Origin of the sequence: Bacillus sp. MZGC1 (genome assembly GCF_002998605.1) — a bacterium.
Lineage (GTDB): Bacteria > Bacillota > Bacilli > Bacillales > Bacillaceae > Bacillus.
This window is the reverse complement of sequence record NZ_PVRE01000001.1, coordinates 519,043-576,713: the sequence shown is the minus strand read 5'-3', so window position 1 is coordinate 576,713 and position 57,671 is coordinate 519,043. Positions and strand designations below refer to the sequence as shown.

Here is a 57,671-nt window from a genome sequence, read left to right as displayed (position 1 = left end):
ATTCTCGTAAATGGAGACAGCCACTTAGACAGCGTATGGAGCCATCCTAAATCTCTCATGAATTGAATGATGATCATGAGAGGGATGACGATACAGGCGAGCTGGACCACACCGAGTACGGCTTTTTGTAAAGCGAGAAGGACAATCATGTACCAGCTGGAAGGCACATCAGCCGGCTGAGCTGCCGTCAGCAGTCCATATTGTGCCGGCTCCTGGCCTCCCTGCCAAACGAGATGAATGACAATAGCCGAAATAACAGCAAGGCTGATTCTGACCAGCAAAATGATAGACACTCTGAGTCCAACCTTTGCTGCCACTGTCGATTCGATGATCAGGTTATGGCAAAAGGACAGCATCACGGCCAAAATGAACACTTCCTTCACAGGAAGATCTAGTGTCAGAATGGCGGCTATGCCCGCATACAAGTTCAGCACATTTCCTAATACAAGCGGAATGGCCGCTTCTCCTGAAAGACCAAACAACCCCATAAATGGCCGTATGAATTGTATGATCCAATTCATAACAGGCGTATGCTGCAAGATACTGACGAGAATGGTAACCGGAAAGATGACTTTTCCAAGTGTCCAAGTTGTCGATAGCCCTGCTTTTAAGCCGCTTTTCCATGTCTCTCCCATCTCTTCTGATCCCCCCCTGCTTAATTCGATGAGTTGTTCTCTTTATAAGGAATCGATGCGTATCCTTTCATTCTTCTAAAGATCATCAGCAGAACAGCCACTGCAAAAATGGCAATCGAAATCATTTGAGCGATTCGTAGATGTTCTGTCAGCATCAAGCTGTCCGTTCTCATCCCTTCAATGAAGAAACGACCGATTGAATACCAGATTAAATAAGACAAGAAGATTTCGCCTCTGCGCAGCGATGTTCTGCGTAATAAAATCAAGATCACAACACCGGCAAGATTCCATAATGATTCGTATAAGAACGTTGGGTGATAATAGGTCCCATCAATATACATTTGATTAATGATAAACTCTGGCAGATGCAAATTCTCTAAAAAGGCTCTTGAAACAGCCTCACCATGCGCTTCCTGGTTAATAAAGTTCCCCCAGCGACCAATTGCCTGCGCTAGTAAAATACTAGGTGCTGCTACATCGGCTATTTTCCAGAAGGACACCTTTTTCACTTTTGTAAAGACGATCGCTGTCAGCACAGCACCTATCAGCCCGCCATGAATAGCAATTCCGCCATTCCAAATCTTAATGATTTCATTTGGATGCTGCTGATAGTAATCCCATTCGAAGGATACATAATAAATTCGTGCACAAATAATGGCTATTGGAATCGCAAATAAGATTAAGTCAATAAACGTATCTTTATTGATTCCTCTCTTCTCACATTCTCTCAGTGCGAGCCAGAGTCCCAGCAAGGCTCCGACCCCAATGATCACACCATACCAATGAACCGAAATAGGTCCGAGCTGAAAAGCAATCGGATCAATTGGCTGAATCGCTTCGTTCATATAGACAACTCCTATTCATCCTGGCCATTGTCTTCAATGACATCGGCAAGTTTACTTGTAAATTGTTCCGCCGCATTATGTCCCATGCGTTTTAACCTGAAGTTCATCGCAGCCACCTCAATGATGACCGCTAAGTTTCGTCCTGGCCGGACAGGGATGGTCAGCTTCGGTACATCTGTATCGATGATTCGCATCTTCTCTTCTTCAAGTCCTAAACGATCGTACTGTTTGCCTTGTTCCCAAAGCTCAAGGTTCATCACAATCGTAATTCTCTTATAGCTTCTGACAGCACCGGCTCCAAATAAGGTCATCACATTAATGATGCCTAGTCCACGGATTTCTAAAAGATGTTCAATCAGCTCTGGTGCGCTTCCAACTAACGTATCCTGATCCTCTTGACGGATTTCCACGCAATCATCTGCGACCAGCCTGTGTCCTCTCTTCACTAATTCTAAGGCTGTTTCACTTTTTCCTACTCCGCTTTTTCCAATTAACAATACACCTACACCATATACATCTACGAGCACGCCATGAATGGCGGTCGTTGGTGCAAGCTTACTTTCTAAAAAGTTGGTCAACCGACTCGAAAGTCTTGTCGTTTTTAGGCTTGATCGTAACACAGGGACGCCATTTTCATTTGAAGCTTCAATTAATTCCTTCGGCACTTCACGATCTCGTGACAAAATAATTGCAGGGGTAATATCTGTACAAAGAGACATCATTCTCTGCTTTCGTTCGCGTTCTGGGAGTTGTTCAAAAAAAGAAAGCTCTGTTTTCCCTAAAAGTTGAACTCTTTCTTTTGGGTAATATGTAAAATAACCAGCCATTTCAATACCTGGTCTGGAAAGATCACTGATTGTAATGGGACGATTAATCCCTTCTTCCCCACTTACCAGTTCAAGATGAAATTGTTCCATTATGTCCTTCGTACGAACTTTCGGCACGCTTCTTCCTCCTTTTATCACAGGCGATTCAGAAATACAGCTCTATTTTATCACTTTCAATGATGATCCCAAAACAGTATTTTATCCTGATCCTGTTTCATCTGTTTCACTGGTATAGACAACTATACTTAAAAAGGGTAAACTAAGTCAAAGACAATGACTAAAGGGGGCACAATCATGAGCAGCTCTTTATTGCTCTCCAATATTCATATTGTGACAAAGACTGAAATGATTGCAAACGGTTTTGTCGGTTTACGCGACGGCAAGATTGACTATATTTCAACATCACCACCGACAGGAAATTATGAAAAAGTATATATTTCCCGGGAAAACTTTTATTTACTTCCCGGAATGATTGATATTCACATCCATGGCGGATATGGAGCAGACATGATGGATGCGACATCAGAAGCCATGAATACACTCGCTGACTACTTACCGTCAGAAGGAACGACAAGTTTTTTAGCAACAACCATCACTCAAAACCATCATGAGATTGAGCAAGCACTTAAAAATGTCGCTCAGTGGAAACATTATAATGAAGAACAAGCAGGAGTTCAGGCACAATGTTTAGGTATCCATCTTGAAGGTCCTTTTATTTCTAAAGATAAAGCAGGGGCACAGCCTGTTCAATGGATAAAGCAACCCGATCTCCCTCTTTTTGAAAAATGGCTGGATGCTTCTCAACAGCTTATTCGAATTGTCACGTTTGCACCTGAGGAAGACCCTGACTTTGCTTTTCTTTCTCTGTTGCAAGAAAAAAACATCATTCCTTCTATTGGACATACGAATGCCCATCATGACATGATTGAATTAGCAGCTAATCATGGTGCACGCCATGTCACGCATCTTTATAATGCACTGAGTTCATTTCAGCATCGTGAACCAAACGCTGTTGGGGCTGCTCTTACGAACGAGAATCTTCATACTGAGCTGATTACAGATGGGATTCACTCCCATCCACTTTCCATCAAGCTTGCATATTTGGCAAAAGGAAGTGATCGTTTGATCATGATTACAGATTCGATGCGCGCAAAAGGACTCGGGAATGGGACGTACGAATTTGGCGGTCAAACAGTCACAGTCAGCGGCGAAAAAGCATTACTCTCAGATGGTACACTTGCAGGATCGATCCTGAGAATGAAAGATGGCGTCAAACGGATGAAACAGATTACACATTGTGAATGGACAGAGATAGCGAAGATGACCTCAACCAATGCAGCCATTCAGCTAGGACTTGACCAGCAGCTCGGTTCTATCGAAGTTGGAAAACAAGCAGACCTTGTGATTTGGGATCAATCTGGCGAACTAATGATGACGATCTGCCGTGGACAAATCGTCTTTGAGAAAAAGGAGGCCAACCACTAATGAAGATCATCGAATTTGAAGATAAAGAACAATTAGGAAAAGAAGCAGCAGCCCTTATCGCACGCACAATCGCTTCTAAACCAGATGCAGTACTTGGCCTAGCAACGGGCGGTACACCTCTTGATACATATCAAGAGTTAATTCACCTTCATCAAGCACACCAATTGTCTTTCAAACAAACAAAAACAGTCAACTTAGATGAATATGCAGGACTTGATCCAGATCATGAAAATAGTTATATGACCTACATGAAACGTCATTTATTTGATCATATTGATCTCCCTCAGGATCAGTATTTCCTTCCAAATGGCGCTGCACCTGATTTAGAAAAAGAATGCTTAAGATATGATCAGCTCATTCAAGATATAGGCGGCATCGACCTTCAGCTTCTTGGAATCGGTCAAAATGGACATATCGGTTTTAACGAGCCCGGTACCCCATTTAACTCAAAGACTCATGTCGTGCAACTAGATGAAAACACCCGGGAGGCCAATGCAAGATACTTTTCTTCTATTGATAAGGTGCCTACACATGCCATTACCATGGGCATTGCAAGCATTCTTTCAAGTAAAAAGATTCTCCTTCTTGCATCAGGAAAATCAAAAGCGAAAGTGATACAATATTTAGAACAGACTGAGATACATCCAGACTTCCCAGCATCTGCTCTGAAACTTCATGAAGATGTGACAATTTTGATTGATCGAGAAGCTGGTTCACTACGCTAAAGCTAAACACGAGAGGATTTTCACATGTTTATTGATAAGCAGTCACCTATTCCGATGTACCATCAGATTATGGAGAACTTGAAAAAACAGATTGAGGATGGAACATTAGCACCTGATACACTCATTCCTTCTGAAAGAGAATATGCCGAACGCTTTGATATAAGTCGAATGACTGTCAGACAAGCCTTATCGAACCTTGTGAACGAAGGATATTTGTATCGACAAAAAGGAAAAGGCACCTTTGTTAGCCGAAAAAAGTTTGAACAGCCGCTTCAAGGCTTAACAAGCTTTACAGAGGATATGCGCCAGCGTGGGCTTAAAGCTTCAAGCCAGCTGATTGACTTCAAAAAAACCGTATGTCCAGAGCACTTACTGCCTGTCTTACAACTGTCAAATAGCGATGCTATCTTTGAACTCAAACGGATACGCCTTGCAAATGATGAACCGATGGCGATTGAAACGAGCTATATCCCTGAAGCATTTGCAGGAGATTTAACAAAGGAACATTTAACTGGCTCTATATATGAATATATAGAGACTCAAACAGGCCTTGCAATTGCTCATGCAAAACAAGAGCTTGAAGCGAATGTAGCTTCAAAGGAAGAAGCACACGTGCTGTCTATTTCAACAGGCGATCCCGTGCTCTCAATCGCAAGAACGACTTATTTTCAGAATGACATTCCGTTTGAGTATGTTCTCTCCGTGTATAGAGGGGATCGTTACAAGCTCATTCATACAATGGAAAGATAAACAGTGCCCTCATAAAAGGAGGAGCACTGTTTTTTATTTCCTAAGAAATGTTGCTTCACGATCATCTTTTGTATGAATTTTCCATATAGGCGAAATTGCTTTTCCTTGAAAACGATCTTTTGCTACAGTGTACCAATAATAGTCTTCATTTGGCCTTAAGCCTTTCCACTCAAAGCTTGCTTTTTTGCCGCTTTTTACACCGCGTGCCTCTCCTATCAGGACATTTGTGTAGACATTAAGTTCAAAATAATTGGTTTTAACAGATTTCATTTTCGGCGTCAAATCCACATCAATTGAAAATTCATCCTGATCTCCATACGTTTTAGGATCATAGAAATGCTCTTGATTCATATAAGGTGAGTACGTCGTAAAATGAAGCTGGTTTTTTTCTTGATCGGCTGTTATCAGCCTCATAAACCCTTGTCCACCTTCAGGTCCTGACTGATAATCAGCGAGTATTTGATATACTTTCCGGTCTACTTTGCCATCCTGGTCATCGTCAAGCTCATCTACTTTCCTGCTTGCTCCGTGATAATGGCCGCTAAATACTGCCACAATATTGGGATGGCGTTTCACCACCTGATGGAAGATGAGGTCGCCAATCGGGCTGCGGTTGCCACTCACCAACAAATACTCATGGAAATTTAAAATGACGATGCGATCTGGATGCTCAGAAATCACAAGGTTTAACCAATCAATTTCATCTTGCTTAATCCCCCAGCCCATGTATACCATCATATAATCATTGCCACCGGCAGAGATGAGATCATAATGACCTCGATTGTTTTGATAGGATTCACCATAGTAAGGTTTATTTGCAAAGCGTTTCTCCCCGAAATATTTCCCATATTCCGCATATAAGCCGTCCTTATGTCGAACATCATGATTTCCTGCTAAAACACCGTAAGGAATCTGATGCTCATCTAACACACGCATAAACGTATCGGCACGATGCCATTGTTTATCCTTTGAATCATCCACAATGTCACCTGTATGGAACACATATTGAATGTTTAACTTCTCCCTCTGGTCTCGGATCCACTCGACCATTTGTTTAAAGATATGAGGATAGCTCTTTGCATAATATTGTGTGTCAGACATCCAAACCATCTTATATGGCTTTTGCGCTTTGCTGATTTCATCCTGTACAAGCAAATCAAACGTATGATTCTTCATGTACTGTCTTACTGACAGCAGTCCTTTCAGGTAAAATTCTTTTTGATCTTTAGCAAAATGATGAGTGATTTTATCCCACTTTTCTTGCTGATGATTCCATGCATACATGGTCACCTTTCTCCCTGACAATGAACTCCCTTTCCACATCGCTTCGACGACATCCTTTTCACGTACATCTTGATGAACCTTGATTTGAAAACGATGATAGGGAAAACGATGTAAATCCTTCGTTTCAACTGACTTACCATCAGCAAATGCAATGCGATTCCTTTCTTGATTAGAAAAGATCATTTCTCCTTTTTCGTTAAAGCTTTTTGGCGGTTCTGTCTCCGCTGCATATTTCAAAATCTTCATTGATGGATGCAGCGATGTATATTGGTAGGCACGGTAAAAGGAGTAATCCAGCTTATCATTCGTTGGATCCTTGGTGAGCACAGTTTGCTTAGACGATTTCATTTTCGTCTTATCTGCTACTCGTTCTGGTGTCTCAGGGTGTTCATGTACCGTTTTGAATTCTTTTTTCAACGTCGACATGTTCCCTGCGGCATCTTTTGCTTTAATTGTCAATGTGTGCTCACCCGGGTTTAATTCGCTAGAGGACGTCTGATATGGCAAGGAAATTGGCTTGCCATTTACATATGCCTTCATCTCCTCTATGTCACTCCAACGATCCGTAACCTTTGCTTTTAACGTAAAGGCACCTTTATATGGATCCTTTGTTTGAACGTTGGTCTTGATTTTCGGACCTGTGTTATCGACATTCACATGTACAGATGCATGCTCGTCTGAGGTTTTGGCCTCAATCAAATGTGGCCCCTCTTTCAGCCTTCTTGTGTCCCACTTCATATAGGTTGAAACATAAGCTTCTTTTGGAATTTCAAATTGAAATATTCTTACCTTTTTGGCGTTACCGCTGTCTCCCATTTTCCATTCTTTTTGCGGCTTTGCATTGATTGGAGGAATTTGTGTTCCATTCGACAGGATCATCCGGACGTTTTTTAATTCAAAATCATCGTGATTCTCTCCAGGCAGCCGATCTACTGGAGAAGACTTCGTTCCAGCATGGAAGGAGATCGTTTGGGGACCTGCTTTTTTCATCTCTGCTTCTGGTATTGGCATTGTATAGGTACGATACACTTTTGTCGAATCATCAAAAATAGAAAGTAAGTGCTTACCTATGGACACACCATTTTTAAAATATAAATTTGTCCCTTTGACATCAAATGCGATATATGGATCTGCTTCAAGGACAGAAAATACTTGCTGATTCCGCTTTCCATCTATCAATAATTCAATGCTTTTTTTCCGATCAGACGTTGCCTTTAATGGAAATAATCCTGAAACCGTATCTCCTTCTTCTACATTGAATCGAAGGCCGTGGGCTTTGCTAACCTGCTCCACATCAATCATTTTTTTCATCGTCATTGCTGTATTTTCGCCGTCTGACGCTTCAAGCTGATATTCCAATTGTTCTTTACCAATCAACTCGGGTGAGTAAATAATATGATGAAATAACCGGTCGTTATGATCTTTTTGAAGCAGTATTTCCTTGAAATCATCTTTCCGATTTGTTCGATAGCGAAGCTTGACGGTTTTGACGGCCTGATCATCCTGTACATCCGCTTTAATCTCTATGCTTTCAGTTGGTTTCACTGGTTTCCTCACTGTCATATCTTCAATCACAGGTTTATGGATATCTTGAGAAATTTCTTTTTTCTCAGATGGAATTTGTGCTTTTAGCACTTTTCCAGGCGTAGGCTCTTCTTCAATTTTCGAGATCAGCTTCATTTGCGAAGTACCGTCCATTGGATATTTAAACAGCAAAGATTTATGCTCACTAAACCATGATGGCTTCAAACGAAATGCTGCTGAAGAAATCTCCTCCCCTATATTTGTTGTGATTGAAACAAGACGAGATTTAGAGTTGGACAGCCCTTTGCTCTCGATGACAGATACATGCTCTCTCTCTTTTAATTGACTTTTGTACATGGCATTGAAGTCCGCTACAGTTAAATGCTCCTGCCCTTTTTTCCTCAGCCAGAAAACATAAGGTTTTCCAGGTGAAATGGTGACTGGATTTGCGTGAAAGGAATACACATCATCCATTTCAGTTCCTTGTGCAGGATTGCGGTAGCGAAGTTGATAATGTTTAAGAGAGATTGGCTCATGTGTCGTGTTATACACCTCGATAAATTCAAAGGCATCTTTGCCTTTGCGATTCTTTGAATTGACAACAATTTCCGAGATGACTAAGTCCGGAATGCGAGAAAGATCCTCTTCAAATCCATTTAAGTGGACAGAATGTTCTGCCGTTTTGATCACGGACTTTTGCGTAAGAAACTCTGTATAGTAACGAACGGTTGAATTCCATAATTGATCTGGCGGAATTTTCGCTGTAAATTCTGGCTTCATACCTGGTAACCGTTCCATTGGGATCAAACGGTACCCTAGTTCATCACTTTGTTTATAGTACAAGTTCGCAGACAAAATTTGTTCCGGATCCGTAATAGACGCACGAAACTGGAGATCACGGCTTTTTTCCCCTAGAACTGGACGGACATCCACATGAAATCGATCAAAGATAAAAGGAGAAAAAGGCTTGTCCGGTATATTGACTTGTGTTTGAATAAAAGGCCCTGCTGAAGCAGGCTGATTGAAACAAAAAAGAATGATAAAAAAACATAAAAGCATGATTTGTCTGCTCACGTTCACCATCGTGCACCGCCTCCTTCGGATATTGTGTCTCCTGAAGGAAGTTTTTATGACAGATGAAACGGAGAAACGATACAAAATGGTACAAAAAAACCGTTAGCTTTTTTTCGCTAACGGCTCCACAATTCCTTTTTGTATCAACAGATGGAAAATGGATAAAATGACAGCCATCCAAATGGCCGTTCCAAACCCATCAATGTTAAAACTATCACCCATAAAGCTCGATGTCATCATCAATGTGATGGCATTAATCACAAACAAGAACAATCCTAGTGAAAGGACGGTTACTGGAAGCGTTAAAATGATCAAAAACGGCTTCACTAAAATATTGAGCAAGGATAAAATGATACTTGCGACAATGGCTGCCCCAAACCCTTCAATATATACGCTTCCGAGCCCTGGCAGAATGCCTGAATCAAAATATCCAGCAATGACGATTAAAAGTAATGCATTTACTAAAATACTGACGATCCATCTAAGCATTTAGTTAGTGCCTTCTTCCGGAACAACAAAATACCAGATGAAGTAGACCAGGAAGATAGGCATAAATGCTGTCAAAAATCCGATGATGACCGTTAAAATGCGAAGCAGGGATGCATCGACACTTAAGTATTCGGCAAGTCCACCAACAACACCCGCTATTTTTTTATCTGTTGCTGAACGATAAAGCTTCTTCATGTAGAATCACTCCTTGTCTGATTGGTGCTTTACTTGAATTGAACCTGTTTTTGTTTCTGCAAAAATGGATATACTGTTCACTGCCTGTTGATTGGCTTTGATCATTTTCTCTTTTTGTAATGTTTCATTTTTCTCTTTAATCATCTCTGCATCAAGCAAATCATGAGAAATAGACCCAAGATTGCTTTTCAGTTCAGCGGTCACTGCACACGTACGCGGGATCTGGACGTCCACACTGCCTGTTGTCGTTTTCGCATAAATGGAACGGCACTTTTCATCCGACAGCTGAACAGCAATGTTTCCGTTAAAGCTTTGGGCATCAATTGATTCACTTTTCCCGCGCAGGTCAATGAGCCCATTGATGGTTTCTACTTCAATCATACCACACTCGTGATCCGCCAGTTTAATTTGTCCGTTTGCTGTTTCAATTCCGACCTTTTCTGCCTGTAACGAGGCAAAAGAGACAACACCATTGGTGGTTTTCGCAGCAAGTTCTTTTGTCTTTAGCTTTTCCCCGCGAATCGGACCATTAAACAGTTTAACCTTGATTTTATCGTATTGGATACGAGGTACATATAAAGTGACATTGACTTTCATCGTCTTCTTTTCGGTCCGTATAAAAAATTTATCCCCTTCCAGGCCGCAGTCCAATTGATTGAGAAATTGCTGTCTTGCCTGCTCTCCGTCCTCTGCACGGTAGATTTTCGCATGGCACTCTGCACGAATATCCCCATCGTCCCAAGGCATCACATTGAGACTGCCGTTCGCCAATTGAATATCTAAATGAGAGAGCGTGGCGTCTTTAAACTGAAAAATGTGCTCAACGTCGACCGACTGTCCAAAGTTTAAATCAAGATCTACGTCTTTCACCTTTTTCACCGCAGAATCTAACCAGCCAAACAGCTTTGCACCAAGATTTTCAGTACCAGTTCCTTTGCTCTCTGTGCCAGCTTTTTCTTCATGAAAGGTGTGATCAGCTATAGACTTTTCTAATGAAACAGACTGACTTTCTTCTAGTTTTTCAAGCAGCGTAATCGCTTCTTTTGCCGATAATGTCCCGTCTTCTACTAATTTTAAAATGCGTTCTTTTTCATTCATACAAAGCCCTCCTACGATTTGATGGATTGAAGTACTTTAATACCTTGAATGATATTCCAAATGACAGAGATCAAAAAGCCAATGGCGACTAAAAAAGACAAGATGAGCATCGTGATCACTGGAATAAGTGAGTCACTTGCCTGTGTCGCCAATAAAAATGGGATAGATCCAAAAACCAGTATCACGCACGCTGCGACTGGCAAAAGGTGTGACCACAATGCCCGCATCGCGTGCCGTTTCGTTTCCTTTTGATCAACTACAAAATATGCCACGATCGGTACAATAAACGGCATAAAAAATACACTAAAATAACAAATAGATGCAATGATCGACTGATCTCTATTCATATATTCGCTCCTTCATGATGAAAATTCCTTTTTAACTCATACGTTTATTGCGTATCAAAAGTTTCAAAATCATTCGAATTACATATGACCTTAGACACAAATTATATCTTTTTGCACCTAAGTATAGATTCTTCACGGATTACCCTTTAAAATATGTTGAAAAGATGGTGATTATCATTATAGGGGGTAATTATTTTGACAGATCATCATAATACTAACCACACGGCTCAAACGCTTTTAGACCTTATACAGAAACAGAAAAGCATGAACAGCGATATGATCAGGGAGCTTGAGACCATTCATCCGTCTCATCCAAAGTATGGTGATATCCGTTATTTAAAAGTACTGCTCGACAGCAGCAGCACCCATATTTTAAAGGATTTAACGCAACTCAGTCATTTAATGCCGAAGGAAGATGCGCAATAAAAGAAAAACCCCTCTTAACGAGGGTTTTTTTATGATGACGTTACACTTTCTGTTTCTTTGACCAACTGTTTCATTCGTTCACGGTCTCGTTCTAAAATAGGCTTCAAGTATTGACCAGTGTAAGAAGCTTCTTCTTTTGCAATCTGCTCAGGAGTCCCAGAGGCAATGATCGTTCCACCGCCTGCACCGCCCTCTGGTCCGAGATCAACGAGGTAATCAGCAGCCTTGATAATATCAAGGTTATGCTCAATCACTAGCACCGTATCTCCGTTTTCGACCAAACGCTGAAGCACTTTTAATAAACGGGCAATATCATCCACATGCAGACCTGTTGTCGGCTCGTCTAAAATATAAAGAGACCTTCCGTTTGAACGGCGGTGAAGCTCAGATGCTAATTTCACACGCTGCGCCTCTCCCCCGGACAATGTCGTCGCAGGCTGTCCAAGTGTAATGTATCCTAGCCCAACATCAAAAATCGTTTGAAGTTTCCGCTTAATTTTCGGGATATTCTCGAAAAATTGGAGTGCGTCCTCCACAGTCATTTCAAGGACATCGGCAATGTTTTTCCCTTTATATGTGACCTCAAGTGTCTCGCGGTTATAACGTTTCCCGTGGCACACCTCACAAGGCACATACACATCAGGTAAAAAGTGCATTTCGATTTTAATAATGCCATCTCCACGACACGCCTCACAGCGTCCGCCTTTGACGTTAAAGCTGAATCTGCCTTTTTTATAGCCTCGTACCTTTGCTTCATTGGTTTGTGCAAACACATCCCGCACATCATCAAATACGCCTGTATACGTAGCTGGATTGGATCTCGGCGTACGGCCGATTGGAGATTGATCAATATCAATCACCTTATCTAAGTGATCCATTCCTTTGATCTCTTTGTGCTGTCCTGGCTTCGCCTTCGCTCTGTGCAGTTTTTGCGCAAGTGATTTTAATAGAATTTCATTCACAAGCGTACTTTTCCCTGAGCCGGACACACCGGTCACAGCTGTAAAGACGCCTAGAGGAAACTTCGCATTGACGTTTTTCAGGTTGTTTTCTTTTGCACCTTTGATCTCAATGTAGCGGCCGTCAGGCTTTCTTCTTTCGATCGGCAGCGGAATAAATTTCTCACCCGATAAATATTGTCCTGTTAAAGATTTCTTGTCCTTCATGACTTCTTCCGGCGTCCCAGCTGAAATCACTTCTCCTCCATGAACTCCTGCTCCAGGTCCAATATCAATCAAATAATCAGCGGCCAGCATCGTATCCTCATCATGCTCTACGACAATGAGGGTGTTCCCGATGTCACGCATGTTTTTCAATGTCCCGATCAACCGGTCATTGTCACGCTGATGCAGACCAATGGATGGTTCATCTAATATATAAAGAACACCTGTCAGCCTTGACCCGATTTGAGTCGCCAGACGAATCCGCTGCGCCTCTCCGCCGGATAGTGTGCCCGCTGACCGGCTCAATGTGAGGTAATCTAATCCCACATTATTTAAGAAAGACAATCGTTCTTTGATTTCACGTAAAATGAGCTGGGCAATCTGCAAATCTTTCTCAGACAACTCGATTTCACCATATAAATCAAGGGCATCAGAGACAGACAAATCAGTGATTTCTCCGATATGTTTGCCATTGATCAGAACCGCAAGCGTTTCTTTTTTCAGACGATATCCTTTACATGTCGGACATGGCTGATTGGCCATATATTTTTCCATTTGCTCACGAATATAATCAGAGCTGGTTTCCTTATAGCGTCTCTCAATGTTACGAAGAACGCCTTCAAATTCAATTTCATTTTCACGTACCTGACCAAAATCATTTTCATATTTAAAATAAATCCGTTCAGAGCCGCTGCCATATAAAATTTTATCGAATAAATGCGACGGTATATCCTCCACTGGAATGTCCATGTCGATGCCGTAATGTGTACATACTGCCTCAAGAAGCTGAGGATAGTATTGTGAGCTTTGCGGCTCCCATGGGGCAATAGCATGCTGTCGTAACGTCAAATCCTTATTAGGAATGACGAGCTCAGGGTCAACTTCTAGTTTAGAGCCAAGCCCATCACAGCTCGGGCAGGCACCGAAAGGACTATTAAATGAAAACATTCTCGGCTCAAGCTCACCAATAGAGAATCCGCAGTGCGGACAAGCATGATGTTCACTGAATAACAGCTCTTCTTGTCCAATCACGTCAATCATCACACGGCCTTCACCTAGTCGCAGCGCCGTTTCAAGGGAGTCAGACAGCCGAGCCGCAACGCCTTCCTTCACCACGATTCGGTCAATCACGACTTCAATGGAATGCTTCTTGTTCTTTTCAAGCTCGATCTCTTCTGACAGATCTTCCATCTCTCCGTCGACTCTTACTCGAACATAGCCCTGCTTTCGAATTTGATCAAGTACTTTGACATGTGTTCCTTTGCGGCCAGATACAACCGGAGCAAGCACTTGCAATTTCGTTCTTTCTGGATATTCTAAAATACGATCTGTCATCTGCTCAATCGTTTGGGACGTAATTTCAATTCCATGTATCGGACAAATAGGTTTCCCGACTCGAGCATACAAGAGACGTAAATAATCATAGATTTCAGTAACGGTTCCAACCGTTGATCTAGGGTTCCGGCTCGTCGTCTTCTGGTCAATACTAATCGCCGGGGAAAGACCTTCAATGGCATCTACATCCGGTTTATCCATTTGACCGAGAAATTGGCGCGCATACGCTGAAAGAGATTCAACGTACCTGCGCTGACCCTCTGCATAAATGGTATCAAAGGCAAGAGACGATTTTCCTGAACCAGATAAACCCGTGATGACCACTAGCTGGTCACGCGGGATATTCACATCAATATTTTTAAGGTTGTGGGCTCTAGCACCTTTCACCTCTATTCGTTCCATAGCCATCAGGCAATCATCCTTCCGCTTTTAGCTCTAGCAATAGATCTCTTAATTCTGCTGCTTTTTCAAAATCAAGCGCTTTTGCTGCATCTTTCATTTCCATCTCGACCTTTTCGATCACTTTTTCTCGTTCTTTTTTGCTCATTTTTGACAGCTTTGGTGCTGCATTTGTTTCATATTCTTCCGATTCCTCATGTATCTTTGTTGCCTTAATGGCATCTCTGATTTTCTTATGGATGGTTTGCGGAGTAATCCCAAATTTCTCATTATACGCCTCTTGCTGCTCTCGTCTGCGCTTCGTTTCTTGAATCGCAATATCCATTGATTTGGTCATTTTATCTGCATACATAATGACCCGGCCTTCTGAATTTCTCGCTGCACGGCCAATCGTCTGGATGAGGGATCTTTCAGAGCGTAAAAAGCCTTCTTTATCCGCATCTAAAATCGTCACGAGCGACACCTCTGGAATATCCAGTCCTTCACGAAGAAGGTTGATTCCCACAAGCACATCATATTTTCCGAGACGTAAATCTCGAATAATCTCAATCCGCTCAAGGGTTTTAATTTCTGAATGCAGATAATTGACCTTGATTCCGATCTCTTTTAAGTAATCTGTGAGATCCTCAGACATTTTCTTCGTCAGCGTAGTCACGAGCACACGCTCATTTTTCTCAATCCGAGCATGAATTTCTCCAATTAAGTCATCAATTTGACCTTCAATCGGACGCACTTCAATGATTGGATCAAGTAAACCTGTTGGACGAATAATTTGTTCCACAACCTCTGGAGTTTTCTCAAGCTCATAAGGACCAGGAGTGGCAGATACATGCACAATATGGTTGATATGCTTTTCAAACTCATCAAAGGTGAGCGGTCTGTTATCAAGTGCTGAAGGCAGACGGAATCCGTGATCAACCAACACTTGCTTTCTTGCTTGGTCCCCGTTGTACATCGCGCGGATTTGCGGGATCGTCACGTGTGACTCATCGACAACAATCATAAAATCATCTGGGAAATAATCAAGCAATGTGTAAGGTGTTGAACCAGGAGGGCGCAAGGTCAGATGCCTTGAGTAGTTCTCGATTCCTGAACAAAAGCCCATTTCTCTCATCATCTCAAGGTCATATCTTGTCCGCTGCTCAAGGCGCTGCGCTTCTAGCAATTTTCCATTATCTCGAAGCTTTTCGAGCTGCTCCTCAAGCTCTTGTTCAATATTAATAATTGCTTTTTCCATTTTTTCTTCTCTTGTGACGAAGTGAGATGCTGGGAAAATAGCCACATGTTCACGATCACCGAGTATTTCTCCAGTCAGTGCATCCACTTCACGAATACGTTCAATTTCATCACCGAAAAACTCCACTCTGATACAATGCTCATCACGTGAAGCAGGAAAAATTTCAACGACGTCTCCTCGTACTCTGAAGGTTCCGCGCTGAAAATCTATATCATTACGAGAATACTGAATGTCCACCAGCTTACGAAGAAGCTGATTGCGTTCAATCTCCATTTCAGTACGTAAAGACAGCACAAGCTCTCGGTATTCCTCTGGCGAACCTAAGCCATAAATACAGGACACACTGGCAATGATGATGACATCTCTCCGCTCAAATAACGAGGAAGTAGCGGAGTGTCTCAGCTTATCAATCTCATCATTGATGCTGGCATCCTTTTCAATAAATGTATCAGTCTGAGGCACATACGCCTCTGGCTGGTAATAATCATAGTAACTCACAAAATATTCGACAGCATTATTCGGAAAGAATTCCTTGAACTCGCTGTATAGCTGACCGGCAAGTGTCTTGTTATGCGCAATGACAAGTGTCGGTTTGTTCACTTCTTTGATCAGGTTGGATACAGTAAAGGTCTTTCCCGTACCTGTAGCACCTAACAGCGTTTGATGCTGTTTCCCCTGATGGATCCCCTCAACAAGCTTTTCAATCGCCTTCGGCTGATCTCCTTGGGGCTGATAGTTAGAAACTAATTCAAAGCGGTCACTCACATCAAAGCCTCCGTTTCGTTACGAAATCTATCTAATGAATATATTATCATAAAAGAACACAAAAATACGAACTAAAGTTCGGCTCTTGCTTGATTTTTATTTCCAATACAGTCATACCCTCTCTTCCATGGCAAATAACCCTCTTACGAAAACCTTCCTTTCAGTATGGAACATTTTGGTGAGAGATATTCGATGAGCAGAAAAAGATCACAAAAAGAAAGCTGCACTCACTAGAATTCGTAAGCACAGCTTAAAAAACGTCACCTTTCGGCCTAGCACGCTCTTGATGATGACATCAATGATGTTTTTCAGCCTTTTCTCTTTTTTCAATTTCTTTTTTAGCCATATATAATGCCCCAGCTACTAAAGAAATTATATCTAATCCCACAATAAAGTAGGTTTCTGTATAGCCCTTCATGTACGAGGCAAATAAAAGCGCTGCTGTTAATGCAATGCCCACATAATGATTATAAGTAACCTTTGAAAATAAAATAACGAGCAGGAAAGGAAAAACAAGTGCAAATATGGCTTTTGTAATCACAAAAACCCTCCCTCTTCTTGGTCTACTTCCTTGATTATAGTAAAGATTGGCATATTGAACAATTCACAGTTTTCAATTTCACCTATTTTTCTTTCTGTTCGGAGACTTTTGTTATAGATATAGAAGGAAATTAGTGAGAATGTCCCCTTTGTAAAGATAGGTCTTTCCGTCTTTGACAGTAACATCCAATACATCCTATGATTAAAATGATAGTGCGCACTATCATTTTAAAAACTATAGAGAGACATACAAATCATTGGCTATTTGGATAAGGGGGCATTCCCATGTATTCAGTTTTATTTCATGCGGCTGAAGAATCCGCAGCACTCGCAGGGGCAAAAGGCCTGAATTTAATTAAATTAAACAATCACGGACTGCCAGTCCCAGATGGATTTATTATCAAAACCAACAGCTTTTCAAGCTTTCTTTCATATCACAACCTGCATCCAACTGAACAAAACCTTGCTAACAAAATCAAAGAAGCATCGTTTCCTTCTCAAATGGAAGCAGAACTCCTTTCGTCCTTTCAATCATTGCGGAAGACTTATCCCTCAGTTGCAGTTCGATCCTCTTCTGTTGCTGAAGATCTCGAAGGCGCCTCATTTGCAGGACAGTACGAGACCTATTTAAATATCAAAACAAATGAAGAATTCTTACAGGCTGTCAAAGAATGCTGGTCTTCTTATTTTGCAGCGAGAGTGACAGAATATAAGGAAGAGATGGATGAAAACGAGGAAGAGATGCCGCTCATGGCTGTTGTCGTTCAAGGATTGATCCATTCTGACGTCTCCGGAGTCATCTTTAGTGAGAATCCCGTATCGGGAAAAACAAATGAAATGATGCTGACAGCAAGCTACGGATTAGGAGAAGCAATCGTCTCCGGGCTTGTGACACCAGACACATTTATTGTAGACAAAGAGACACTTTCTATTGAAAAATCACTTGGAACGAAAGAGCTGCAAATTATTCCTTATCAAGAAGGTGTCATTGAACAGTCAGTAACGGAGGAAATGGCTGGGCAATATTGCCTGAATGATGACGAATTAGTAGAAATCACGCAAATCACCAAACAAGTAGAAGCACTTTATGGACATAGCGTCGATATCGAATTTGGAATAGCAAATGGCACATTTTATTTACTTCAAGCCAGGCCGATTACCGTAGCCCTCTCAAAAGCAGCAGATGAAACAGCGGGTACTTCTTTTCAAATGCAGCCAGATGAGCTGCAGGATTTCTGGATCTCAATGGACGATCATATGCCTGGGCCAACGAGTCCTCTCTTTTCAAGTCTGATCATCCCAGCATTAAAAAGCGGAATGAAGAAAAATGGTGAAAAATATCAAGTACCTGATCTGAATATTAAAAATATCAAGCTTTATAGAGGCCACCTGTACTCAGCACCGTCACTGCCTGAAGCGAGTGCAGAAGCTGCTCCAGTTTTTGATGAGCGCATATTTGAGTTATTTCCGCATTTAAGTGAACGTATGTATGAGATTTTAGAGAAAAATTTCTTTCCCTTTTACGAAAAACTCGATCACCAAATGAAGGAACCTATGACCATTGAAGAAGCCATCATCGGCTTCGAAGAATTAAAGGCTTTTTATATACAAGCCTACGATGATCATTTTGATATTGTCATACCACAAGTTATTCTATCGGCTATGATCGAAGACATGCTTGTGACATATACTGGTGATCAAACACAAGTGGTCCTGCTGCATGAGATGTTGATAGGCGTGATGAACAAATCTCTTGAAACAGACAAGAAGCTTTCTGATTTTGCAAAGAGTGTCCTTCAAGATCCTGAACTTCATCAAGCATTTATGAAGCATGAAAAGAACCCAGAGCTGCTTGATGCACTCAATCACTCGGAAAAAGGCAGACACTTCATTTCGGCATTAGAGGAGTTTCTTCAAGTCTATGGCTGGCGATCTGTTAAAAGTCATGACCTTACGGAAGAAACATGGGTGGAAAACCCTGAGTTTATACTAGATATCATCAGAAACAACATTCAGTCCCAATGTGATTTTGATGAAGAATTTGCACAAGCCGTCATCAAAAGACAAGAGACATATGAACATTTTATGAGCCAAGTGAAGGATGAAGCGTTTAAAACAAAATTTGAGACACTTTATCAATTTGCCCTACAGGCCGCTAATATCCGTGATGATCATCACTTCTACATTGATGCCATGTTAGATGCTAAAGCCAGAGTATATCTATTAAAAATTGGCGAACTTCTTGTACAAAAAGGAGCGATTCCTCATCAAGAAGATCTATGGTATCTCTACGATGAGGAGGTACACACAGCGCTCACAACGTCTACAACATTCGATACGGTCATTGCACAAAGAAAAATCGAAATGAAAGAAAATGAAGACATTCAACCACCAGCTTATATGGGCACCCCAACTGAAGCTGAATTGCAGCAAGTGGAAAAAATGCTCGGTTCATTAAGAGAAAATGAAAATAACACAAACGATATGATCTATGGAATTGGCGCATCTAGCGGTATTGTTTCTGGAAGAGTAAAAGTCATTACATGTGCTGAGGAATTCTCACAATTTCAAAAGGATGATATTTTAGTTTGCAAAACAACCACACCTTTATGGACGAGCTTATTTAGAGATGCAAAAGCAGTCATAACCGATGCTGGAGGCATTTTGTCTCATTCAGCTATTATCGCTAGAGAGTATATGATGCCAGCTGTCCTAGGTACCCGAATAGCGACTGAAACACTTCAATCCGGTGACCTTGTGACAGTAGATGGTAGCAATGGACGCATTCAGATATTAAAACAGCATGCACGTGTCTAACTTTATCGTTTTGGGTCATATTGGCGGTCATAGGTTTTATCGGTATACTTACTTTGTTGCAAACACATTCATAACCTGAGGTGAGTATGCTTGTTAAAATCTACAAATCAACGAATCATTCGCGCAACAATGGATTTATTAACTGAAAAGGGCTATCAAAAAACCACAACCAAAGAAATAGCCACAAAAGCGAATGTCAGTGAAGCGACTATTTTTCGCAACTTTAAAAACAAACGCGGCGTCATTGCTGCCATTATGAAAATGAAATCAACACCGACGAAAACCTTAGAAGCAGAATTTAAAGGCGATTTATACACCGATTTAAAGTTTCTCGGTTCCTATTTCCTTGAAGATTTAACTTCAAAAAAAGAATTTATTTATATCAGCATGCGAGAACCGGCTATGTTTAAAGATTTGACCAGTCATGAAAAAATTTATCCTCAAGAACTAAGGGAAATGCTGATACAATATTTCAAAAAGATGAGTGCTCAGCATCATGTCTTAAAAGGAAAAGAAGACATTTATGCAGACATTTTCATTAGTACGTATTTCGGTTTTTTTATTCAGCAGCTAGAGCAAGACTTTCAACTCGTTTTAACACAAAAAGATGATTTTATTGAGACATACACACACATTTTCATGAGAGGAATTTCTCCCGCTTAAAGGGTGGAATTCTTCTTTTTTACAAAAGGTGGTATACACATTGAGGTTACAAAAAGAGAGCTTGATCATCTATTCTTTGTTACTTGGAGCTATACTAGTTCCAGTCAACTCAACGATGATCGCAGTCGCTCTATCATCCATATCAACTTATTATGATCAATCCATTTCAAACATTACTTGGGTTGTCACAATTTATCTTATTGTCATGGCGGTCACTCAGCCTATCGCTGGTAAGTTAGGAGATATATACGGACACCGCCGCATGTATTTAACCGGAGTAACACTCTTTTTAATCGGCTCGATTGGCTGTGCTTTAGCACCTAATCTAGCATTTCTCATCATCTTTCGATCCATTCAAGCAGCTGGCGGGGCTATTTTAACACCGAATAGCATTGCATTGATTCGTGCAACAGTATCACCCGAAAAACTGTCTAAAACAATGGGTTACTTTGGATTTGGTGCTGGTATTGGTGCCGCACTTGGACCTTTTATTGGATCGATTCTCATTCAGAGTTTTGACTGGCATTCCATATTCTTAGTGAATATCCCATTTCTGTTTCTTACACTTGTCACCGGTATTTTACTCATTCCAAACATAAAGCATACACGCTTACAAGCAAGGGTAGATATCATCGGTTCATTGTATTTAACCATCGGAATTGCCACAATCATTCTATGCACAAAAAGCCAGTTACTAAATGAATATTTAATTTATGGCATTTTAGCATTGATTGTGATTCCTTTATTCTTTAAACATGTACGGAAAGTAAAGAATCCGATCATCGATTTGTCCCTATTTAAAAACAGTTCATTTACAAATGCGAATCTGTCGATCATGCTAAGTAATTTTGTCATGTACGCCATCCTTCTTATTATGCCGCTGTTTATGGAACAACAACTTGCCCTTTCTCATACACAAGGCGGTATGATTTTATCGGTATTTTCGCTTTGTATGTCTCTTAGCGGTTTGCTAGGGGCTAGACTTCATCCGAAAAAAGGCGCGAAAAAAATGATTCGCTTTTCATTTCTCTGCCTCACTTTATCAGGCATCATGTTAATTACACTGAGTCAGTACCCCTCCTTACCACTGCTAATCGTAACACTAATCGCAGGTGGAATTTCATCAGGGATTGGTATGACCAGTATGCAGATGGCTTCTTTAACTGCTGTTGATCAAAGCTTATCTGGTTCGGCATCTGGTATTTTCTCTACCTTTCGATATTTTGGCAGTATCATTTCATCGACATTGATTGGTATCATGAGTGGTTTCCAATCTTTATTTATTGTATTAATGGGCGCAGGAATCCTTGGTTTCCTTTTATCTCAACGCGTCAAAACAAGTTCCACCTCTCCATCATCGGGGCATTCCGCCTAATGACTCCCTGCGCTCTATGTTGATTTAGAGCGGGGGAGTTTTCATCATTTGTATCACTGTAAGCTAGAGCGGGTACAGTAATCAAATATTGAAAATCCTTTTTTAAAGATGAAAAAAAGCCATATGACTAGACAAAAAAGGAACTTTCGATCGAAATTGTCCCCGTTCACCCACCTAAAAGCTGTTTTTCATCTCTTCCAGTACTGATAACTTCGATTTTTTTTCACAATTTTTGTGGTATGCTTTTTGAAAATATAGGACGCAAAGGAGCGGAAGAATGGAACGTGCAAAATATGTTTTGATCTGTTTATCAGCTCTAATATTATTCCTGTCAGGCTGTGGCAAAGACCAGCAATTTAATCCACCTGGCAGCTCTCAATCGATCGCGGTCATCTCTCAATTAAAAAAAGCTTCCTTTTCAATAGTTGATTTACAAAAGAATAAAATGATCTCTTCCGTTGATTTAAAACATCCGCTCACTGACCTTATCCAAATCAACAAAGACGTCATCATTGCAACAAGTAAAGAAGGAGAATCGCTTATCGAAATTAATTTAAAAAAAGGTACAGCAACAGATTATATGGATGTGAATAAAGGGCTGACTTCTCTTACATATGATGCAGCTTCTCACACCTTAATTGCAGCGGATACACAGAAAAATGTCGTTTATTTTATTGATACGCAGCGTAAAAAAATAAAAGCAACTGTGAAGACCGGAAAGTTACCTTCTTCTATGACACTTTCTTCTTCAGGTACTTTATTTGTTTTAAATGCAGAAAGTCATACTGTCTCCGTCATAGATATTGAGAAGCAAAAACATATACGTACGTTCTCTGTACTTGAACGGCCTTCTGGTATTCATTTTGATGGAAAGTCCATTTGGGTCGGTGGACACGGTAAACAAGGTACCTTAAATAAAAGCATTTTTTCTTACGACCCAAAAACAGGTAAAAAGCAGCGAGAAATGAAACTAGGCGTTATGCCCGTTGCATTCTTTTCAGAGAAAAATTCTTCTACTTTATATGTACTTTGTCATGGAGATCATACTCTGTACAAAGTAGATACAGAGACAAATAAGCAGCTTGCTTCTGTTGAAACTGGTCAAAACCCGAATTATATCACCGCTGATACCACATCAATATATGTGAGTAACTTAGATGACAATTCAGTATCAATTATCGATAAACATACATTCATGATGAAAAATCGACTGAATGTCCCATCAGGACCTTATGCTATCGTGTTGGAGGAAAAGAAATGAAAGAACAAATGCATATTTTAATCGTAGACGATGAGTTCGATATGCTTGAGTTAATCGGATCCTTTTTAAAGAGACAAGGCTTTCACATCATCACAGCTAATAATGGAATGGATGCCTTACGTCAGCTTGAAAAAGAACCCGTTGACCTTGTTGTACTGGATATCATGATGCCTGATATGGATGGATTTGAAGTCTGTCAGCGTATTCGGCAAACATCTCAAATCCCCATTTTATTCTTAACAGCTAGAAGTTATGAGGAGGATCGAATTAGAGGTCTAGAAATTGGTGCGGATGACTACATCATGAAGCCTTTCAGTCTACGTGAGCTTGCAGCAAGAATTGAAACAACCTTGAGACGAATTAGAGGTCTTTCGCTAAAGCGCAGCCGAATACAGATTGGTGACATGGAGATTGATCAGGATGGCAGACAAGTCTATATCCATCAGGAGCCCATTAATTTAACTAGAAGAGAATTCGATTTACTCATGTTTCTTTTACTCAATCAAGGCCAAGTGTTTTCACGAGAACAGCTCTATCAAAAATTGTGGGAATCACATTCCACGAGCGGCTCTTTACGAACAGTCGATACACATATCAAAACGCTGCGACTGAAATTAAAGGGAGCGGAACGGCATATTAAAACCGTTTGGGGTGTCGGCTATAAGTTTGAGGAGGAAGAATGAAGCCTTTATCGATTAAAAAGAAAGTGCTCTTCTTAATCCTTGTAGTGACCGGAATCGTTGCTGCCTCAGCTCTTGCCCTTACCTATTACTTATACCAGCACTTATATATTGATAAACAGATCGATTCCTTAAGTTTACAAGGTAAAAAGTTGGCACAAATCTATCATAAACACGGGAAAGATACGTATTTTACCGATAGAATAAAATGGGCAAACGACTCAAGTCAGGCGAACATTATTTTTACAGATGACCCAATGGAGCTTTCAAGTGGTCTTCCTTTTGATACGAACACAAATGATAATCTCATTACGTTCAAGGAACGCCAAAAGCTCCTTCAAGGGGAAACCGTCGTGCTGATTAGAGAACACTCACAGTTTCATCAAGATATTCTTGGCATCGCTATCCCTGTTTTCTCAAGCAAAGATGAGCTATCGGGGACAATTTTTCTATCCATGCCCTTATCGGATGTGTATGAACCCTTTGTCCAAATCAGATTGACACTTGGCATATCCATTTTATTGATCCTGCTCCTGATTTTCTTTATCGGATATAAAAGCTCCAATAAAGTCGTGCGGACAATTAATCAAATGAAAGAAATTGCTATGGAAATGGAATCTGGTGATTTTTCAAAACGTATGGCTGTGACCAAAAACGGAGATGAGTTAAACCAGCTGAGCCGCTCCTTTAACAAACTGTCTTCTACCCTTGAAAAAGTTGAGCAGCACCGCAGGGAATTTCTTGCGAATGTCTCTCACGAACTTCGGACTCCGCTAAGTTATATGAAAGGATATGCTGAAGGAATTGAAGAAGGGATCATTGATCAAAAAAAAGGAATGCACATCATCCAGGATGAGGCCGCACGTTTAAGCCGGCTTGTGCACGATCTTTTAGACCTTGCGCAGCTAGAAGGTGATTCTTATCCACTAACGATGGAGCCAATTGTCTTTGCACAGCTGATTCATGACGTTCTTGATCAAATGGCATTTATCGCTAATCAAAAAGGCATTTATCTGAAACGAACACTTGATGAGGATTGTATTGTGTATGGCGATAGCGATCGGCTGCAACAAGTGGTTCGTAATTTACTGGACAATGCCATTCATTACACTCCCTCTGGAAAATCGATCTCGATTGAATTACTAGTTCACCAGCATATGGCTGAATTGAGAGTGACAGATGAGGGCAACGGCATTCCAAAAGAAGACCTTCCACATGTTTCTGAGCGATTTTACCGAGTAAATAAGGCACGTACGAGAAAAGATGGCGGCTCCGGTCTTGGACTAGCCATTGTCTATCAAATCATGAAAAAACATCATGGCACGTTCGATATTCAATCTGAGCCAGGATGCAGTACGACAGCCATCATTCAGCTGCCAAATACTCCGATCGATGAAGACCTGCCTTTGATATAACAAATTAGATTTTATAGGTAGGGTCATTCGCTTGATCCATATATGTGCATCAGTCGTCTAAATTCGAACAGCTATTTTCAGCCCCTTTTTGATCATCTACTTTTATGCATCAATTCCTTTCAAAAGGAGAGTCGATTGCTTCAGTTCAAACAATAAAACTATTAAAAAAGCGTGCCAGACCTTCTTCAAAAGTCCTGCACGCTTTTAAATTAAACAACTGTTTCAAACCGCTTTCTATTGATGAAGAAAGAAAGAGTGATGATGAGATAGATACCCATTGTGACCAAGGTTTGAACGATCGGAGTTGTTGATACTACGCCAATAAAAATGGCAATGATCGCAATGACAGAAAACCATGTCGTGAAAGGATACAGCTTGACGCGATATCCTCCTGGTGCTGTTACGCTTCGAGACTTTAGATGCCCAACAGCAATAATAAACCAGATGAATAAGACTGTGTAGCTTAAAGATCCCATTAAATAATTAAAGGTTTGACTTCCTACAAAAAGAGAGATTAATACGGCTGCATACAAAGTAGATGTACATACTAGAATCGCTCTGACTGGCACCTGCTGTTTCGACAGCTTAGAAAAACCCTTCCATACACGGCCATCCATCGCCTGTGTAAATAGTACCCTTGAAGAAGCATACAGACCAGAGTTCATAGAAGACAAGATCGCTAGTAAAATAATCCCGTTCATGATATCACTTGCATATGGCACACCAATCGTTGCAAACACCGTGACGAATGGACTCACTTGCTCATTGTTTACTTGATTCCAAGGAATCAAGCTGACGATGATGAAGAACGGAAGTACATAAAAACCGATGATTCGTACAAATGTACTTTGAATGGCCTTTGGGATGACTTTTTCAGGATTTTTTGTTTCTGCTAATGTGACCCCAATCATTTCAGTTCCCCCATATGAATACACGACCACCAGCATTGCCGCAATTAAGCCGCCCGTTCCATTCGGGAAAAATCCCCCGTGGTCGGTTAAGTTGGATAATCCCGGTGCTGCATGCTGTCCGAATGAGACAAACAGCATCGTTAACCCAATGATAATAAATAAAAGAATGACAGCAATTTTTATAGAGGCTAACCAGTATTCTGTCTCAGCAAACATTTTGACTGAACAAACATTGATCAATGTCACAACAAGTGAAATGATTAACACAAGTGTCCATATTGGTACTTGCGGGAACCAGTACTGAATAAAGATTGCAGACACGATCGCTTCTGCTGCAATGTTCAGCACCCACATTTTCCAATAGATCCAGTCTAAGAAATAGGCGGGGTATTTGCCTAACACAGGTTCAATTAAATCACGAAATGTTCTAGCGCCAGGTCGTGCAACCGTCATTTCGGCAAGTCCTTGCATAATAAATAATAAAATAAGACCACCAATCATATATGCCAAAATGACAGCAGGACCCGCGATATCAATGGCAGAACTGCTTCCTTTAAACAGACCAGCACCGATGGCACCGCCAAGTGCGAGCATCATGATATGCCTTGACGTCATTGTTCGTTTTAACTGCACATGTTCCTTTTCCATTTTCTATAGCTCCTTTAAATTTGAATCTTCAGACAAATATAAGATAAAAGCATATAAAAAGGCCAGTCATCTCCTTGAAGAGACGACTGACCTTGCAACCGCGTTACCACTCTTATTGATTCAGACATAGCTGAATCCAACTTGAAACCCGATAACGGAGGTCACACGTAAAGACTTACTATTCATTCAGTCTTGCCGCTCCTTGAGCGAGTTCAATGATTCGTTTTACTGCGTTGCACCACCCCGCAGCTCTCTTAGAAAACGGATATTCATTTACTATTCTCAAGTCAAAGCGTTTTATAGTCAATTTGTCTATTTATCAAAGATTTTATTTTTTAAATATACTGACTAACCACGCAATTGTCAACAGCCTTTTTCAGACATTTTCTTTTAACGAATCCAAACGGCTACTTCATCCATCGGACGACGCGTTTTGCCGCGCTTTGGCTCAATGACTCGATACCCAAAGGCTGCCATGACAGAGATGTCGTACTGACCATCTTCAAGTAATTCTTCTTCCTTAAGAATACGATGAATCTCATCGTAGCTGAATCCCTCAACAGGGCATGAATCAATGCCGATTTGTGCCGCGGCTGTCATCATATTTCCAAGGGCAATATACGTTTGTTTGGAAGCCCAATCGAAGAGCGTACGGTCATTTTCCATCAAATGAAGATCATTCTCTTGGAATTCTTTGTAGCGTTCTTTTACCATTTCAAACGTTTCGTCTGTCATTCCCTTGATTTCCTTGTTGATGTATTCTGCATATGCTGAATCATACCGGGCGTCTGTTCTTGCCAAAATGATCACAAAATGGCTGGCAGTTGGAAGCTGCTTTTGCGCACCCCATGTATATTCTTTTAATTTCTCTCTAAATGCTTCATTTTGAACGACGAGAAATTTCCAAGGCTCAAATCCGACAGAGCTTGGGGAAAGTCTTCCTGTTTCTAAAATGAACGCAAAGTCATCTTCTGGAATCTTTTTCGTCGGGTCAAACTCTTTTGTCGCATGACGGAATTCATACGCCTCAATGATTTCTTTTTTTAATTGCTCTTTGTCTCGCATGGTATTCATCCTTTCTAGTGAACGATTAGGGTGAGAAGTTTCATCAATCCAATTTCTTTCCATTCCCATATAGAAATTGTTATGATAATAAAACAAACAGCCCGAATGTGTGATGTGATATCTCTATGGTAAAAGAAAAGCTTCCATTGATTCAAGTACGCACATTTTTGTTCGTTAGGTACAATCATGTTCGTTTATCACCCATTTCGTCCTAGAAAGGAGTGTAAAGATGAGTGCACCATCCAATCCAGTCAGTATTGTCAATCATGGCTGTCCCGTTTCAACCACAACGAGTGTAATAGGAGGAAAATGGAAAGGAGTGATCCTTTATCATTTGACTTGCGGTCCAAAACGATACAACGAATTACGCCGGCTTCTGCCAAGAATTTCTCAGCGTGTTCTCACGCTGCAATTGCGCGAGCTAGAACAAGACGGCGTTGTTCACAGAAAAGTCTATGAGGAGGTCCCTCCTCGTGTCGAATATTCACTCACTTCTCTTGGAGATACTTTAAAACCCATCATCTTCGCTATGCGTGAATGGGGCGAATCCTATGGAAAAGAAGCTCGCCCAAAAGAAAAAAGCTGCCATCTCTAGCAGCTTTTTTTATGATGAAATCGCCGTTGATTCTTGCTGTGGATCATCCTTCACAAACAGGATGCCAAGCTGATGATGCTCCCCTTCGTAAGAAGCGCGTTTCTCAAACCTTGTCTGACCATTCAAGCCAATGATCTCAAGCTTTGTCAGAGCACGATTGGTTTGAAGGGCTTCGTAAAATTCCGAAACGGTTTTGACTTCAATTCCATTCACCTTTGTAATGACTTCTCCGATCTCAAGCTTTAAATCAGCTGCAGGTGTATTCGGAATGATTCCCAGCACCATCAGCCCTTGATTACGCTTAGAGAAGTAGAATGGAGCCGCATTGTCATTGACTCTCTGTTTCCATGAGAGGAAAGCTCTTCCGACAATCGCTATCAATACAGCTCCCCATGCAATCGGCTCAAACCAAATACTTGCAGCACCTAGTAAAGAAACAGCGAGTCCAAGCATGAGAATACGCCGTGCCGTAATTTGAATGCTCACAATTGGCAGTGATCCTTGAATCCGCTGCCCGAAACCGATGATGTATGGAATCAAAATAAATGAAAAGCTTTGATCGTGTACTTGAAGCACCGGCCACCATGGCAGAGAAGAAGTAAATTCACCTGCCGGCATCAGCAAAACAAGCGGTAAAAGCCACAGGCGGTTTGCCCGCTGCTGGCCAATCAAAAGTCCTCTCGCACTCATCACCATTGCAGGCGATGTTCGTAAATGCGCCGTTCGATAGGCTAGAATCCCCTCGGTCATTAATAAAAGACCTAGCAAAATAACAACGGCTGATGCATTCATCATTGAGAGCTGCGGCAGCCAAGAATGGCTCACTTGGACATACATTAGTCCAAGTACCGCAATAAAACTGAAACCGAGTGTGTATGCAGACGAAAGCGCACTCGCCTTAAAGAATAAAGAGCAAACGATGGTCATCGCTGCAATCAGCACGATGAATCCAGGCGGGAGGGAAATCCCTAAGCCTACTGAAATGACGGATAGGCAAATCCCTAGAATCCATCCCTTTGAATATGTAAATTTAAGTTCATCGTATACATCTTCTATTCTTGTTTGAAACGCTTTTCTCTCCCGCTTTACGCGGATGTAGCCATGTAACAGGCTGATTAATATCATGAAATAAAAAAGAGGGTGGATTAAAAACAGACCGACCGCTTTTAATCCAGCTCCCATCCACTCCGAGCTCATTATCGTTCACCGCCCAAGTCAAGCATTTTCTCTTATTCTATCAAATAAATCGATGCTTGACACCAGGTTTATTTCTCCTGATTCATCCAAAGTGTGACATTCGACAGTGAAAAATCTTTTAAGTAGTGATTGACATCTACATCTAGTATGCCGCCGAGCAGCTGCATCGACCTCTTGATGTCGGTTAAGTTTATACCAAGTCTCTTATGATTATCCATTAAATAATTGAAGTATATCTCAGCACAGTCTTCATCGATTTCGTCGACTGATTCTACCGTTGTGTAATTGACCAAGTACCTGCTTAACAGCATGAGCAGACTTAATGCCTTTGTAGCGGAAAACGTCACATCTTTCGTACGACTCTTAAGCTCCTCTACCAACTCGTAATATTTTTTCTCTCTCACAATACTTGCCCTTTTCAATTGTGTACCCCCATTTACTAGTTCTTTTAAGAAAAGCGCAAACCTCGGTACAGCTTAATGCTCAAGCTGAATATCCGCAAAAAATAAAATATTTAAAATGAGTGCTACTTTATATTGTAAGAATTATTTATGTAACATACAACTTTCAAAAGTTTCATTTTCATGACATGTTTAAATCAACAGAAAGTCTCTTATATAAATATGTTATCGGGTAAAATCGAAGGAATGTTATGTTTTTTGTAAAATAAATGAATATATTTCTCGATATAATTTATTTTTAAGAATAAACTATTACATGTTCGTGACACTTATGAACCAAAAAAAAGAGGCATTTATTCGCCTCTTTATTTTTTAAGATATAGTGCTTTTAGTGCAGTCTGCAGTTGAAGATCATTTTTCTCATAGGATTTCACTTCATCCACCATTTTGTTCATCATTTTCGCTGTCTTCAGATCAATCACACCTGATTTATCGAGATTGTATGTGCTTTGGAAGGCTAGAACTGCCTTTTTCGTTTCTTCATCAAAGTAGCCGTCTACTCTGCCGGGGTCGAATGACAATCCCTTTAACAGCGTCTGTGCTTGTCTCACTTCTTCATTGTTCATATCCAGCTGAAGCGGTTCTTTCAGTTGAAGTGGGCCTACGGTAAAGTAATCTGGCTGATGAATCGCAATTGTCGGTACGACACCTTTTTTGTGAATCCAATTCCCTTTTGGCGTGAGCCATTTATACAGCGTTAATTTAATGTTACTGCCGTCACCCATTGGAACCGCCTGCTGCACAGTGCCTTTCCCAAAGGAGACATCACCGACGACTTCATATTTTCCGGCTTCTTTCATAGCACCAGCAAGTATTTCAGAAGCGGATGCACTGCCTTTATCGATTAAGACATTGACTGGATAAGGCTTCTGTTCTTTCCGTTTTGAAAAATACCGTTTCCTGTCGCCGTTCCGTTCTGCAATTTGAATATAAGGCTGATCCTTCGTAATAAAATGCTTCAAAATGTCTTCTACACTTTGCAGATAGCCGCCAGGGTTCCCTCTCACATCCAGCACAAGACCTTCTATGCCCTTTTTCTCGAGTTGTTTCAGGCTTGACGTGAAATCCTTCGCAGTATCTTCAGAAAAGCTAGAGATCGCGATATAGCCCGTTTTATGACCATTTACCTCTTTCACAGAAGAAGTCACGGTTTCAAGTGGAATTTCTTCTCGTTTGATATGGAATGTTAACTCTTTTTCAATCCCATTTCGTCTGATTTTCAGAGCGACAGATGTTCCTTTTTTCCCTCTGATTTTCAGTACAGCATCGTTTAAGCTTTTTTCTTTCATCGGCTCACCATCAATGCTGATGATTTCATCTTTCGGCTTTAGACCTGCTTTTGCCGCAGGGGATTTTTTAAAGGCAGAGACGATAATGATTTTTCCTTCATCCATTCCCACTTCTGCCCCAATTCCCTCAAAAGAAGAATCAAGCGAATCAGAAAATTGCTTGGCGGTTTGCTTGTCCATGTATACTGAATACGGATCATTTAAAGTTGAAAGCATTCCTTGAATGGCGCCTTCAAGCAGCTTTTGGCGATCCACTTCCTCTACATATTCATTCGATATCAGGTCATAGGCTTTCTCGATTTTCTCCATCCCATTCTCTTTCGCCTTATCACTTGATTGAGCTTGTCCAGCCATTGCAACAGCTGCTTGCGGTGACTCCGCATGAGTTCCCTCTTTATGCGTCATCACCCCTGCACTTATTAATAGAACGACACTTGCCATAATAGATGCGATTTGTTTTTTCATCTTTGGCCTCCTTCTTCAACTCTTCCTGATGACCTGAGTTATTATATGCCAGAAGAAGGGATTTCATGTAAAGACATTCTCCCGCGAAGGCTTGACTAATCATTTCATTAGGTGTAATTTTTATTTTGTTATGATCGAGAAGGAGTCTTCGCTATGTATATTATATTGACGATGCTTTTATTAGGAATTTTATTAGGATTTGTAGGAGCAGGCGGGGCTGGTTTTGTCATCGCATTGCTTACGTTAATTTTTGATATCCCTATCCATACCGCACTCGGGACGTCTTTAGCCGCAATGGCATTTACGACGTTATCAGGTGCATACAGCCACTACCGGGAAGGGAATATTCAGCTGAAATCTGGTTTGATTGTCGGAGCTTTGGCTTGTGTTGCTTCTTTTGCAGGAGCTAAGGTTGCTCCTTTTATTCCAGAAGAAAGTCTGCACTATTTAACAGCTGGAATGCTCTTTTTATCCGCTGTGTTTATGATGATCAAATTATTTGTTCTTAAGGAAGACACTGAGCATCAGCCGCTTTCTTCACGTCAGCTGCTCATAAGGGGTATTATTTTAGGACTTGTATCCGGATTGCTGTCAGGTATGTTTGGTATCGGGTCTGCACCATTTATTCAAGTAGGACTTTTGATTTTACTGAGACTTTCCATTCGACAGGCAGTTGGCACGACAATGCTTGTCATTATTCCGATTTCCATCGGTGGTGGAATTGGATATATTACAGAGGGCTATGTTGATTTTATCTTGCTGATTCAAATTTTAATCGGAACAGTATTAGGGGCATTTATTGGCGCAAAATTCACACGCCTTGCACCGAAGCTCTTATTGAAATCGGCTGTACTGTTAACACCTATTATTGCCGGTTTACTGCTGTTATTTTAATTTCATTTAGAATCAAAAAGGCCGATAACATGATGTTATCGGCCTTTTGATTAGCGGATATATTGCGCTGGATTGACTGCATTTGATTTAGCGCCATTCCATAATCCTTTATGAATTTCAAAGTGGAGATGCTGACCATGTGATTGGCCTGTATTCCCCATATATCCAAGGAATTGTCCTTGCTCGACTCTCTGCCCTGTGGACACACTTCTTGTAGACAGGTGGGCATATACCGTTTGATAGGTCTGTCCATTGATATTATGCGTAATGAATATCACATTCCCGTAGCTCGATGAGTAGCTTGAGTTCGTGACTGTTCCAGCTGCAGCTGCGACGACAGATACTGTGCCTTTTGCTGCAATATCTAAACCGTAGTGCTGTCCGCCTGAACGTCCGCCAAAGCCAGATGAGAATCGGCCAGCAGCTGGTTTAATAAAGCCGGAGCTGCTTGCTGGTGTATCAGATACTTGATCCGAGCCGCCGCTTTGAGGTGCAGGTGCACTTTTTTCAGCAGCTGCTTGTTCTGCTCTCTTCGCTTCTTCCTTTTGGCGGCGTGCTTCCTCAGACTTCACAGCCGCTTTTTGGTTCGCTAGAATTTCTTGTTCATTTTCAAGTTTGCCTAATTCATCATGGGCATGGTTCTTTTTATCTGTTACATCCCCTAAGATTTTCTCTTTTTCTTTTTGCTGTTTAGACAAATCCTTTTTCAACTCTTCTAGCTCTTTCAGAGATGTTTCAAGTCCATTTAGCTGATTATTTAGCTCTGCTTCTTTTTGCTCCACCAGCTTTAAATCATTTTCATGTTCTGTAATCATGTCTTTGTCTGCTTCGACAATGGTTGTGACAGCTCCAACACGACCGACAAAATCACTAAAGCTGCGAGCACCCAGCAGCACATCTAAATAGTTGATCGTACCGCCGCTTTTTTGCATCGAACGAATTCGATCTTTGAATATAGCTTTTCTTTTTTCAATTCGATCATTGATGACTTGAATGTCTTTTTTTAGTTTCTTGATCTCTTGCTTCGTTTGTTTGACTTCTTTTTCTTTTTCAGCGACTTTTTCAGTTGCAGCACTTACCTTGTGGTCAATCTTTTCAATTTCTTTTTTGAGCTTGGATTCTTTCTTTTCAAGCTTAGCCAGCTCTGATTTCTTTTTCTTCAAAGTGGATTCAGTCTTTGATGTTTTCTCTTCGATTTGTTGACGTTTTTGATCTAGGTCTTCGTATGCGAATGCACGATTCTCGTTCCCTGGAATGTATAGCCACGTTGTTCCAATAAACGCTGCCATTCCAGCCATCATCAGCTTTCTTTTCAAAACGATATTCCCCTCCTATGACAACTGCCTGCATAAAGAGTCGACCGGATGAATCGGTTCAACCGGTCACACCTTCTATCAAATTCTCGAGTGCTGCCGTCAAAAATAGATTTATACTTTTAAGAATTTACGGATGGACGTCAAGCTTCCCCATACACCAATGATTGCACCGATCAATAGAAGGACCAGTGAAACTTGATAGACAAACGGGTTATATGGAAGCATGGAAATAAATGAGCCTTGTACTCTCGGTGCCACCCAGCCCACTGCATATTGATATGTGCCGAGCAATAGAGCGATTGGTATAATAGAACCAAATACACCAAGCAGTAATCCTTCAATAAAGAATGGCCAGCGGATAAACCAGTTCGTTGCACCTACGAGTTTCATAATCTCGATTTCTTTACGTCTAGCAAAAATCGTAATTTTGATCGTATTAGAGATCAAGAACATGGCTGTAAATAAAAGCCCAATAATGAGCGCAATACCTACATTTCGCGCCACTCCGACCACATTAAAGAGTCGGCTGACTTCTTCTTTTCCATAGGTTACTTTATACGTACCCTTTAAGTTTTCTAATTTCTTCGCTACTTTTGGTGTATCGTGTGGATCAGATGTTTTCACAATAAACGCATCGTTTAATGGGTTTTCTTGATCAACAAGTCCCATGGATTGTCCATTTTCACCAAAGCTTTTAATCAGCGCTTTTAGTTCGTCATCTTTAGATGAGTACTTCACATCACTGATTTCAGGAATCTTCTCAATTTCTGCTTTTAATTCATCCTGCTGCTTTTGATTCGCCGTTAATTCGATTAACACTTTTACTTCTACTTCTTTTTCAGCGTTCGATGCCATGTTATTCAAGTTGAGCATAATCACAAGAAAAACCCCAACTAAAATCAATGTGACAGTGACCGCACTAATTGATGCAAATGTCATCCACGTGTTTCTTCCAAGTGAACGGAAGCTCTCACGTAAATGCCGCGAGAGAGTTTTAATCATAAATGCCGTACTCCCCTCTTGCTTCGTCACGCACAATCATTCCATCTTCGATTGCGATGACACGTTTCTTCATGCTGTTTACAATTTCTTTGTTGTGTGTCGCCATGACGACTGTTGTTCCGCGGTTATTAATCTCTTCAAGTGTCTTCATGATTTCCAGAGATGTGTCTGGATCAAGGTTTCCTGTCGGCTCATCTGCAATGACAACCTCAGGACTATTCACGATCGAGCGAGCGATAGATACACGCTGCTGTTCACCGCCAGACAGCTGGTCAGGAAATTGTCGTGCTTTGTGCTTGAGCTGTACCAAATCAAGTACATCCAGCACTTTTTTCTTAATGATATGAGGCTGTTCCCCAATGACTTCAAGAGCAAATGCCACATTCTCAAACACCGTGAGGGTTGGAAGTAGTTTGAAATCTTGGAATACTACGCCAATTTCTCTTCTTACGTAAGGAATTTCTTTTTCCTTAATTGAGGCTAAATCTCTGCTATTAATTAAGATTTTCCCTTTGGTTGGCTTCTCTTCACGATACATCATTTTGATGAAAGTGGATTTACCAGCACCACTGGGACCAACAACATACACAAACTCTCCTGGGTGGATAGAGACATTGATTCCATTGATCGCCTTTACACCGTTAGGATAGATCTTGTAGACTTCCTTCATTTCAATCATGTAATCACCTAATCTTTTCTTATTGCTGACTAACAGCTTATCATGATGTTTTGACACTTATCGTCAAAAAACGTTATGTATGGTCACGCACATACCCTTCGATACGTACAAGCAATTTATGTCCTTTTCATCCAAAAAGATGAAAAAAATGAATCGTCTAAATTTCAACAACTCCAATTATACGTCATGAATCGACGCAATGGTATTACATTTATATTTCAAAACTTATAGTTAAAAGGTAAAAAGAACAATTAAAACCGATAAACATGTCTTTTTACCCTTATTTTTTTAATAAAATTTAATATAATACGTTTTCATACTATTCAAAAGTCTTTTTCTACATATAAAAACAAAAAAACCTTGTCGATTAGACAAAGGTTTTATTTTTTCCCTGCAAGCCATTTTGCCACTTCTTTTGCTTGCTTCTCATCTACCATTCCGCTTGGCATAGAGCCTTTACCATTCTGTGCAATATCTGCGATTTGGCTTTCATTATATTTCTTCCCTACTTCTTTCAGGCTTGGTCCGCCTCCACCAGATAGGTCTTTCCCATGACAGCCAATACAGTTTTGCTGATAAATTTCCTCACCACTGCTCACAGTTGAAGCACTTTTGCTGCCTTCTTTGTCACTGCTGCTTGAATTTCCTCCACAAGCCGCAAGAACAAGAAGCATCACTGCAAACAGCATCATTAATCCGCTTTTTTTCATCAATTTCCCTCCCTTACAATCATTTGGTCAACGCTATTATATCCTTGTTTACGCCCTTTTAAAACCCTCACCAAGCACCTCTTTTGCATCCATTACGATGACAAATGCTGATGCATCGATTGCTTTCACCACTTGTTTCAACTTTGTGAATTGTGACTGCCCAACGACACACATCAGAATTGGACGGTCATGGTCGGTATATCCACCGACTGCTGAGATCTTTGTGACACCACGGTCAATTTGATCAAATACTGCCTGCCTGACCTCATCCTCATGCCCTGTAATGATCATCGCCATTTTCGAATGACTGAAGCCGGCCTGTACGACATCAATCGTTTTACTTGAAATAAACACACCAATGACAGCGTACAGTCCCTCTTCAATCCCAAAAACAGTCATCGCAGCCAGGACAATTAGGCCATCCATCATCGCTAAACAGGTGCCAAGCGTGAGGCCTGTATATTTATTGATGATTTTGGCAGCGAGCGCCGTTCCACCTGTTGATCCATTTCCAAGGAACACGAGCCCTATTCCGATCCCAATCACCACTCCGCCAAAAATGGCTGCTAAGAGCGCTTCATGTGTCACAGGTGCAATATGTCTTGTGACAAACACCATCAAAGGTAAAAAAATAGAGCCAACGAGCGTTTTCACGCCAAATGTCCCGCCTAATAAATAAAAACCAGCGATAAACAGCGGAATATTGAGTCCCCATTGCACATATGCCGCCTCAAAGCCGAATGACTGCATAATCGTACTAATACCGCTCACTCCACCTGCAGCAATCTGATTCGGTAATAATAACGTATTAAATCCAATCGCCACAATGGCTGATCCGATTAAAATGAACAAGTAATTTTTCGCTTCAATCCATAATTGTGAATGTCCCTGCTTCATGTCTTTCTTCCTCCGTTACTTCTGAATGCACACCTATTTTAAGCCCTTCTAAAACGAATGTAAATAACAGCCAAATGCAGTGCTAATGGATTAATACTTTATCACACAAACGGATCAGCGTGCTTGCCGTTTGGCATAGGAGCAAATGATGGTATATTTAATATGTACATGAGAAAGAAGGGACATGCGATGAAGAAAATACTGAAGATAACAGGCATGACATTACTTGCACTGATCATCTTGGCTTTTGGTGCTTTCTATACATGGAGCCGCTTTACATACGGACCATCCGCCGCATTAAAAAAGCAAGTGAACATCGAGCAAGTGGAACATAAAAACGATGTGTATACATTTGCATCAGCAAAAAGCGATACTGGTATTATTCTCTATCCCGGGGCAAAGGTGGAACCAATTGCGTATACCTATATTGGGAATGAACTGATGAAAAAAGGTTATTCTGTCTTTATCCCTGACATGCCATTTTCGTTTGCGATTTTTAATACAAACAAAGCACACGATATTATGAAAGTTCATCAAACGATCAAACACTGGTATATTGGCGGTCATTCACTAGGCGGAACAGCTGCCGCTATGTTTGCAGAAAAAAACCAGCGCAAGCTCGACGGTCTCTTTTTCTTTGCGTCTTATCCAGCATCAGATAACTTGAAATCATCGTCCTTGAACGTACTCTCTATATCAGGTGAAAAGGATGGGCTTGCGACACAAGAGAAAATCAAGAAATCGAAAACAAATCTGCCGTCTCAAACCGTTTACCATGAAATAAAAGGCGGGAACCATGCTCAGTTTGGCATGTACGGCAAACAAAAAGGTGATCAGCCTGCGGACATTCCAGCCCTCACGCAGCAAAAGGATATCATTCAGACCATGCTTGAATGGCTAAAACCAGCAAAAAAGCTCCCGTAATAGGAGCTTTTCATTTTTACTTTTTCGTCGCTTCTAAAAACTCTTCAGCGTCTGCTACAGCTAAACCAATGGCTTCCTCCCAAAAGGCTTTTTGGGTAAGATCGACGCCTAAATGCTTATGAGCCAAATCTTCTACTGTCATTGAAGCTGTATCCTTTAGTAATGCAATGTACTTCTCTTCAAACGAAGTACCAGCCCGCAAGGCTTTTGCATAAATCCCTAGTGAGAACATGTAGCCAAATGTGTATGGGAAATTATAAAACGGTACACCTGTGATATGGAAATGCAGCTTAGACGCCCAGAAATGTGGATGGTATTCATCTAAAGAGTCACCGAAGGCTTCCTTCTGCGCTTCTACCATCAGCTCATTCAACCGATCCGCCGGCACTTCTCCTTGTTTACGCTCTTCATAAAAACGCTGTTCAAATAAGAAACGAGATTGAATGTTCATGAAAAATGCTACACTCCGCTGCAGCTTATCCTCTAACAAACTGAGACGCTCCTCTTCATTTGCCGCTTCTTTTAATGAAGCATCAGCCACAATCATTTCTGCAAATGTCGACGCCGTTTCAGCTACATTCATCGCATATTTGCGATTAAGAATGCGAACATCCTGCATCACTTCCTGATGGAACGAATGACCAAGCTCATGCGCGAGTGTCGCCACATTGGATGGACTTCCTGAGAAGGTCATAAAAATGCGTGACTCCCCGCTGTCAGGAAAATTTGTACAAAAACCGCCTACTCGTTTGTTTGGACGATCCTCAGCTTCTACCCAGCGTTCATTAAAGGCTTTTTCTGTAAAGGCAGCAAGCTCTTTTCCAAATCCAGCGAAATGTTTCACAATAAAAGCAGCTGCTTCTTGATAGGGATAGATCTTGGTTTCACTGCCAATAGGAGCCCCAACATCAAACCAGCTTAGCTTATCCACTCCAAGCATGTCAGCCTTTCGATGTAAGTAATCAATGAATGGCTGCTTATGTTCATCAATCACAGACCACATTGCATCAAGGGTTTCTTGTTTCATCCGGCAAATATCAAGCGGCTCTTTTAAAATATGATCCCAGCCTCTTGCTTCATATACTTGTAAACGGAAACCTGCCAGATGATTAAGCGTGCTTGCAAATAGATGTTCATCCTGTGTCCATGCGTGCTCTAAGTTATGATATACGGCCTTTCTGACTTCACGATCTGAATCATCCATCGCATTTTCCGCTTGGCCGACAGAGATCATCTGCGTTTCACCATCTTGTTCAAATGGAATCATAATCTTATTCACCAAGCTAGAATAAAGCTCATCCCACGCATGGTAGCCATCTACGGCTAGCTTTTGAATCAACGTTTCTTGTTCAACAGGCAATTGATCCTTCACGCGCTCTCTGCGTTCATTTAATATGTAGCGTACATCTGAAAAGGCCTCTGAATTCAAGAGATCTTCCCATTTTCCAGGAGAGATGGCAGCAAGCGCTTGATCAAACAGCGCAAGAATGGTACCTAAATCAGCTTCAAGCTTGGCTATCGTACCTCGAAGACTGCCAGCCTTCATATCCTTTGTATTTTGAGATTGAAGACAGGATACAAATGAACCTGCTTGAGACAGTTTTTTATATGTGGTTTCATACGTGTCAAGGACAGACGTTAACCTGCTTTCAATGTGTGTATCTTCTTTTGAAAAGGCATCGACCTTTTGTCTTAATTCATCTAATAGCTGCTGAATGTGTTGCAGGTATGTTTTAAATTCTGGTGAAGAACTGCCTCCTTTAAAAAAGGCATCTAAATCCCACGTCTCTTGTAATGGTGTTAATCCCAAAATATTTCCCCCTTTATTTGCTAATTTCATCATACAAAGGATATAGAGTCAGTATGGCATATGTATTCCTTTATATTCATTATATTTTCTCACAATTAAAAAAACCCAGCAAGAAGCCGAGTTTTTATGATAATTTCGAACGTAAGTAAGCATCGATAAATGAATCTAAATCTCCATCCATGACCGCTTGAACATTTCCCATCTCCGTATTGGTTCGATGGTCTTTCACAAGAGAATACGGATGGAATACATAAGAGCGAATTTGGCTTCCCCAGCCAATTTCTTTCTGCTCTCCTCTAATTTCATCCAATTCAGCCTGCTGTTCTTCGATCCGTCTTTGATAAAGTTTCGATTTCAGCATTTTCATCGCACGTTCTCTGTTTTTGATTTGTGACCTTTCTGTTTGGCATGTGACCACAACATTGGTTGGTATGTGTGTGATACGAACGGCAGAGTCAGTCGTATTGACATGCTGTCCACCTGCGCCGCTTGCACGATACGTATCTACCTTGATATCTTCTGTCCGAATATCAATATCAATTTCTTCATTGAACTCTGGCATGACATCACAGGAAACGAAGGACGTATGCCTGCGGCCAGATGAATCAAAAGGAGAAATACGAACCAAACGATGGACACCTTTTTCTGCTTTTAAGTACCCGTATGCGTTATGCCCTTTGATGAGCAATGTCACAGATTTAATTCCTGCTTCATCACCAGGAAGATAATCAAGCGTTTCAACCTTAAAGCCTCTGCGCTCTGCCCAGCGAGTATACATTCTCAGAAGCATAGAACCCCAGTCCTGTGATTCAGTACCGCCTGCACCAGGGTGAAGCTCAAGAATGGCATTGTTTTTATCATATGGTTCACTTAAGAGAAGCTGCAACTCAAACTCGTTAAACTGCTTGGTTAAGTTCTTCAGCTCTTTTTCAAGCTCTGCATGAAGCTCCTCGTCATAATCTTCCTTTAATAGGTCATGTGTCATTTGCAGCTCTTCATGAGATTCACTGAGCTCATGGTATGCATTCACATTATCCTTTAGTGCATTGGCTTCATTGATGACGCCTTGTGCCTTTTGCTGATCATTCCAAAAATCAGCTTCTGACATTGTCGCTTCGAGTTCTGCAATTTTGGCTTCTTTTGTTTCGAGGTCAAAGAGACCCCCTAAAATCAGCTAGCCTGCTAGCCATATTTTCAAGCTCTTGTCTAATTTCTACTAATTCCATATCCTTCACCTCATAGATGTATGGGGGCTGACATGAATAGAAAGAGGTTTTCACCTCTTTCCATTACTTATTCTGTCTTCCCATGACAATTTTTATATTTCTTGCCGCTTCCGCAGTGACATGGTGAGTTTCGCCCAATGTCTACGACTTTACGTACCGGCTTCTTTTTCACTGTCTTCTCCTCATCACCCTCTTGAGGCTGATGAGCAGTTGTTTGGCCTTGAACGACTTCTTCACGTTCTAGGTTGTTTTGAATTTCTGATTTTAAGACATATTTGGCTACATCATCTTCGATTGAAGCAACCATATGCTCAAACATCGCAAATCCTTCCATTTGATACTCACGAAGCGGATTTGTTTGTGCATACGCGCGTAAATGAATCCCTTGACGCAGCTGATCCATTGCATCGATATGATCCATCCACTTTGAATCCACCGCACGAAGAACGATGACTTTTTCAAATTCTCGCATTTGTTCATCGCCATATGTTTCTTCTTTTGCATCGTATTTTTCTTTAATACGATCCATGATGAAGGAGGTGATTTCATCTGCTTCTTTGCCATAAATATCTTTGACCGAAATAGCTCCTTCATCTAAATAGTTCGTGTTGATTAATTCAACAAGCCCATCTAGTTTCCATTCTTCAGGAAGCTCTTCTTTCGGCGTATAAGAACCAACAGCCCGCTCAATTGAAGATTGAATCATATTGATGACAATCGATTTTAAGTTATCAGAATCGATGACTTCAAAGCGCTGTTTGTAAATCACTTCACGCTGCTGACGAAGTACATCGTCATATTGCAGAAGCTGTTTACGGGAATCAAAGTTGTTCCCCTCGACGCGTTTTTGAGATGATTCAACGGCTTTAGACACCATTTTACTTTGGATAGGTGTAGAGTCATCCATGCCAAAGCGGTCAAGCATCGCCATCGTGCGCTCTGCACCAAATCGGCGCATCAATTCATCTTCCATGGAGAGATAGAATTGAGTAATCCCTGGGTCTCCTTGACGACCAGAACGTCCGCGAAGCTGGTTATCAATACGTCGTGATTCATGACGCTCTGTCCCAATCACAGCTAGACCGCCAAGCTCTTTGACGCCTTCGCCAAGCTTGATGTCCGTACCACGACCTGCCATGTTTGTCGCAATGGTGACGGCACCTTTTTGACCAGCCTCTTCAATAATTTGTGCCTCACGCTCATGGTTTTTCGCATTTAACACTTGATGAGGAATCCCTTTATTTTTAAGCAGCTTAGAAATAAGCTCAGATGTCTCAACCGCTACTGTTCCGACAAGAACTGGCTGCCCTGTCATATAGCGCTGCGCAACATCCTCAGCCACTGCTTTAAATTTACCTTCCATTGTGCGGTAAATTAAATCAGGTCTGTCATCACGAACCACTGGTTGATTGGTCGGAATTGTCACAACCTGCATGTTGTAAATGTTACGGAATTCTTCTTCTTCCGTTTTCGCTGTACCAGTCATACCAGATAGCTTTTCATACATACGGAAGTAGTTCTGGAACGTAATCGTTGCAAGGGTCATACTTTCGTTCTGCACTTCGAGACCTTCTTTTGCCTCAATAGCTTGATGCAGACCTTCACTATAACGGCGTCCTTTCATTAAACGTCCTGTAAAAGAGTCAACAATAACGACTTGGCCTTCTTCAACGACATAATCCACATCTTTTTGCATCGCAACATGTGCCTTCAGCGCCTGAGCGATGTGATGGTTCAGCGCAACATGCTTAACATCAAATAAGTTCTCGATGCCGAATGCTTTTTCCGCCTTCGTCATTCCGCTTTCTGTCAGCTGTACACTTTTTGTTTTAATATCATATGTGAAATCATCTTCTATTTTTAATGTACGAACAAATGCATTGGCTTGTACGTAAAGCTTTGTAGATTTCGCAGCTTGTCCAGAAATGATAAGAGGTGTTCTCGCTTCATCAATTAAGATGGAGTCAACCTCATCGATCACTGCATAATGAAGCGGTCTTTGAACCATTTGCTCTTTGTAAAGCACCATGTTATCTCGTAAATAGTCAAAGCCCAGTTCATTGTTTGTTGAATACGTGATATCAGCGGCATACGCTTCTCTTTTTTCATCTTTGTCTAAGCTGTTTAAGTTTAAGCCAACCGTTAAGCCAAGAAATTCAAAAATCTTGCCCATTTCCTCTGCATCACGGCTTGCCAAATATTCGTTGACTGTCACAATGTGGACGCCTTTTCCAGAAAGAGCATTTAAATAAACAGGCATTGTTGATGTCAACGTTTTACCTTCACCTGTTTTCATCTCAGAGATGTTGCCTTCATGAAGCGCGATCCCCCCCATGAGCTGCACCTTAAACGGGTACATTCCTGTCACGCGGCGTGATGCCTCGCGAACCGTTGCAAATGCTTCAACCAACAGGTCATCCACGGATTGTCCTTTTTCAAGTTTTTCTTTAAATTCAATCGTTTTATTTCGTAAAGCCTCGTCAGATAATTTCTCGAAATCTTGTGCGAGAGCTTCGATTTCATTTGCTTTTTTTTCATATTTGCTGATCGTACGTTTCGTAGGATCAAACACTTTGTTTAAGATTCCAAGCATATAATAACGCTCCTCTATTTCATGCAATTTTTCGGCATGTCCAAAAGATTGACAGGTCCATATTTACCTGCATTTATCATACCATACCTTCCTTCATTTCCAAAGAATTTGCAATGATTTCGCACAAAAAACCCGCCCCTTATGAAGGGAACGGGTTTACTTTTTTTAGGTTGTTTTTAGATCAGATTAAGCGTTTGGCTCAATGAGTCCATATTTGCCATCATTTCGGCGATAGACCACATTGGTCAAATTTGTCTCAGCATTTGTGAAGACGAAGAAACTATGACCTAACATGTTCATTTGAAGAATGGCCTCTTCGCTATCCATCGGTTTTAAATTGAAACGTTTTTGTCTGACGATTTCTGTTTCATCAATTTCTTCGTCATCTTGAACAGCTACATCAGCCGTCCCATTTCCTCCAGCAAATAAGTGTTTTTTGGCACCTTGCTCGCGGAATTTACGGTTTACTTTTGTTTTGTGTTTTCGAATTTGACGTTCTAATTTACTGGCTGCTAGGTCTACTGCATTGTACATATCTTCATTATGCACCTCAGCTCGAAGTGCTAGATCAGTCATTGGAATGGTAACCTCAACTTTAGATTCTTGATCATTGTAAAACTTCAAGTTCACGTTGACTGAAGCATCTACGTCTGTTTCAAAATAACGCTCCAGCTTTCCAATTTTTTTCTCGACATGATCTCTTAGTGCAGGTGTTACGTCGATGTTTTCTCCTCTGACATTGTAATTCATGTAAAGAACGCCTCCTTTAAAATTAAGGATATGTAAACCTATTTCTACTTTTCCCTCCTTTTCTCCTGCTCAAACGTAAAAAAAATGTGAATATTCATTGAAATTTGTCGAATTTTGCGGTGCTTCAACTGTTGCTTGATAGGTGATGAATATATATTCGGCTCATTCTTGAAAAAGACCAGCTCACGTTTAAATCGTGAAAGATGAAATGGATGTTTTCAGCGAATGAGATAAGGTTTTTAAATCTTCCGCCGCTGCTTTCATCTCTTCATTTGCCGCCAATGATTCTTCAACAGCAGCAGACATGTACTCCGTCTCTTCTGAATTGCGTTTGGCTCCTTCTTCAATGACCCCAACCGTCTGAGATATTTCCTCTGTACTAGCTGAAATTTGCTCTGCAGTGGCTGAAAGCTCCTCTGCTTTCATCGAAATATCACGAATAGATTCCAGGATTTCATGAAAACTCTGTTCAGACAATTGCGATACTTTCACACCTTCTGCTACATCCTGCTCAACCTTTGTCATCGAGTGTGATGATTTTTCAGTATCTTTGTTCACGTTCGCGAGTAATTGACTAATTTGATCTGTCAGCTGACTAGATTCTTCCGCCAGTTTCCTCACTTCATCTGCTACAACCGCAAAGCCTCTTCCATGTTCTCCTGCTCTTGCCGCTTCAATAGCAGCATTTAAAGCAAGCAAATTCGTTTGGTCAGCAATGGCATGGATATGACCTAACAAATCTTCAATGCCAGTAAACTGGGTTTGTACATGAGCCATTGTGGAATGGTGTTCATTCACAGACGCTTTTATAGATTTCATTTGTTTTACAAATTGCTGAATAAGTGCTGCACCCTCTTCAGCCTTTTCAGTCACTGAAATTGAGTGACCCGAAACATCGGATGTATGTTCAGCTGCATTTTGCATACCAGTCGAGACTTCTTGAATCGCAGAAGCTACTTTTCCGACCGCGTCTGATTGTTCACGTGAAGCTTCACCGACCTGTTCAATCGAACTAGACGTCTGCTCACTTGCCGATATTGTTTGATGAATGGTTTCCTCAAACTGAGCAGCAGAATCAGCTAATTGTCTTGATCCATTTTGCACCTGTAAAATGAGTTGACGTAAATGAGTCGTCATTTGATTAAAAGCGGTACCGAGTTGGCCAATCTCATTTTTAGAGGTCACTTCAATCTCTTCAAGTGTAAGATCACCATCTGCCATCCTTCTCGCGGCATTTGTGACAGAAACAATCGGCTTTGTCATACGATAAACGAATCTTGTCCCAATCACCAAAAAGCCAACAATAATGACCGCACTAACTAGAATGAGTGTGAATAGTAATTGGTTACTGTCTTGATTGAGCTGATTGATTTTCTGGTCACGTTGCTTCAACTGGGTTTGAGCAAATTCTTTTGTAAAGGTATGTATTTCTTGTTCGATAGGCTGTAATTCTTGACTGAGGCGGGTGTTGAATTCTTTTTGATTTTGCATACTCAATGAATTAAATAGTCGGTTCGTTGAGGTGTAGTAAAGATAATTTTTTTCTGAGATTTGATCTAATAGATTTTTTGCTTGTTTGACAGCGCTCATTTTTGAAGCTTCAGTTGTTTTCTTATTAATCTCTTCATATGTTTGCTCAATTTTCTGTAAATTTTCAGCATCTTGCACGACAACATAGGTTTTGATTTGCGCTTCCTGCTTTTGCAAAAGCGCCTCTAATTCCAGTGAGGTCTGATAAAGCTTCACTTCTTTGCTGAGAAGCGTCTTGTAGGATTGATCTGTTTTGTAATAGATAAAGCTTGAAAACCCTAAAATACTGACAAACAATACACATATGACAATAAGCCCAAACAAAAATTGATTTTTTAGTCTCATAATTTCCTCCGAATGGTCTGAATTGAACAAAAATTAATGAATGACATACGGCCTCATACAGGCATGTATTTCATCCATCCACTTTCTATATTCAGGTATAAAATATGATGTAAGGAATGATTGGAAGTGTATTGAAGGGAATGTATAGAAAGCTAGTATATCAAAACTTAAAAAAATTTGATCAAACGAACGAATCGTTTTGGCAAAGTGCTCATTTTCTATAATTGAAAGCAGAAGGGGATGTGTTGTCTCTAAATGAAAGAAGGCATGGATCAGATCATTAAAGATCCGATCCCCTTCAGTTTTAGCAAAATCCTTCTCAATTTCATCTAAATATTTTAGACTCTCTTCTATCGTATATAGAAGTTCATAATATGTGGTTAATAAAATATAGTCATCTGAACGATACGCCACAGGTCTCACCTAATTATTTCCGTTTATCGTAATATACGCCGTCACTCGTCATAGGCTGGTATGGATTTTGATAATTCAGCTGTTTCGTTTTCTTTTTTTGAATGGCTTGAATATCTGCTTTGATCCCATTTTGGATCACAGTTAATTGCTTCGCCATCTGTTGATCTGTTTGGATGATTTCTTTGATTTTCTCTTTTTCTTGATCCGTCAGCTCATGCTGAATATCTCTCATTAATTCGTCTCTCTCAATCAAAAAGGCATCAAAGTCTTCAACCAAGGTGTCACTTTGTGGATTTGCCGCTATTTCGGCTGCCATTTTTAATGTTTGGTCATGCAGCTGGTCCACAATACTCATAGAGATCCCCCGATAGAGTGATGGCGCCCTTTTCGATCGGTTTGAATAACTTCCTTCCATGCATCACGAAAATCAGTTACGTATTGCTCTACTTCATTCAACATCTCTTCGTCATTTTGAAGATTGGCTTCAATCAGTCTGCGATAAATGTAATCATACATACTTGCCATACTCTTTGATACGTCATAAGAACGATTTAAGGTAACATTTAATTCTTGAATGATGTTTTGAGCCTTTTTCAGGTTCACATTTCTCGTTTCTGCATCCTCTTTTTGAATGGCATACTTCGCTAGTCTAATGAACTTTAAGCAGCCTTCATAAAGCATAAGCGTCAACTCGGCAGGTGTTGCAGTCTCAATAGAATTTTTCTGATAGGCGGCATAAGGGTTCTTTATTGCCATATGTTATAAACCTCCAATTATTGTCCAAGCAGTTGAGAAAGATAGCCAGATTGGTTGTTTAGCTTTTGAATCGCGCTATCCATGGCGCTAAACTTTTTGTAGTAGCGGGTTTCAACCATTTTTAAACGATCTTGGAATGTATCCATTCGTTTTGTTAAAGAATCAAGGTCCTTACCAAGTCCGTATTCCTTTAATTGCATTGTTGTGCTGCCAGCTTTAGTTTGAATGCTCTTCGTGAAGGCTGATAAGGAATTTTTGATACGATGAATGATTCCTTGTTCTTGATATTGCTGCTGCGCTTTATCTTTATCTTTTGAATCCACATTTAGCGAACCTGACATAAATATTTGACTGATCTTCTGTGGGTCTTCTTCAATGGCTTTTCTTAGTTTCGGTTCATCAATGACAAGCTTTCCGCCATCTTTATATTTATCTGAAGTGGTAATTCCGATTTGTGTCATGTGAATTCTATTCCCATCACTTGTCGTAATATCAGCATAAAAATCACTTCTTATTTTAGAGGCACCACCTCGTAAAATGGAATCACTTCTCAGCAAGCCAGACTTCGCTGTCGTTTCCCATAGCTCCACTTCTTTGTCAGACATTGCTTTTTTCTCTTCAGCTGTTAAAGGATGATAGTCCCTATTTCTTTTTTCATTGACTTTGCCATTGACCTGCTCAACAAGTTCATTGTATTTATCAACAAATTGTTTAATTTTATCAAAGATTGTATCGACATCTGTTGAAACGTTTAAGCTGACAGGCTTATCGGTTGTCCCTTTAAGCTCGTACGTAATACCAGCTTGCTCAAATGTATTGTTGTTATTTTCCATTTTCAGACCATTAATCTCGTATTGTGCTTTTTGCCCTTGAGTGGTCGCAACTAATTTGTTATCTCCATCCACTTGGAAGCCTAATTGAGTGAAGAATGAAGCTGAATTACCATCAGCTGCTTTAATACTGACACCTTCTCCCGTTGTCCGTGAAGTGAGAGCGACCGTATCGACATAGTTTGATCCGTCAAAGATCTGTCCTTTGTAAGCCGTCACACCTAATTGCGAGTTGTTCAGCTTTTTCACGATGTCATCAATTGTATCGGTATCAGAAGTATTGATCGTCACCGTTTTCGGTTTTGTCGAATCTGGTGTCGTCACTTCGAATGTAAACGTGCCATTTGTTGGTGTAAATCCAGATGTACCAGATGATCTGAAGACGGAAGCTGTCGCTAATTGGGTGACATTGATTGAGCCAGAGGCAGCATTTGTTGATCCAGTTGCTGTGACAGCAGATTCATTTGAGCTTGTCACCTTTTTTGCGCCATATGTACTTGGACGCGTTAAGTTTAAACTGTTGATCAAATCATCTAATTCTTTGACTTTCGAGTTCACCTCGCGATAGCTGTCTCTTTGCCATTCAAGTGTTTGTTTCTGGCGTGTCATTTTATCAAGTGGTGCTTGCTCAGTTTTCATTAGCTTTGATACGATTTCATCAATATCAAACACATTTGAAAATCCAGTAATTCGATTGACCATTTTTTATGTTCTCCCTTCACTTACATTCTTTTATCTACAAATAAACCGACAATTTCTGTCATTGCCGCATAGAAATCAAGCCATTCCTTGGAAGGAATTTCTCTAATGACTTCTTCTGTTTGGTTATCTACGACTTTGACATAATATTCATTGAGTTTTTCATGTAATTCAAATTGCAGATGAAATTGAGTGGGTTCAATCAGCTTGTTTGCTCCTTGAAGCGTTTTTTCAATTTCTTCTTTTGAAACGACCTTGCCATTTGCTTGTAAATCAGAGTTTACATTGTCATTCTGGTTATTAGAAACACGGGTTTGAAATGCATCGATAATTGGCTCTAGCGATGTCAACTTACCAACAGACATAGTTATTCAGCTCCTGTGCTTTAATCTATCTTTTATATCGGCTTTGAATTTTCAAATTAAATATAGATGGACCGATTTGTTAAAGTTTCATATAGATGGTGAACATCCACACAGAAACGTGGAGAAGGATAGCTGAATCAGATAAAAAAATCCTCACTTTTTTTGTGAGGATAATTGAGAGAGGAGATCTACAGATAAACTCGCAGCACGACTGTTCTCTTCTTGAATAGACAGGTACACTTCTTTTCTATGAATATCAATGTGCTTAGGAGCCTCAATCCCGATTTTCACTTGATCGCCTTCGATTGAAATAATCTTGACTTCAATATCATCGCCAATTTGAATCGACTGGTTTAATTTACGCGAGAGAACTAACATGAGGATGCCACCTCTAACAAATGTTTTGTATGATAGGCTGAATCATGCAAAATCACCTGCTTGGCTTTCATGTTTTTCCGGTTCACAATAATAGGCGCTCTTAAATTGGCTGTCGTTTTTTCAATAGAAGATTCCATTGTTAAGATCACCATGACTTCCACATCATTGGCATCTTCTACTTCTAGAATATCTACGACCGTTTCGTCTAGATCGAATTCATATTGATTGAAGAATAAAAACGGACTGCTGACAATAAAGCCTAACTCTGCGTTTTTCAATGATTGAAGAACTAAAAATGGAGACTCTTCTGATAAAGGTAAAATGACAAACTGTTGTTGATCTAGAAATCCTGGTATTCCATTAGAGAAGTTGATGATTTGCTCCTCTTTGATTGTCATTTCACCATGATATTTTGTTTGAATGATCATAATTCACGACCTTTTTCATTTTTCTTAACTATACCTTATCACCATTTTGGCCCGTTTCGTCAACTTCTATTTTTAAATCTGGGTATTGTAACATATCAATATTGACCTTACCTGGCTGGTAGTTAACGATTGGTTTATGAGGCGTTGCCTCTATAATAGCTTTTTGAGGCTCCACATCAATTTGAAGCTCAGATGGCTGATAGTGAATTTTGACACTAAAGAATGAAGGGATCACACCAATGGTGAATTGTTTGGCTGGAGGGGTGCCATTGATTTTGGCAAACTCGGCAATTGCATTCCCACCATTCTCGATCTTGATGAGTTCACTGCCTTCTTCCGCTCTTCGGCCCATTCCCTCTCCAACAGCACGTTTCCCCTCAGCTGCCCATTCCTCAGATCGTCTAAAAATCGACTTGATATCCATATCGGCAAATGCTTCGGTTTGATCTATTGTTAATTTTGACGGTGTCCTTGTCATATTCATGACGGCTCTGGGCTGCTGAATCTCAAGGTCTGCTCTTGGCTGCTCTACTTCTTGCCGAGAAGGAGTTGTCGACATTTGCAGCTTTGCATAGGTTTGTTGCATTAACAATCTAGGGATTTGCATATAGGTACACCTCCATGATGCAAAAAAGCACCCAACGGATGCTTTTTATTATCTTAAGAAATCGACAAGGGATGGCTGAATAACTTTAGCCGTCGTTGCTAAAGCAGCTCTATTCACAACCTCTTGTTGAAGAAGATCAATAATTGCTTTTTCACTTTCTACATCTTCATTATCTGATTTGGCATTTTTCAGTACTTCGAATTGTGAAGTCAAGCGGCTGCCTACTAAGTCAACACGATTTGAACGGGCTCCTAGGTCCGAGCGCTCAGCACTCATCACTTCTTTAAACTGATCGATACTTCCTAACGCATCATCAGAATTTGCGAACGTTCCATTTTTCAATGAGTTTTCTAAATCCGTCAGCATTTCAATGACATTTTGACCGCTGGCAGACTGTCCACCAAACGCTGAAATTGGATTTGAGTTCACATTTAAAGTGATACCATCAGAAATGTTCGACTTAACGGCATTTGCATCTGTATAGTTTTCAAAGTTAAACGTAAACGTACCATCTGCGTTCTCGACAACTGGTTTGACATTTGTATTCGTTCCATTAAATACGAATTTACCTAACATCTGAGTGTTCATTGCGTCAATGATTTGTTTCTTCATCTGGCCAATTTCCACTCCGATAGCTGCTAAATCTTCTGGCTGCTTTGTTCCGTTAGCCGCATCAAGCACTTTATCTCGTACATTTGACATAATATCAATGATTTCAGTGACACTTGTTTCAGATGTATCAATCCAGTTTTGTGCTTCATTTAAGTTTTTTTGATATTGTTCATTTCGAAACATTGCTGTGCTATATTGAAGGCTTTTTACTGCTGCAACGGGATCATCAGACGTTTTTGTGAAACGTCTCCCTGTTTGTGCTTGCTCATTTATTTTAGAAAGTTTTTCATAACTTTTACTAATATTACGAAGTGAGTTTTGAGAAATCATACCTTGTGTGACTCGCATCAGCTATACCTACCTTCCTACGACACCCATGCCGTTTATTACTTTATCCAATATTTCATCTTGTAATGTCACAACTCTCGCAGCTGCATTATATGCATGCTGAAATTGGATCATATTCGTCATTTCTTCATCAATGGAAACAGCACTCGTCGACATTCTACGTTCATTGGCTGAATTGACAAGAGCGGCTGAACTGCTTTCTAGCGTCATGTTCTTTTTCCCTTGAATCCCCATCTCAGCAATGACATTTTGGTAGTAATCCTGGATCGTCGTTGTATTGCCGCCGATTGGTAACTTTAAGTCTTGTATATTTGCTAATTTTGTAGCATTCGAACCGTCACCTTTTGTTTGATTGAGAGATGCTGCAATATTATCTGTTGATGCTAAAATGACATCACTCACTTTGATACGAGCTGCTAAGCCTTTATTCAATTCATTGTTATTCTCAATATCAAAGAAGTCTTGTCCACTTGTGCCATTTAACGTGTACCCCTGCTTATGCACATCGTTAAATGTATCCATAAATACTTGTGCTACTTCATCCAGCTCTGCAAGCATATCCGGATACATGCCTTTTTCAGCACCATTTGACATGTAGCCATAAGCCTCAACAAGTGCTTTTACTTTACCATTCACTTGAAGCTGATCTGCTGCAATGGTTGTTGTTCCGAATTGAAGTGAGTTAACAAGTCCCGTTGTATTATCATAGGAGATTTGCAGTTCAGATTTTTCGTTCGTAATGCCATTCAAAATCGTTCCAGCAGATTGTCCATTTGCACCGATAATGTCGATGTTGACAGTTCCTTCAGCAATTTTGAGTGCATTACCGCCAGATGGATTGTAGCTCACTTTAATATCAACAAGTGAGGATAATTGATCTACCAAAGCATCACGCGTATCATAAAGATCATTTGGAAGATATCCGTTTGGCTCAACTGCTGCAATCTGTTTATTCACTTCATCTATTTGAGATAAAATAGTGTTCACATTTTTAGCTGTTGAATCGAGTTCTGTTTTTAAATTCTTTTGTATCGTTGTTAAAGAAGAATTAAGTAAACGGAATTGATCTACTAAAGCCTGTGCACTTGTTTTAACAACTGTACGCGCAGAAGCTGTATCGGCATTTTTTGTTTCGGATAGGACCTGTAGTGATTTCCAAAGGTTATCAAAAGCTCTGTTTAAGCCTTCATCCGTCAAATCATTCATAACTCCCTCCATTTGCGAAAGGGCATCAGATTTTGTTGAGTAGTAAGACAAGTTATTGTTATGATCTCTGAATTGCAGATCTAAAAAGCTGTCTCGAATTCTTTCAACGGTTCCAACTTGAACTCCTGTCCCCATTTGGCCATACGTCTTGCCGTCATAAACTGAAATGACTGGATAAGGATTATCTGCTTTAAAGGTAACTCTTTGTCTTGAGTAGCCATCCGTATTTGCATTGGACACGTTGTTTGATGTGACATAAAGCCCTGCACGCTGGGCTGTGATTCCTCTTTTTGCCGTTTCTAGACCCATGAATGTAGAACCCATTGGTATCCTCCTTGTTTACGCCTTTGAATCAAACAAAGCCCTCTGCTGTTTAGGCTTTGAACTCTCAAGACCATTTTGTCCGTAATTCATATTTTCTTTATTAGGGTTAACGAGATCGAATGTCAGTGAAATAAATTGAAGCGACTGCTGAATGAGCTGTTTGTTCAGTTCATTTACATCTTTCAGTTCCACCATGATGTCATTTAATTTGTCATATAACGAAATGAGCTCTTCTTGATCCGAACCTTCAGCCTTTTCGATACACGCGGTGATGGTTGGCGGTTCATCACTTTGTAAAAATTGAACTGTGGCTTCAATTCGTTTTTCTTCTAATTGAGAAATGGCTTGAATATATTTTTGCTCTAAATTCAGAACCTCTGAAAGAGCATCAATCTCATTGCTTTTCAGCATTTCTGTTTTATCCTTCGACAGCTTCAAAAGCTGTTCATGCAATCCATAGAGACGATGCAGCTCTTCAATGATTATTTTAACTGACATTCACGCTACTCCCTTTTGTTATTGTTGTTTATAAAAATTCAGCATTTTATCAGCAATGCCTTTTGTATCTACTTGATATGTTCCGGCTTCAATGCTTTTTTTAATTTGGTCTATTTTATCTTGGCGTTCTTTCATGATATTCGGCACCTTTTGCATTTCGATTGCCTTTTTAGAAATTTCGACTTTATCAGTTGATTTTGCTTGATTTGATTGCAACGTTTGTTTCTCATATGTTTTCTTGTAAGGATTTACTGGTTGTGTTCCATATCGATTAATTTTCACGGGATTCCTCTCGCTTTCCGTTACAGTCTGTCTTGATTCTATCCATTTTATCGACCAAACTGCAACTTAGTTTAGGGAATCAATCGTTTTTAGGATTAATGGCATAATAGGTGTCTTTTTTCCTAGATTCAATCTCCCTTTTACGCTCTTCTTCTTGATTCATTTGACTCATTTGCGAATGAATATCCTGTTCACATTGGCTGCACAGCTTGTTTTTTCTGATCGGTTGGCCACATCTTTCACAAGGATAGTTGATATTCGGAAATTGACTAATTTGAAGTCTTTTCAAACGGATAAATTTCAAGATTAATTCTTCAGCAACTTCTGTTGCATCTACTATTTCAGCAATGGTTGATTGTCTATTACTTTGCTTTCGCAAGAATTTATAAACGATATCAAAAGAACGTTCTTCTTCTTCGAAGCATTTGTTACAAACCGTTTGGATGGTGGTTTTTAAAAATAGCTGATTACATTGTGGACAGTTTGCCAATTGATTCATAACCAAAACCCCTTACGTTATTTTCTCTTCTTATTATCGGTTAATTATCCTGAATTTTAACTACGGATCAACGTAAAAGAGGAAACACTTTTGGCACCTGCTTCTTTTAAAATTCTTGCCGCATCATAAATGGTGGCCCCCGTTGTATAGATGTCGTCAATTAAGATAACATCCCTTTGAACGATCGCATCTGTCTGCTTGATTTGAAACATTCTTTTTTGATCTAAACGTTCATTTTTCTTTTTCTTAGACTGCTTGCTTTGATGTATTTTCACAAGCGGCTGCAGGATCGGCTGACCAATCAAGGAAGCAAGTATGACTGACTGATTAAACCCTCTTTCCTTTAGCCTTTCTTTACTTAAAGGAATCGGGATCAGCACAGGTTCTTTAATTGAAAAGGAGCGCTTAAATACTGCTTGGACATCTTGTTTAAAAAGCTCAGCTAAAGCTGTATCACCTCGAAATTTAAAGCGGGAAAGGACATCTTTCATCAAATCGTTGTAAGCATAAACAGACCTATTTTTCACAAGTACTGTAGTAGAATCAGGGCGTTCTTTCCACCTGGAACAGTCTTGACATAATTGATCATTCGACTGTGCTCTCCCACAAGCTGGACAAATCGGGCGTTGAATTTTTTCTAGGTGATGCTTACATGCTATACATAGATGATCATCATTTAATAGAAGTAATGATTTCCATGTAAAAGCAGCGACAAAATGCCCCTCACAAATTAGGCAGATCAATTGTTATCCTTATTTATCGGCAGACGATTTTCGCATCTTGGAAATGTGGTGACCTTTGAAGCAGCTTCTGTCAGAATGACCAGCATGGCCGTATTCTTCTGTTTATCCACCATCTCGGATTTACTGTAAGATATTTTATCGATATCTGTTATATACTGAGGCTTCACTTGATTTAGTGAAATCGCTAATACATCTTCTATACACTTTTCACAGTGACAAATCATGTTTAATTGGTTGAGATATTGATAGAGGATTTCCTTGAGTAGTATTTCTTTTGCATTGAGTAGCATATTTGTCTCTCCTGCCATTTGTGTATTGTGAATATAAATGTACCATGAAATTTAGTTGGGCCCACATTATTTTTCAGAAAACTCTTTTGCAGCTGTATCATTCATTTTTACGATATGCTTCTTTGCTTGTTTCATACTTCTCGTTAAACCAAAATGAAAAAAGATAACATCTCCTTTAAAAAAATCGGGATGTCTACCTGCTCTACCAGAAATCTGAACAAGTGCACTCTCTGTAAAGATAGTAGATTCCGCACCTAGTACCCCCACTTGAACATTTGGAATGGTAACGCCTCTTTCTAGAATGGTGGTTGTAACTAGTACATCGTATTTATAATCTCTGAAGTGCTGGACCTTTTGTTTCCTGTCTGGATCATCAGCAGACACCCCCTCCACATTTAAGCGGTGTTCTCTAAGGACCTTCGTTATCTTCTTCATGGTCGAAATAGAAGGAACAAAAAGTAAAATCCTTCTCTTCTTTGTGATATGTTTCTGCATCCAATTCATTACTTTAGGTGGGAGCTGGTTCTTTTTTAATTTCTTCTTCCAATGTCCAATCCATTGAAAGGACGGGACAGGTAACGGTTGTTGGTGAAAGCGCAGAGGAATTTTTATGGCTTCTAGTTGTCCACGAGATACATCTCTTTTCATTTTCTTAGAGGGCGTCGCACTTAAATAAACCCTAACCCCTTTCTTTCTCATTGCCTTTAAAACAGCAAATTGGAGACGTTCATCGATTGAATAAGGAAAGGCGTCGACTTCATCTATAATAAGCACATCAAATGCAAGTTTGTATCTCATCAACTGATGAGTTGTGGCGATCACTAGCGGTGCTATTTGGAACCTTTGAGGACTTCCTCCATAAAGAACAGCTATTTTCATTCCTTGAAATGCTTTTTTAAGCCGCGGCTCTAGTTCAAGGACAACATCTGTTCTAGGTGTCGCAATGCAGACGCTCATTCCTTGATGTAAGGCATATTCAATTCCGTGAAAAAGCACCTCTGTTTTCCCTGCCCCGCAAACTGCCCAGATGAGTAGATCAAATTTGTTTTTTATCGCTTCGATCAATTTTTCTGACGCCCTTTTTTGTCCTTTAGACAGATTTCCCTGCCATGTTAATTCCGTATGACATGTTTCTTCCATTTGTGGACCCGTCCATTCATAAAGAAAGCCACATTCCGTTGTTTTCCCCATCATGATGCATGATCTACAGTACACACAATCTTTTTGACACATGTCACACGGAGTGTGGGCAAAGTACCGCTTTTTTGATACACCACATCTACAGCAAGTAAGACCATTTGCTTTCCTCTCAATAGCAGGTGTTCGGATGACTAACCCTTTCTCCACCAGCCAATCCAAATCGGACTGTGAGCATCTTGTTTCAGCGGTAAGCAGGTGGCGTGACTGCAGTTGCTGCCTTAGTTCCATTGCTTTGTCCATGTTCAATTTCACCAAACACCTTTCAACTGATGTTTGCCTATTATGCGCAAAGACATGACCTTTCGTCCAACAGCTAAAATAGAAAAACAAAACCCCTTTTCTATTAGAAAAGAGGTTTTTTAAGATTTATCTAATCACCCAGCCAAGAGCTATAGAGCCTTCGCCTAGATGAGTGCCAATCACGGCACCAAAGTAGCTTTTATAAAATTCAACATGAGGATACTTTTCTGATAAGTGCGCAATTAAGTCGTCTGCTTCTTCTTCTCTATTACCATGTATCAGTGTTGCTCT

The 57,671-nt window shown here is 40.4% G+C and carries 56 protein-coding genes and 1 other annotated feature (2 of these 57 only partly in view); of the genes, 13 read left to right on the top strand and 43 right to left on the bottom strand.

Features of this window, described 5'->3' with window-relative positions; genetic code table 11:
- The 3 genes in view from C6Y06_RS02820 to hprK are tightly spaced (at most 20 nt apart) and all read right to left on the bottom strand, a layout consistent with a single transcriptional unit that may run on beyond the window.
- A protein-coding gene (locus C6Y06_RS02820) for a nucleoside recognition domain-containing protein (protein ID WP_060597362.1) crosses the window boundary here: on the bottom strand, nt 1–635 show its 5' portion. Its footprint begins 310 nt before the window's first position; only the first 635 of its 945 coding nucleotides appear in the window; its start codon is at nt 633–635; the stop codon falls past the left edge of the window.
- A 20-nt stretch (nt 636–655) separates the two neighbouring features.
- Nucleotides 656–1,480, bottom strand: coding sequence for a prolipoprotein diacylglyceryl transferase (gene lgt, locus C6Y06_RS02815; RefSeq protein WP_106036488.1), 825 nt, complete (start codon nt 1,478–1,480; stop codon nt 656–658).
- 11 nt (nt 1,481–1,491) lie between these two features.
- Nucleotides 1,492–2,424, bottom strand: coding sequence for an HPr(Ser) kinase/phosphatase (gene hprK, locus C6Y06_RS02810; RefSeq protein WP_003212943.1), 933 nt, complete (start codon nt 2,422–2,424; stop codon nt 1,492–1,494).
- Between the two features lie 177 nt (nt 2,425–2,601).
- On the opposite strand from hprK, the gene nagA reads away from it, so the two are divergent.
- Genes nagA through C6Y06_RS02795 form a run of 3 tightly spaced genes read left to right on the top strand, consistent with a single transcriptional unit; the run spans nt 2,602 to nt 5,267 of the window.
- Nucleotides 2,602–3,792: an N-acetylglucosamine-6-phosphate deacetylase gene (gene nagA, locus C6Y06_RS02805; RefSeq protein WP_066031700.1), complete on the top strand. Its 1,191-nt coding sequence runs from the start codon at nt 2,602–2,604 to the stop codon at nt 3,790–3,792.
- Entirely contained in the window at nt 3,792–4,517 is a 726-nt protein-coding gene (nagB, locus tag C6Y06_RS02800; RefSeq protein ID WP_066031699.1) for a glucosamine-6-phosphate deaminase, read from the top strand. The genes nagA and nagB overlap by 1 nt, the downstream gene beginning before the upstream one ends.
- A gap of 24 nt (nt 4,518–4,541) precedes the next feature.
- The gene (locus C6Y06_RS02795) at nt 4,542–5,267 is read left to right on the top strand and encodes a GntR family transcriptional regulator (RefSeq protein WP_066031698.1); all 726 of its coding nucleotides are present in this window, start codon (nt 4,542–4,544) and stop codon (nt 5,265–5,267) included.
- A gap of 33 nt (nt 5,268–5,300) precedes the next feature.
- On the opposite strand, the gene C6Y06_RS02790 is transcribed toward C6Y06_RS02795, so the two are convergent.
- From C6Y06_RS02790 to C6Y06_RS02770, 5 genes are all read right to left on the bottom strand, one after another.
- Nucleotides 5,301–9,158, bottom strand: a complete 3,858-nt coding sequence (locus C6Y06_RS02790; RefSeq protein WP_106036487.1) for a lamin tail domain-containing metallophosphoesterase family protein — start codon at nt 9,156–9,158, stop codon at nt 5,301–5,303.
- 93 nt (nt 9,159–9,251) lie between these two features.
- A complete protein-coding gene (locus tag C6Y06_RS02785) occupies nt 9,252–9,638 on the bottom strand; it encodes a phage holin family protein (protein ID WP_024423577.1) in 387 nt (128 codons plus the stop codon).
- Nucleotides 9,639–9,833 carry a PspC domain-containing protein gene (locus C6Y06_RS02780; RefSeq protein WP_060597366.1) on the bottom strand — a complete coding sequence of 65 codons (195 nt, stop codon included), beginning with the start codon at nt 9,831–9,833 and terminating at the stop codon, nt 9,639–9,641.
- Nucleotides 9,834–9,839: 6 nt separating this feature from the next.
- Nucleotides 9,840–10,931 carry a DUF4097 family beta strand repeat-containing protein gene (locus tag C6Y06_RS02775; protein WP_106036486.1) on the bottom strand — a complete coding sequence of 364 codons (1,092 nt, stop codon included), beginning with the start codon at nt 10,929–10,931 and terminating at the stop codon, nt 9,840–9,842.
- An 11-nt stretch (nt 10,932–10,942) separates the two neighbouring features.
- Nucleotides 10,943–11,278, bottom strand: a complete 336-nt coding sequence (locus C6Y06_RS02770; RefSeq protein ID WP_034660105.1) for a magnetosome magnetite crystal formation protein family — start codon at nt 11,276–11,278, stop codon at nt 10,943–10,945.
- Nucleotides 11,279–11,473: 195 nt separating this feature from the next.
- Here C6Y06_RS02770 and C6Y06_RS02765 point away from each other — a divergent pair, with 195 nt between their 5' ends.
- A complete protein-coding gene (locus C6Y06_RS02765) occupies nt 11,474–11,704 on the top strand; it encodes a hypothetical protein (RefSeq protein ID WP_034660106.1) in 231 nt (76 codons plus the stop codon).
- A gap of 29 nt (nt 11,705–11,733) precedes the next feature.
- Here the strand turns inward: C6Y06_RS02765 and uvrA are convergent, their stop codons facing one another.
- The 3 genes from uvrA to C6Y06_RS02750 all read right to left on the bottom strand — a co-directional run bounded on the left by uvrA (nt 11,734) and on the right by C6Y06_RS02750 (nt 17,144).
- A complete protein-coding gene (gene uvrA / locus C6Y06_RS02760) occupies nt 11,734–14,610 on the bottom strand; it encodes an excinuclease ABC subunit UvrA (RefSeq protein WP_106036485.1) in 2,877 nt (958 codons plus the stop codon).
- A 7-nt stretch (nt 14,611–14,617) separates the two neighbouring features.
- A complete protein-coding gene (gene uvrB / locus C6Y06_RS02755) occupies nt 14,618–16,603 on the bottom strand; it encodes an excinuclease ABC subunit UvrB (RefSeq protein ID WP_034660110.1) in 1,986 nt (661 codons plus the stop codon).
- Between the two features lie 295 nt (nt 16,604–16,898).
- Nucleotides 16,899–17,144, bottom strand: a complete 246-nt coding sequence (locus C6Y06_RS02750) for a CsbA family protein (RefSeq protein WP_012011392.1) — start codon at nt 17,142–17,144, stop codon at nt 16,899–16,901.
- Nucleotides 17,145–17,428: 284 nt separating this feature from the next.
- Between C6Y06_RS02750 and C6Y06_RS02740 the strand changes: the two genes are divergently transcribed.
- The 6 genes from C6Y06_RS02740 (at nt 17,429) to C6Y06_RS02715 (ending at nt 25,354) form a co-directional block, all read left to right on the top strand.
- On the top strand, nt 17,429–19,960 hold the full coding sequence (locus C6Y06_RS02740; protein WP_106036484.1) for a PEP/pyruvate-binding domain-containing protein: 2,532 nt from the start codon (nt 17,429–17,431) through the stop codon (nt 19,958–19,960).
- 90 nt (nt 19,961–20,050) lie between these two features.
- A complete protein-coding gene (locus tag C6Y06_RS02735) occupies nt 20,051–20,623 on the top strand; it encodes a TetR/AcrR family transcriptional regulator (RefSeq protein WP_060597371.1) in 573 nt (190 codons plus the stop codon).
- Between the two features lie 40 nt (nt 20,624–20,663).
- A complete protein-coding gene (locus tag C6Y06_RS02730) occupies nt 20,664–21,998 on the top strand; it encodes an MFS transporter (protein WP_066031692.1) in 1,335 nt (444 codons plus the stop codon).
- A 277-nt stretch (nt 21,999–22,275) separates the two neighbouring features.
- Nucleotides 22,276–23,259: a YncE family protein gene (locus C6Y06_RS02725; RefSeq protein ID WP_060597373.1), complete on the top strand. Its 984-nt coding sequence runs from the start codon at nt 22,276–22,278 to the stop codon at nt 23,257–23,259.
- A complete protein-coding gene (locus tag C6Y06_RS02720) occupies nt 23,256–23,942 on the top strand; it encodes a response regulator transcription factor (protein WP_060597374.1) in 687 nt (228 codons plus the stop codon). The genes C6Y06_RS02725 and C6Y06_RS02720 overlap by 4 nt, the downstream gene beginning before the upstream one ends.
- Complete coding sequence (locus tag C6Y06_RS02715) at nt 23,939–25,354, top strand: HAMP domain-containing sensor histidine kinase (RefSeq protein WP_060597375.1); 1,416 nt, start codon at nt 23,939–23,941, stop codon at nt 25,352–25,354. Before C6Y06_RS02720 ends, C6Y06_RS02715 begins: the two co-directional genes overlap by 4 nt.
- A gap of 209 nt (nt 25,355–25,563) precedes the next feature.
- Here the strand turns inward: C6Y06_RS02715 and C6Y06_RS02710 are convergent, their stop codons facing one another.
- On the bottom strand, nt 25,564–26,913 hold the full coding sequence (locus C6Y06_RS02710) for an amino acid permease (RefSeq protein ID WP_034660121.1): 1,350 nt from the start codon (nt 26,911–26,913) through the stop codon (nt 25,564–25,566).
- Nucleotides 26,914–26,988: 75 nt separating this feature from the next.
- Nucleotides 26,989–27,213, bottom strand: a binding site (T-box leader).
- Nucleotides 27,214–27,303: 90 nt separating this feature from the next.
- Nucleotides 27,304–27,978 carry an NAD(P)H-dependent oxidoreductase gene (locus C6Y06_RS02705; protein ID WP_066031689.1) on the bottom strand — a complete coding sequence of 225 codons (675 nt, stop codon included), beginning with the start codon at nt 27,976–27,978 and terminating at the stop codon, nt 27,304–27,306.
- A gap of 229 nt (nt 27,979–28,207) precedes the next feature.
- Here C6Y06_RS02705 and C6Y06_RS02700 point away from each other — a divergent pair, with 229 nt between their 5' ends.
- Complete coding sequence (locus C6Y06_RS02700; RefSeq protein ID WP_034660123.1) at nt 28,208–28,573, top strand: winged helix-turn-helix transcriptional regulator; 366 nt, start codon at nt 28,208–28,210, stop codon at nt 28,571–28,573.
- A gap of 9 nt (nt 28,574–28,582) precedes the next feature.
- Here C6Y06_RS02700 and C6Y06_RS02695 read toward each other — a convergent pair whose 3' ends face one another.
- The 3 genes from C6Y06_RS02695 to ctpB form a co-directional block, all read right to left on the bottom strand.
- Entirely contained in the window at nt 28,583–29,770 is a 1,188-nt protein-coding gene (locus tag C6Y06_RS02695) for a PDZ domain-containing protein (protein ID WP_189288299.1), read from the bottom strand.
- A gap of 68 nt (nt 29,771–29,838) precedes the next feature.
- Nucleotides 29,839–30,192 carry a swarming motility protein SwrAA gene (locus tag C6Y06_RS02690; protein ID WP_007500014.1) on the bottom strand — a complete coding sequence of 118 codons (354 nt, stop codon included), beginning with the start codon at nt 30,190–30,192 and terminating at the stop codon, nt 29,839–29,841.
- Nucleotides 30,193–30,536: 344 nt separating this feature from the next.
- A complete protein-coding gene (ctpB, locus tag C6Y06_RS02685) occupies nt 30,537–31,985 on the bottom strand; it encodes a carboxy-terminal processing protease CtpB (protein WP_095285735.1) in 1,449 nt (482 codons plus the stop codon).
- A gap of 153 nt (nt 31,986–32,138) precedes the next feature.
- Here ctpB and C6Y06_RS02680 point away from each other — a divergent pair, with 153 nt between their 5' ends.
- A complete protein-coding gene (locus tag C6Y06_RS02680) occupies nt 32,139–32,879 on the top strand; it encodes a sulfite exporter TauE/SafE family protein (protein ID WP_034660126.1) in 741 nt (246 codons plus the stop codon).
- Between the two features lie 50 nt (nt 32,880–32,929).
- Here C6Y06_RS02680 and C6Y06_RS02675 read toward each other — a convergent pair whose 3' ends face one another.
- The 5 genes from C6Y06_RS02675 to C6Y06_RS02655 all read right to left on the bottom strand — a co-directional run bounded on the left by C6Y06_RS02675 (nt 32,930) and on the right by C6Y06_RS02655 (nt 37,483).
- Nucleotides 32,930–34,195, bottom strand: coding sequence for a murein hydrolase activator EnvC family protein (locus C6Y06_RS02675; RefSeq protein ID WP_034660127.1), 1,266 nt, complete (start codon nt 34,193–34,195; stop codon nt 32,930–32,932).
- Nucleotides 34,196–34,306: 111 nt separating this feature from the next.
- Nucleotides 34,307–35,197: a permease-like cell division protein FtsX gene (gene ftsX, locus C6Y06_RS02670; protein ID WP_034660128.1), complete on the bottom strand. Its 891-nt coding sequence runs from the start codon at nt 35,195–35,197 to the stop codon at nt 34,307–34,309.
- Nucleotides 35,190–35,876: a cell division ATP-binding protein FtsE gene (gene ftsE, locus C6Y06_RS02665; protein ID WP_034660129.1), complete on the bottom strand. Its 687-nt coding sequence runs from the start codon at nt 35,874–35,876 to the stop codon at nt 35,190–35,192. The genes ftsX and ftsE overlap by 8 nt, the downstream gene beginning before the upstream one ends.
- A gap of 380 nt (nt 35,877–36,256) precedes the next feature.
- Nucleotides 36,257–36,586, bottom strand: a complete 330-nt coding sequence (gene cccB, locus C6Y06_RS02660) for a cytochrome c551 (RefSeq protein ID WP_060597381.1) — start codon at nt 36,584–36,586, stop codon at nt 36,257–36,259.
- Between the two features lie 48 nt (nt 36,587–36,634).
- Nucleotides 36,635–37,483, bottom strand: coding sequence for a YitT family protein (locus tag C6Y06_RS02655; protein ID WP_003212797.1), 849 nt, complete (start codon nt 37,481–37,483; stop codon nt 36,635–36,637).
- A 189-nt stretch (nt 37,484–37,672) separates the two neighbouring features.
- Between C6Y06_RS02655 and C6Y06_RS02650 the strand changes: the two genes are divergently transcribed.
- Nucleotides 37,673–38,407, top strand: coding sequence for an alpha/beta family hydrolase (locus tag C6Y06_RS02650; RefSeq protein ID WP_066031686.1), 735 nt, complete (start codon nt 37,673–37,675; stop codon nt 38,405–38,407).
- Nucleotides 38,408–38,423: 16 nt separating this feature from the next.
- Here C6Y06_RS02650 and C6Y06_RS02645 read toward each other — a convergent pair whose 3' ends face one another.
- From C6Y06_RS02645 to C6Y06_RS02540, 22 genes are all read right to left on the bottom strand, one after another.
- The gene (locus C6Y06_RS02645; RefSeq protein WP_060597382.1) at nt 38,424–40,217 is read right to left on the bottom strand and encodes a M3 family oligoendopeptidase; all 1,794 of its coding nucleotides are present in this window, start codon (nt 40,215–40,217) and stop codon (nt 38,424–38,426) included.
- A gap of 124 nt (nt 40,218–40,341) precedes the next feature.
- Nucleotides 40,342–41,443 (bottom strand): peptide chain release factor 2 gene (gene prfB, locus C6Y06_RS02640; protein ID WP_106030559.1). Its coding sequence is split into 2 segments (ribosomal slippage): nt 40,342–41,370 and nt 41,372–41,443, totalling 1,101 coding nucleotides; the frame shifts between segments, so codons are not numbered across the junction.
- A gap of 67 nt (nt 41,444–41,510) precedes the next feature.
- Nucleotides 41,511–44,036 (bottom strand): preprotein translocase subunit SecA, encoded by a 2,526-nt coding sequence (gene secA / locus C6Y06_RS02635; protein WP_060597383.1) that lies wholly within the window; start codon nt 44,034–44,036, stop codon nt 41,511–41,513.
- A gap of 186 nt (nt 44,037–44,222) precedes the next feature.
- A complete protein-coding gene (gene hpf, locus C6Y06_RS02630; protein WP_003213481.1) occupies nt 44,223–44,786 on the bottom strand; it encodes a ribosome hibernation-promoting factor, HPF/YfiA family in 564 nt (187 codons plus the stop codon).
- 189 nt (nt 44,787–44,975) lie between these two features.
- A complete protein-coding gene (locus C6Y06_RS02625; RefSeq protein ID WP_106036483.1) occupies nt 44,976–46,661 on the bottom strand; it encodes a methyl-accepting chemotaxis protein in 1,686 nt (561 codons plus the stop codon).
- 33 nt (nt 46,662–46,694) lie between these two features.
- On the bottom strand, nt 46,695–47,075 hold the full coding sequence (locus C6Y06_RS02620) for a DUF8042 domain-containing protein (protein ID WP_034660137.1): 381 nt from the start codon (nt 47,073–47,075) through the stop codon (nt 46,695–46,697).
- A 13-nt stretch (nt 47,076–47,088) separates the two neighbouring features.
- Entirely contained in the window at nt 47,089–47,430 is a 342-nt protein-coding gene (fliT, locus tag C6Y06_RS02615; protein WP_106036482.1) for a flagella biosynthesis regulatory protein FliT, read from the bottom strand.
- On the bottom strand, nt 47,427–47,831 hold the full coding sequence (gene fliS / locus C6Y06_RS02610) for a flagellar export chaperone FliS (protein ID WP_106036481.1): 405 nt from the start codon (nt 47,829–47,831) through the stop codon (nt 47,427–47,429). Before fliS ends, fliT begins: the two co-directional genes overlap by 4 nt.
- 17 nt (nt 47,832–47,848) lie before the next feature.
- A complete protein-coding gene (locus C6Y06_RS02605) occupies nt 47,849–49,363 on the bottom strand; it encodes a flagellar hook-associated protein 2 (RefSeq protein ID WP_106036480.1) in 1,515 nt (504 codons plus the stop codon).
- Between the two features lie 20 nt (nt 49,364–49,383).
- Complete coding sequence (flaG, locus tag C6Y06_RS02600; protein ID WP_060597391.1) at nt 49,384–49,725, bottom strand: flagellar protein FlaG; 342 nt, start codon at nt 49,723–49,725, stop codon at nt 49,384–49,386.
- A gap of 153 nt (nt 49,726–49,878) precedes the next feature.
- Nucleotides 49,879–50,103: a carbon storage regulator CsrA gene (gene csrA, locus C6Y06_RS02595; RefSeq protein ID WP_003212955.1), complete on the bottom strand. Its 225-nt coding sequence runs from the start codon at nt 50,101–50,103 to the stop codon at nt 49,879–49,881.
- Nucleotides 50,097–50,531 carry a flagellar assembly protein FliW gene (fliW, locus tag C6Y06_RS02590; RefSeq protein ID WP_034660142.1) on the bottom strand — a complete coding sequence of 145 codons (435 nt, stop codon included), beginning with the start codon at nt 50,529–50,531 and terminating at the stop codon, nt 50,097–50,099. The genes csrA and fliW overlap by 7 nt, the downstream gene beginning before the upstream one ends.
- 28 nt (nt 50,532–50,559) lie before the next feature.
- Entirely contained in the window at nt 50,560–51,138 is a 579-nt protein-coding gene (locus C6Y06_RS02585) for a DUF6470 family protein (protein WP_034660143.1), read from the bottom strand.
- 48 nt (nt 51,139–51,186) lie between these two features.
- Nucleotides 51,187–52,098 carry a flagellar hook-associated protein FlgL gene (gene flgL / locus C6Y06_RS02580; protein ID WP_066031682.1) on the bottom strand — a complete coding sequence of 304 codons (912 nt, stop codon included), beginning with the start codon at nt 52,096–52,098 and terminating at the stop codon, nt 51,187–51,189.
- A 9-nt stretch (nt 52,099–52,107) separates the two neighbouring features.
- Nucleotides 52,108–53,628, bottom strand: coding sequence for a flagellar hook-associated protein FlgK (gene flgK / locus C6Y06_RS02575; RefSeq protein ID WP_106036479.1), 1,521 nt, complete (start codon nt 53,626–53,628; stop codon nt 52,108–52,110).
- Nucleotides 53,629–53,643: 15 nt separating this feature from the next.
- A complete protein-coding gene (locus C6Y06_RS02570; RefSeq protein ID WP_034660146.1) occupies nt 53,644–54,126 on the bottom strand; it encodes a flagellar protein FlgN in 483 nt (160 codons plus the stop codon).
- Between the two features lie 18 nt (nt 54,127–54,144).
- Nucleotides 54,145–54,408, bottom strand: coding sequence for a flagellar biosynthesis anti-sigma factor FlgM (gene flgM, locus C6Y06_RS02565; RefSeq protein ID WP_003213252.1), 264 nt, complete (start codon nt 54,406–54,408; stop codon nt 54,145–54,147).
- 79 nt (nt 54,409–54,487) lie between these two features.
- Nucleotides 54,488–54,907, bottom strand: coding sequence for a TIGR03826 family flagellar region protein (locus C6Y06_RS02560; protein ID WP_060597396.1), 420 nt, complete (start codon nt 54,905–54,907; stop codon nt 54,488–54,490).
- A gap of 56 nt (nt 54,908–54,963) precedes the next feature.
- Nucleotides 54,964–55,650 (bottom strand): ComFC family protein, encoded by a 687-nt coding sequence (locus tag C6Y06_RS19985; RefSeq protein WP_189288297.1) that lies wholly within the window; start codon nt 55,648–55,650, stop codon nt 54,964–54,966.
- Nucleotides 55,647–55,940: a late competence protein ComFB gene (gene comFB, locus C6Y06_RS02550; protein ID WP_060597398.1), complete on the bottom strand. Its 294-nt coding sequence runs from the start codon at nt 55,938–55,940 to the stop codon at nt 55,647–55,649. The genes C6Y06_RS19985 and comFB overlap by 4 nt, the downstream gene beginning before the upstream one ends.
- A 66-nt stretch (nt 55,941–56,006) precedes the next feature.
- A complete protein-coding gene (locus C6Y06_RS02545) occupies nt 56,007–57,386 on the bottom strand; it encodes an ATP-dependent helicase ComFA (protein ID WP_142393300.1) in 1,380 nt (459 codons plus the stop codon).
- Between the two features lie 120 nt (nt 57,387–57,506).
- Nucleotides 57,507–57,671: the 3' portion of a DegV family protein gene (locus tag C6Y06_RS02540; RefSeq protein ID WP_034660152.1), read on the bottom strand. It continues 678 nt past the right edge of the window; only the last 165 of its 843 coding nucleotides appear in the window; its start codon lies off the right edge, out of view; its stop codon occupies nt 57,507–57,509.

Excerpts from the sequence above, each read along its gene's own strand:
- C6Y06_RS02695 (WP_189288299.1), bottom strand. The coding sequence starts at position 29,770 with ATGAGCTCGGAGTGGATGGGAGCTGGATTAAAAGCGGTCGGTCTGTTT.
- ftsE (WP_034660129.1), bottom strand. The coding sequence starts at position 35,876 with ATGATTGAAATGAAGGAAGTCTACAAGATCTATCCTAACGGTGTAAAG.
- cccB (WP_060597381.1), bottom strand. The coding sequence starts at position 36,586 with ATGAAAAAAAGCGGATTAATGATGCTGTTTGCAGTGATGCTTCTTGTT.
- comFB (WP_060597398.1), bottom strand. The coding sequence starts at position 55,940 with ATGCTACTCAATGCAAAAGAAATACTACTCAAGGAAATCCTCTATCAA.
- lgt (WP_106036488.1), bottom strand. The coding sequence starts at position 1,480 with ATGAACGAAGCGATTCAGCCAATTGATCCGATTGCTTTTCAGCTCGGA.
- C6Y06_RS02625 (WP_106036483.1), bottom strand. The coding sequence starts at position 46,661 with ATGAGACTAAAAAATCAATTTTTGTTTGGGCTTATTGTCATATGTGTA.
- C6Y06_RS02605 (WP_106036480.1), bottom strand. The coding sequence starts at position 49,363 with ATGGTCAATCGAATTACTGGATTTTCAAATGTGTTTGATATTGATGAA.
- C6Y06_RS02740 (WP_106036484.1), top strand. The coding sequence starts at position 17,429 with ATGTATTCAGTTTTATTTCATGCGGCTGAAGAATCCGCAGCACTCGCA.
- csrA (WP_003212955.1), bottom strand. The coding sequence starts at position 50,103 with ATGTTAGTTCTCTCGCGTAAATTAAACCAGTCGATTCAAATTGGCGAT.
- fliW (WP_034660142.1), bottom strand. The coding sequence starts at position 50,531 with ATGATCATTCAAACAAAATATCATGGTGAAATGACAATCAAAGAGGAG.
- C6Y06_RS02560 (WP_060597396.1), bottom strand. The coding sequence starts at position 54,907 with ATGAATCAATTGGCAAACTGTCCACAATGTAATCAGCTATTTTTAAAA.
- C6Y06_RS02650 (WP_066031686.1), top strand. The coding sequence starts at position 37,673 with ATGAAGAAAATACTGAAGATAACAGGCATGACATTACTTGCACTGATC.
- C6Y06_RS02585 (WP_034660143.1), bottom strand. The coding sequence starts at position 51,138 with ATGCAAATCCCTAGATTGTTAATGCAACAAACCTATGCAAAGCTGCAA.
- C6Y06_RS02770 (WP_034660105.1), bottom strand. The coding sequence starts at position 11,278 with ATGAATAGAGATCAGTCGATCATTGCATCTATTTGTTATTTTAGTGTA.
- C6Y06_RS02790 (WP_106036487.1), bottom strand. The coding sequence starts at position 9,158 with ATGGTGAACGTGAGCAGACAAATCATGCTTTTATGTTTTTTTATCATT.
- flgK (WP_106036479.1), bottom strand. The coding sequence starts at position 53,628 with ATGGGTTCTACATTCATGGGTCTAGAAACGGCAAAAAGAGGAATCACA.
- C6Y06_RS02725 (WP_060597373.1), top strand. The coding sequence starts at position 22,276 with ATGGAACGTGCAAAATATGTTTTGATCTGTTTATCAGCTCTAATATTA.
- C6Y06_RS02655 (WP_003212797.1), bottom strand. The coding sequence starts at position 37,483 with ATGAAGCAGGGACATTCACAATTATGGATTGAAGCGAAAAATTACTTG.
- C6Y06_RS02700 (WP_034660123.1), top strand. The coding sequence starts at position 28,208 with ATGAGTGCACCATCCAATCCAGTCAGTATTGTCAATCATGGCTGTCCC.
- C6Y06_RS02795 (WP_066031698.1), top strand. The coding sequence starts at position 4,542 with ATGTTTATTGATAAGCAGTCACCTATTCCGATGTACCATCAGATTATG.
- C6Y06_RS02720 (WP_060597374.1), top strand. The coding sequence starts at position 23,256 with ATGAAAGAACAAATGCATATTTTAATCGTAGACGATGAGTTCGATATG.
- C6Y06_RS02785 (WP_024423577.1), bottom strand. The coding sequence starts at position 9,638 with ATGCTTAGATGGATCGTCAGTATTTTAGTAAATGCATTACTTTTAATC.
- uvrA (WP_106036485.1), bottom strand. The coding sequence starts at position 14,610 with ATGGCTATGGAACGAATAGAGGTGAAAGGTGCTAGAGCCCACAACCTT.
- C6Y06_RS02570 (WP_034660146.1), bottom strand. The coding sequence starts at position 54,126 with ATGTCAGTTAAAATAATCATTGAAGAGCTGCATCGTCTCTATGGATTG.
- fliT (WP_106036482.1), bottom strand. The coding sequence starts at position 47,430 with ATGAGTATTGTGGACCAGCTGCATGACCAAACATTAAAAATGGCAGCC.
- secA (WP_060597383.1), bottom strand. The coding sequence starts at position 44,036 with ATGCTTGGAATCTTAAACAAAGTGTTTGATCCTACGAAACGTACGATC.
- C6Y06_RS02680 (WP_034660126.1), top strand. The coding sequence starts at position 32,139 with ATGTATATTATATTGACGATGCTTTTATTAGGAATTTTATTAGGATTT.
- hpf (WP_003213481.1), bottom strand. The coding sequence starts at position 44,786 with ATGAATTACAATGTCAGAGGAGAAAACATCGACGTAACACCTGCACTA.
- C6Y06_RS02715 (WP_060597375.1), top strand. The coding sequence starts at position 23,939 with ATGAAGCCTTTATCGATTAAAAAGAAAGTGCTCTTCTTAATCCTTGTA.
- fliS (WP_106036481.1), bottom strand. The coding sequence starts at position 47,831 with ATGGCAATAAAGAACCCTTATGCCGCCTATCAGAAAAATTCTATTGAG.
- nagB (WP_066031699.1), top strand. The coding sequence starts at position 3,792 with ATGAAGATCATCGAATTTGAAGATAAAGAACAATTAGGAAAAGAAGCA.
- C6Y06_RS02710 (WP_034660121.1), bottom strand. The coding sequence starts at position 26,913 with ATGGAAAAGGAACATGTGCAGTTAAAACGAACAATGACGTCAAGGCAT.
- ftsX (WP_034660128.1), bottom strand. The coding sequence starts at position 35,197 with ATGATTAAAACTCTCTCGCGGCATTTACGTGAGAGCTTCCGTTCACTT.
- C6Y06_RS02775 (WP_106036486.1), bottom strand. The coding sequence starts at position 10,931 with ATGAATGAAAAAGAACGCATTTTAAAATTAGTAGAAGACGGGACATTA.
- C6Y06_RS02780 (WP_060597366.1), bottom strand. The coding sequence starts at position 9,833 with ATGAAGAAGCTTTATCGTTCAGCAACAGATAAAAAAATAGCGGGTGTT.
- flgL (WP_066031682.1), bottom strand. The coding sequence starts at position 52,098 with ATGCGAGTCACACAAGGTATGATTTCTCAAAACTCACTTCGTAATATT.
- flaG (WP_060597391.1), bottom strand. The coding sequence starts at position 49,725 with ATGTCTGTTGGTAAGTTGACATCGCTAGAGCCAATTATCGATGCATTT.
- ctpB (WP_095285735.1), bottom strand. The coding sequence starts at position 31,985 with ATGAAAAAACAAATCGCATCTATTATGGCAAGTGTCGTTCTATTAATA.
- nagA (WP_066031700.1), top strand. The coding sequence starts at position 2,602 with ATGAGCAGCTCTTTATTGCTCTCCAATATTCATATTGTGACAAAGACT.
- C6Y06_RS02705 (WP_066031689.1), bottom strand. The coding sequence starts at position 27,978 with ATGCGAGACAAAGAGCAATTAAAAAAAGAAATCATTGAGGCGTATGAA.